Origin of the sequence: Mesoflavibacter sp. CH_XMU1404-2, from assembly GCF_037029465.1 — a bacterium.
Taxonomy (GTDB): Bacteria; Bacteroidota; Bacteroidia; order Flavobacteriales; family Flavobacteriaceae; genus Mesoflavibacter.
Window position 1 is genome coordinate 55,466 of record NZ_JAYMEM010000028.1, and the last position, 57,671, is coordinate 113,136.

The following is a 57,671-nucleotide window of genomic DNA, read 5'->3' on the forward strand; positions in this document are numbered from 1 at the left end:
ATAGACCTTCATCTATAAAATCTAAGTTATCAATTTGGAAGTAACCACCTTTTACATATGGCTCATTGTGATGTCTAGAAGATAAATAAGTTCTTAAATGCATTCTCACACCTTTAGCTAAAGCTACATCTAAATCTAAGTTTGCTGTTGCAAGGTTAAAGTTGTAACCAATTCCTGCTAATGGTACTGCATCAGAATTGTAATGGTCTAAAGCTTGATATTGTAATGTTGATGCACCACCAATTCTAACTTTTACGTTTTCAAATGTAGATAAAGTATCTTTTGGTGCTTCAAATACATTAATACCGTTTTTATCTGGTTGTCTGTAATTATCTAAGTTTCTGTTTTGCGCAAATACGCTTAATCCTGATAGCATTAAAACTACTATTAATGCATGTTTAAATATTGATTTCATTTTGTTTGGGTTTTTAATTAGTTATTGTTTATTGTAATTTGATATTGAATTTTATTGTTAAGTCGTCACCAGTTTTTATGGTTCCTAGTAATGCTGTTGGTGGTTCTACACCGTAACTGGTCATTTTGATAGATTTTTCTCCTACAATAGACACTTTATTATCTTCTGTTTTTAATTTAAATTTTAAAAGAATTTTTTGAGTGTTTCCTGTAATAGTAAGGTTTCCGTAAGCTTCTACACTATAAGTATTATCACTTACTTTTGTAATGCTTTTTGCGCTTAAATAGTTAAATTTTATTGAAGAATACTTATCTGTTTCTAAAGCTTTGTAAGTGTTTTTGTCCATAGACTTTTTACCACTTTTTAAACTTTCTGAAATGATTTCGACATTTAACTTATTAATGTTTAATGTTTCTTCTGTAACCTCAATTTGTATGTTTCCTTTTACATCTTCTGCATCTACGTGCCAATCGTGTAAACTTGAAGTCCCATAAACTTTTAAGTCTGAGCTTGAATTACTTACTTTATAAGATTGAGAAAAAATTTGTGTTGAAAATGATAGAAAAGTAACTAGCGTTAATAATGTTACTTTTAATTTGATTTGAGAGTTCATAGTAATTTGCTTTAAAATTATATGACAAATATAAGAAGAAACTCCGCCTTATTTTATGACAAATATCAGCATAATTCAAATTTGATATTTAACCAGAAATACTGTTAAAAACCTGAAAAAACTTAATTACTAAAACGTTTTTTATCTTATAAAACCGCATAAAAAAACCGAAGCTGATTTGCTTCGGTTTAACTTTGTAAGTTTTAACTTACTTTATTTAGTAGTTTGTTGCTGTATTAACTTCAAAAGAAGCATCTTTAGACGCTAAGTAACGTTCTGCATCTAATGCTGCCATACAACCTGTTCCTGCAGCTGTTATTGCTTGTCTATATACATGATCTGCAGCATCACCGCTTACAAACACTCCTTCTATATTAGTTTTAGAAGTACCCGGTTTTGCATTTATAATATAACCTGTTTCATCTAAGTCTAAATAATCTTTAAAGATATCTGTGTTAGGTTTATGCCCAATTGCTACAAAAAACCCTGTTGCAGGAATCTCGTGCTTTTCATTGGTTTGGTTATTAAATACTCTAACACCTGTTACAACTTGTCCATCACCTAAAACCTCATCAGTCTCTGTGTTGTATAAAATCTCAATGTTTTCTGTATTCTTTACGCGTTCTGCCATGATTTTAGATGCTCTAAACTCGTCACGTCTTACTAACATGGTTACTTTTTTACAAAGTTTTGATAAGTAATGAGCTTCTTCACAAGCGCTGTCTCCTGCTCCTACAATTACAACTTCTTGGTTACGATAGAAAAATCCATCACAAACTGCACATGCAGAAACACCGCCACCAAGTTTTAGATATTTCTGTTCAGATTCTAAACCTAAATATTTTGCACTTGCTCCTGTTGAAATGATTACTGTTTGACAGTGAATTTCTGTTTCATCATTTACCCAAACTTTATGGATATCTCCAGAAAAATCTACTTTAGTAATCCACCCGTTTCTAATATCTGTTCCAAAACGCTCAGCTTGAGCCTGTAATTGCATCATCATTTCTGGACCTGTAATACCTTCTGGATAACCCGGGAAGTTTTCAACATCATTAGTTGTTGTTAATTGTCCTCCTGGTTGATTTCCTTGGTATAAAACTGGATTCATATTTGCTCTAGCTGCATATATTGCTGCTGTATAACCAGCTGGACCAGAACCTATTATTAAGCATTTAACTTTTTCTATTGTATCTGACATATTAAATTTCATTTTAATCTATAACAAATGTAGTTTTTTTAATAAAAACCTTACCTAGAAGTTATTAAAAGTTATTATCTGCAAATAAATAGAGTTTATATTTTACTGTTTTTAGATTAATTTAAGAGTGATTTTAGCTAATTATTAGTAACTTACGGTAATATGAAAAACTAAAACCAAAATGGGCGTGATAGCAACTAACAAAAACCAAAACATTTTAATTTACAGCTCTGATAATAGTATTGGTAAGCAAGCCATAGCTTATTTAGAGGACAGTAAAAATAAAGTATTTACTATTGACGTGACTAAAACTAAAGTTTCTGGTACGCAATGGTTAGAAATATTTCAAAATCTGAAACTACACCCAAAAGATTTTGTAAATAAAGAACATCCTGATTTTAGCAAAAAATATAATAAAGACGCTAAGTTATCTAAACAAGATTGGATTAAGATTGTTCAAAACAATCCAACCGTTATGACTAATCCTGTACTTATTGTAAAAGATAATTTTTATAAAATCGAAACACCTTCAGATATTAGAAAGTATATAGACAGTACTTCTGAAGAAATTGATGAGAAAAAACATATTTAATTTATATTAAACATAAAAAAAAGGTCTGAAATTATTCAGACCTTTTTTTTGTTTGTGTATCTATTATTAGCTTAAATCTTCTAGAGTTTTAATATTAGATAACCCATTTTCAATAGTTATTTTTTGTTTTTCTAACACATTTTTAGTTGATAATGGTAACGATGTTTCATTTAAAACTTCGTTGTACTCTTCTACTGAAGATTTTTCTCCTCTAATAGCTTCTTCTAACATAGACTCTTCATTATCTGAAGAAAACACCTTTTTTACATCCATCCAAGCTCTATGTGCATCTCCAATTAAACTTCCTCCTTTATCTACCTCTTGATTAAAAGATTTAATTTCTCCTTTTAACTCGTGTCCAAACTCGTAACGCTCTTGTGCTTTTTGATTAAAATAGCTTTTTAAAGAGTTGTTTTCTACGTTTTCTGCAGCTTTTTTAAACCCTTTTTCTGCATCATAAGTTTTTTCTAATAAGTTGTTCAGTTTATTTCCTACTTGTTCTGTGTAAGTTGCCATAATTTTTGATTTTTTGGTTGTTAGTTTTCGGTAATCTCTTTATATAAAGAACCAATGAATAAGACAACGAATAAGAAGAAACAGAGCTTTGCAAAAAAAGCTAAATTTCCTGCTATATTACCAAATCCTAAAATGGCTGCAACAAATGCTAAAAATATAAAGAGTACGGTCCAACGTAACATATTATATATGATTAATTAATAGATCTGACTTTCAAATCTTGTAATAAAGATAAAGATTTAACCAGACACAAACACACTGTTTAACAAGGGTTTAATCTAAGTTTAACTGCTATTAACAGTAAAAATTATTTTTTAAGAATGTGTTAAGAATGGAATAAAAAAAAGCGCTTAATGCGCTTTTTATAAATAAGGTTTAAAATATTATTCTTTATCTAATTATCTTTTTGATTAGCATCATAACTCCTACTTTAGAAGCCATTTTAAAACCTGTTTGTAACCACGTGTAGGGTTGCAAAGTTTCTTTAAAATCACTTTTTACAACTTTAAGCTCTTCCCATGCAATTTGCTTTTCTAATTGCAGCCTTCTTAGATCTCTTTTAATATCTTCTTGTGTTCTATATTGCTTCATAATTAGTCAAAAAAGGTTTTAGAAAGTGATGCAATGACTTTATTATTAATGTGACTTCTAAAAGTATAAAACAATACAGAAATTAGTATAAATATTGCACCAACTATTAGATAACCTAATGAAACGCTATCTAAAGCTTTACCTATACCTATTGCTGCGGAAATTGCTAAAAACAAAAGTCCAACCAAAATAAAAGCACCAACTACAACAGCTTTTACCAACAAACTTACAGAAGATGTAAGTTGTTGGAATATTTTAAGCTTGTAGTACTCATGAGATTTTTTTAAAAACTCTTCGCCTTTATCTACCGCTTGACTTGAAGTTTGGTTAATTTGATCAAATACAGACATTATTACTTCTGTAATTTTTTGTTTCTTTCTTTAAGATCTTTAAGTTTTCTTTCTAAAGTAGTAATTACATCATCAGCTTTGTAACTAGCATCAGACACGACACTTTCTAATTGTGCATCTAGCGTTGCTTTTTTGGTAGTTAAAGAGTTTGCTACTTGCTCTTTTAAGTCCATTGCACTTGTTGCAATATTGTCTTTAGTTGCAATAGCTTCGTCTCTTAATTTTTTTCTTGTATTACTTCCTTTATCTGGTGCAAAAAGGATACCTAATGTTGCTCCAATTGCTCCTCCTAGTAATAGTCCTAATGCAGAATTTGTGTTGTTACTCATAATTAATTTTTTTTGATTGTTAATATTAATGTGAAGTGAAGCATCATTGGTTTAACGCTTCTATTCAAAATTAATAAGTATTTATTGAAATATTCTTAATAAAAAATTAAATTAATTGATAAAAATTTGTTAAAACAGATTTTTACAAATCTAATTTTGCGAATAATTCATAGTTTTAACATAAACAATCACTACTATGAAAAACTCAATTATAACATCAAACCCTTACAATCAAAAAGAATTAAAAACCTATAATTATCATACCGATAATGAAGTTGAAATAATCTTAAATAACGCACAAAACGCTTTTGAAGATTGGAAAGAAAAAGAAATTAAAGACCGTACAAAACTTTTAAAAAATCTAGCTAACCTTTTAGAAGACAAAAAAGAAACGTATGCAAAGCTAATGACTGAAGAAATGGGTAAACCAATCTCTCAAAGCATTGCCGAAATTGAAAAATGCGCTTGGCTGTGCGACTTTTATATTACCAATGCAGAAGATTTTTTATCCGATAATATTATTGAAACAGACGCACATGAAAGTTTTATAAGTTACGACCCATTAGGAACAATTCTCGCTGTAATGCCTTGGAATTATCCATTTTGGCAAGTTATGCGTTTTGCTGTTCCGTCATTAACTGCTGGTAACGTCGGACTTTTAAAACACGCCTCAAACGTCACTGGTACAGCGCTAGCCATTCAGGATGTATTTGAAGAAGCTGGCTATCCTAAAGGCTGTTTTCAAACCTTATTAGTTAATCACGACCAAATCGAAACTATTGTAGAAAACGACATTGTTAAAGCAGTAACATTAACAGGTAGTGAAGCTGCAGGAAGAAGTATTGCTGCTATTGCTGGTAAAAATCTTAAAAAAACAGTGTTAGAATTAGGCGGAAATAACGCTTGTGTTGTTTTTGATGATGCCAACTTAGATAAATATATGGACACAATGGTCAAAGCGAGAATGCAAAATACAGGTCAAAGTTGTATTGCTGCCAAACGTTTTATTGTTTCAGAAAAAATTTATGACCAATTTCTAAACAGCTTTACCAAAGAAGTGTCTAAGTTGACTTCTGGAAATCCTGAAGATGATAATACGTTTATCGGAGTTATGGCAAGAGAAGATTTAGCTGAAGAATTAGAAAAACAAGTTAATGATTCAGTAAAATTAGGAGCTAAAGTAACCTTAGGTAATAAACGTTATAAAGCCTACTATGAGCCAACAATTATTACTGAAGTGACCGAAGATATGCCTGTTTTTAAAGAAGAAACCTTTGGTCCTGTTGCAGCAGTAATAAAAGCAAAAGATAATAATCATGCTATTCAATTAGCTACAAATTCAAGATTTGGATTAGGCACAATGATTTTCACAGAAAATTTAGATGAAGCTTATAATCAAATTGCAAACATTCCTGATGGTGCATTATTTATTAATGACATGGTGAAATCTGACCCGAGATTACCTTTTGGAGGCACAAAAGCATCTGGTTACGGAAGAGAACTTTCTAAAGAAGGTATATTAGAATTTGTAAATATTAAAACAGTATATATTAACCAATAAAAATTAAACTATGAATTTTATAAAAGAAGAAGACGAAAAAAGAAACGATTACATTTTACAAAAAGACAAAACCACAAAAGGAGTTACTAAGTTTGTAATCTTAGCTTTAGCAATATGTGTTATCGGAGTTGTAGCTTCAGGTTTATATTTTAAATGGTTTTAAACTATAAATTCAATATGATTTTTGAATTCGATAATCAAACAAAATAAAAAAGCCTGAATGCAATATTCAGGCTTTAATTTGTCGGGGTGGCAGGATTATACCCTTTCCCCATAATATTATATATATCAATCAGTTACAGATTCCGGAACCAAACTGTTAGCCGATTTGTTGACGATATTATAAATGAACTTAAAGTAAAATGCTTTACTTTCTGATGGTGCAAATATATAATTTGTATTATTTCAAACCAACATAAAAAGTCATTTATTTTATGACTCTTAATACTGCTTCAAATTTGGTTCATTATGCCTTATCATTTCTACTAAATATCTTTAAGTTAATCATTCTGGAAACACATTAAATCGAGTAATCAACTATTTCATTATAGGTCTTTTAAGTGATGAACTTCTATAGAAAAATTTGAGGTAGAGAGTATTCATACAATATTACCGAAATATAAACGTCGCAAAATATTTTTCGGAAAAGGGACGGCATAAAGCCATCGCTTCTTCCCTCGCTTATTTATTCCGTTTCCTTTCCACTCTAAAATTTTGTCTTCCGTTTGGGTTTTGCTCAAATATTGTTTAATCTAAAATCATTTAATTATGGAAACAAAAGTAAAATCAAACGGAACAGCAAAAAAAGTAAATGCAACCGTTAAAAAGGAAGTTCAAAAGAAGTTGACCGAGGAAGCTATCGGAAAAGCTGTTACACCGGAAAAGCTCGTGGTAGCCAAAAAACCAGAGATTAATTTGGATGACAGAATTCAAAAGTTTGAAAAATTGAGAGGTTTGGCCAATCAACGTGAACGGTTGACGGAAACATTGAACGAGCTTACCAAGTTCAATTACAATCAGGATGGTTCGAGTTCCTTCCATATAAGGGACTCACGTAATCTGGAATTCAAGACGACCAACACGAATTTAATCAAGTTGGTAACTACACATTTACAGTCCACTTTGGAACAACGTAAATCAGAGATTGAAGAACAGATTCTAAAATTTGAACTTTAATGAAGCTAATGTCTTCAAATGTGAAAGCCTGCTCGCAAGAGTAGGCTTTCTTTTTTTAATCATATCTGTCTTCAGACAGGTCTAAAATCAAATATTATGTATTTAAATCGTTTACAACAAGATGAAATTTTCGTTTCAAATGAAATGAAATCGTTAAAAATTATTACTGGTATGGAGTCTCGAAGAGGACTTGAAAATGCCGTTATTTCCAATGACAAAATTGTGAATGTGGTCTCGAACAGTTATGGCCATATTCCAAATGAATTGTTTTTCAAAAAAGCCGAACAGCTATTACTGGATGCCAATCTGAAATATCATAAACGCACGATTAACAGAAATGACAGGTCTTTCATTGCCGACTTTATAATCGAGGACCATAATCAGTTTTCGTTGAAGAATGAACAGGATAAGATATTACCGATGTTGCGTTTCAAAAATTCCTATGACGGAAGCGAAAAGACTTCCGGGCATTTTGGATTTTATAGAGAAGTATGCACCAATGGCTTGCACGTTGCTCAATCAGAAATAGCATTTTCAATAAAGCACAGCAAAAACAATACAGATTTAATAATGCCGAAATTGAATTTTCTATTCGAGAAGTTCTTGGATAACGAATACTACGAAATCACAAGAAAATTCAGGGAAATGGAAGAAATCGTACTTATCGACACCAAAGCATTCGTAAAGGAAATATTGGAAAAAACGAAACTGTTCCGATATGAATGTAGCGACAAAAACGATAATCCTTCAAAGAAATCCAGGGAATTATTGGATATGATAGCCGAAGAAGGACACGATTATTATAAAACGCCCACATTATGGGATGGGTATAACGCCTTTAATTGGATGCTTCACAATACCTTGAAAAAAACTTTTTCGCAACAGGAAAAATTTGATAAGATATTGTTTGATGAAATATATGCAATGGTTTAAAGAAACATTATAAAAAGGTTCATCCAGTACCTTAAACTGGATTTTCACCTTTTCTAAAAGAGATTGAAGTACTCTAAATTTTCACAAATAAGAAATAATGGTATCTTTGTACCTAATGCAAAAACCAAATAAAATAGCGGCATTTTTCTTTTTAGGCTTGTTTAGCCTAATGATGCTGCATCAGGTTTTTCCGCATTTGCACCATCAACACGAGGACGCTCATTCCCATTCAGATATTGCCCATACTGGCGAACATCATCATCACGATGATGATTCCCACGAAGAAGAATCCCCTTATGGGTTTTTTGGGTTCGTTATGGATATGCACATCCATTCCACGGTATCCAGCGATATAGTCTTACTTGAAAGGAATACAATCGAGCAACAAACCGTTGTTGAAAAGGATGTTGCAAAAAGTTCTTTTGAAACCCAAAATATCTTCTTAATTGATTACAGGCAAAATAGTAAATCGCCTGTCTATCATCCACCCAATAAATACTTTAATCCCTACCTCTCTTCCCTCGACTCACGAGGCCCACCATCTTTAGGTTAATCGTTTAGGACTACGGTATCGCTACGGTACTGTTTCCTTTTATAAATGTAGACCTGTCAGCCGACAGGTAAGATTAAACCTAAAATTTCACACAATGAATAAACACATCGTGTCCGCAATTTGCGGATGCCTGTTCTTTGTTAGTGGTTTCTCACAGGATAAAAATATAGAGCAACTACTTAATGAAATAGAACAGAATAACACGGAGTTAAAAGGCTATCAATCATTCATTGAAAGTCAGCAACTCGAAAACAGGAGCAACAATAATTTGCCCGACCCACAGCTTTCTGGCTTTTATTTGCCATTTGGCGACAATAGAACTGGAGATTATACCGAATATCAACTATCGCAATCTTTTGAATTCCCAACGGTATATGCTGCTCGTGGCAAATGGAACGAGTCTAAATCGCAACAGTTAGCATCAGCCTATGCTAACAAGAGACAGGAAGTCTTGTTGAAAGCGAAGAACACGCTTTTGGAACTTGCTTACTTGCAAAAACAAAAAACTGTTGAAGCAGAAAGAAAAACCCAGAGCAAGCAGGTTTTTGACCAAATCCAAAAACTTTTTGATACCGAGCAAGTAGGCATTTTAGATTTGAATAAAGCGAAAATTGCTTGGATTCAAGAGCAGTTTGCCGTGGAACAGATTGAAACCGAAATTCAAATTTTGCTGTCAAAACTCAAAACGTTGAACGGCGGTAATGAAATTAGTGGCATTTCGACAGGACTTGCATTGCCTATTGAAGTTGGTGCGGAGGAAAGTCTTTGGCAGGAAAAATTATCAAATGACCCTTTACTGCAAGAATTAAAGGCTATTGAGACATCTTCACTTCAAAAAGTAAAACTGGAAAAAAACAAAGTACTACCAAACGTAGCACTTGGCTACAATTATCAAGGCGTTAGCGGTAGTCATTATTCTGGTTTTTATGGCGGTGTCTCGATTCCCCTTTGGAATAGCAAGAACAAAGTAAAAGCTGCCGAAGCCAATTATGAGTATCAGCAGTCCAATACGCAAGTAATTAGCACTTCGCTTTACACACAGTTTCAGGAAACTTATAATCGATACGAATTGATGCTCAAAAAATACAATGAGTATCAAACAACAATGGGCAATTTAGAAAGTGAGGATTTACTTTTTAAAGCCTATATGTTGGGCGAGTATTCGTTTATGGATTACTATGTAGAACTTCAGTTTTACAGAAATGCTTCAGATAAAATGTTGCAAATGGAAAAGGAACTGCAACTGCTTCAAGCACAATTATTAAAACATCAATTATAAATTTTAAACATACAATTATGAGGATTTCCAAAATAATATTCGCAATTCTAACAGTTTCAATTTTCACAATGACATCTTGTAGAGATACGAAATCAAAAACAGAAACCACTGAAGAACACGGTCACGACCACGATGCAGACGGCAACCATATGGGCGATGAAACCATAGAGCAAGAAGAGTTTCAAGTAGAAAAAGATTCTATGGAAATGAAAACGGATAGCCATACCCACGATGAGGGGAAGGAACACCAAGACCACTAAAAAACAAATAGATATAACAGATGAAATATATACTCATAGTGCTTGCCTTTTTGGCAATGTCTTGTAACAACAAGGCAGAAGACGCACACGCACACAATCCCGATGGTAGCCACGAAGGAGAAGAAATTCCACGCTTGGACCACACCATTTGGACAAACAAAACAGAATTATTCGTAGAATTCCCTGCTTTAATAGTAGGCAGTCCAAGCAGGCTTGCAGCCCACTTTACGGTGTTGGACAAGCATCAGCCCGTTCGCGAAGGTTCGGTTACGCTTAGTTTGATTAAGGGCGATAAAGGCATTCGCAATATCGCAGATGCACCTTCATCACCAGGCATATTCTCGCCTACCATTCAACCAAAAGAAGCTGGTAGTTACCAACTTGTTTTTGAATTGAAAACGCCAGACTATTCAGATAAAATAACGATTGACGATGTTACGGTCTATAGTAATGCAGATGAAGCCATAATGGCATTGGGTACTGCCGAAGATGATGGAAGTATCTCGTTCTTAAAAGAGCAGGCTTGGAAAATCGATTTTCAAACCGCACCTGTCGTTACGGGTAAAATTTACGATGTTATCAATACGTCCGGTGTTTGGATGCCATCGCCAGGTTCTACAAAGTCCTTGGCGGCAAAATCCAATGGTGTGGTAGATTTTAAAGTAAATAACCTAACCGAAGGTACAGCGGTAAAACAGGGTCAGTTGTTGATGAGCTTGAACAGTCAAGGTTTGGCATCCAATAATTTAAGTACGGATATCGCTTCCGCGAAAGCGACATTCCAACAGGCCAAATCGGAATATGAAAGGAAGAAAGAGCTATACGAATCCAAAATAGTCCCGAAATCTGAATTTGAAAAAGTAGAGAGCAGTTTCGAGATAGCCAAAGCCAACTATCAATCATTGGTGTCTGGTGTCTCGGGCGGAAGCAAACAAATACGTGCACCTTTTGATGGTTTTATCAAATCCATAACTGTTTCAAATGGCGATTATGTAGAACAAGGTGTTACACTTGTAACCGTTGGGACGCATCAATCCAGAGTTTTAAAAGCGCAGTTAGCACCCAACTACGGACTTACGATGGGTAATTTACAAGGTATATGGTATCAGGATAATGATAACCAATGGAAAGACGTAACTGATGCCGAGGGCAAAATCCTTTCGATTGGTAAGGACGTGGAACGTGAAAATCCTTTGATTTCTGTTTTTACAGAAGTCAATGCCACCGTCGATATGCCAATAGGAAGTCTAACACCTGTTCAGATAGCGATGGGAAATGCAACACAGAACACAATGATTCCTGTGAATGCTCTCTTGGAAGACTATGGAAGCTATTCCGTTATCGTTCAACTATCAGGCGAAAGTTTTGAAAGACGACCTGTTAAGCTTGGAAAGCGCAATGGCGAAAATGTAGAGATACTGGAAGGTCTGCAAGTTGGCGAAGTGGTAGTAACTACAGGAGCATATCAAGTTAAAATGGCTTCAATGTCGGGTTCAACACCTGCACACGGTCACGAACATTAAAAACGAAGAGAAATGTTAAACAAAATATTATCAATTTCACTTCAAAACAGATTGCTCATACTATTGGGAGCGGTTGCATTGAGTGTGTTGGGCGTGTATTATGCACGTACAATGAACGTCGATGTATTCCCAGACCTTACAGCACCAACGGTAACAATCCTTACCGAAGCGCACGGAATGGAATCTGAAGAAGTAGAAAAATTAGTGACCTATCAACTGGAAACTGCCTTAAACGGTTCGCCCAATGTGAGACGCATCCGTTCGTCATCGGCAGCGGGAGTTTCCATTGTTTGGATAGAATTTGAGTGGGGAACCGATATTTATCGGGCACGACAAATTGTAAGTGAACGTATTCCAATGGTACGGGAAAATCTACCCGAAGGAATTGGAGCACCAACAATGGCACCTATTTCATCCATTATGGGCGAAATAATGCTCTTGGGAGTGACATCGGATAGTCTTTCGCCAATGGAACTGCGAACCTTATCCGACTGGACCATCAGGCCTCGTATAAAAGCCATTGGCGGTATTGCAAACGTGGTGGTTATTGGTGGCGATTACAAACAATATCAAGTATTTGCCAATCCCGAAAAGATGAAGTATTACGACGTGAGCCTCTCAGAATTGGTAGAACACGTTAAGGAAGCAAATCAAAATGCGCCCGGTGGTGTCATCAATCAATATGGCAATCAGTACATCATTAAGGGAAGTGGTAGGGCGTATGCGCTGGAAGACTTACAGGAAGCGGTTCTAAAGGAAGTGAATGGTCAAACCATCAAGATTAAAGACGTTGCAACCGTACAAATTGGTGCAGCTGATAAAATTGGCGATGGTTCATTAAACGCAAATCCCGCTGTGATTCTTACTATTTCTAAACAGCCCGATGTGAATACATTGGAGTTGACAGACCGACTGGATGAAGCCATTGCCGATTTGCAAAAAACCCTGCCCAAAGGTGTCAACATCAAAAGTCAAATCTTTAGGCAGTCTGATTTCATAGATGCTTCTATAAGTAATCTAAATATGACTCTTTTAGAAGGTGCGTTCTTTGTAATGATTATCCTTTTCATTTTTCTGATGAACTGGAGGACTACCGTTATTTCCTTGCTGGCTATCCCAATTTCTTTATTGGTGTCCATCATCATTTTAAAATGGCTGGGTTACACTATAAACACAATGAGTTTGGGTGGTATGGCCATTGCGATAGGTGCGTTGGTAGATGATGCCATCATCGATGTGGAAAATGTATATAAACGCTTGCGGGAAAATATCAGAAAACCGAAAGCGGAGCGGGAATCGACCATAAAAGTAGTGCGTGACGCTTCAGTAGAGATTAGAAGTTCCATCATTATTGCAACCTTAATTATCATCGTATCATTTGTTCCCTTGTTCTTTTTAAGCGGAATGGAAGGTCGATTATTGCAACCGCTGGGCATAGCCTTTGTGACCTCGGTATTGACCTCATTGGTAGTTGCCGTGACGGTCACGCCCATTCTGTGTTCCTATTTACTGGACAATGAAAAGCTTTTGAACAAGCAAGCTGAAGGTACACGTGTGGAGCGATGGTTACAAAAGCATTATGGCAACCTTTTGGAACGTGCAACACGAATTCCCAAAACCATTATTGGCCTAACTGTGATTGCCTTTCTGTTAAGTCTTTTAGTGGTCACACAGTTGGGAAGGAGTTTTCTTCCTGAATTTAACGAGGGTTCTTTAGTAATAAGTGTAGTCGGTCCACCGGGAATGTCCTTGGAAGAAAGTAATAAGACTGGAAAGTTAATAGAGACCATTTTATTGGATATGCCCGAAGTAGAGGTCGTTACTCGAAGACAAGGACGTGCCGAACTGGACGAACACGCGCAAGGTGTGAATGCTTCGGAAATCGATGTGCCCTTTGTTCTCGAAGACAAAACCAAAGAAGAATTCTTTGAAGAAGTCCGAAATAAATTGAGCATCGCACCTGGTGTTAATATCACATTAGGACAACCTATCGCACACCGAATTGACCATATGCTTTCGGGTACACGTGCCAATATTGCAATCAAGATATTTGGTTCAGATTTACAACGTTTGTTTGAAGTTGGTAAAAGCATAGAGCAGAACATTAAGGATATAGATGGACTGGCTGACGTTGCAGTTGACCAGCAAATTGAAGTGCCTCAAATTCGTATTAAACCCAAGCGCCAGATTCTCTCGGCATATGGTATGACGGTTGGTAATTTGATGGAACAAGTAGATATCGCTTTTGCAGGAGAAGAAGTGGGCGAGATTTATGAAGGACAGCAATACTTTGATTTGGTAGTGCGCTATGAAAAACCGTTTCGGGATGATATTGAGAATATCAATAAAACCTTGATTAGTTTACCGAAAGGTGGACAAACTACGTTGGGCGAATTGGCAACAGTTCAATCGGTAAGTAGTCCAAACACTATCAATCGTGAAGATGTACAACGAAAAATTGTGGTCGCTGCCAATGTTCAAGGTAGGGATTTACGTGGTGCAGTAAACGAAATAAAGGAAGTCGTCGCCAATAACGTGAATATGCCAGAAGGCTACCGTGTACAATATGGCGGACAGTTTGAAAGTGAGTCCAAAGCATCACAATTGCTTTTGATAACAGCCATCATCGCGATAGCCATCATTTTCCTGTTGTTGTATTATGAATTTAAGGTCATAAAACTGGCGTTCGTAGTTTTAATCAATTTACCTCTGGCATTGATTGGTGGTATCTTGATTGTGTACTTTACATCAGGTATTATCAGTATCGCTGCGACCATTGGATTTATTAGTCTTTTTGGAATAGCAACCCGTAATGGAATTTTATTGGTTTCTCGTTATGAAGATTTACGAAAAGAAGGAATCCAAGGCTTTCAATTGATAAAGAAAGGAGCTTTGGATAGATTAAATCCAATCTTAATGACAGCCTTTACAACAGGATTAGCATTAATTCCATTAGCCTTAAAAGGTGGCGAACCGGGTAGTGAAATACAAAGCCCGATGGCGGTTGTAATTTTAGGTGGTTTGTTGTCAGCTACGATATTGAATTTGGTGGTAATTCCTTGTGTGTATCAATTAGTTCTGAAAAAAGAAAAATAGTAAATTGATTATAACTGTAAAACCTTCTTACTCTGGTAGGGAGGTTTTTTATGCCATTAGATTTATAATCCCATTCAGCACATTCCCCTACATTCCGCGAAAGCTTCATTCCGGGAAAAGCGCTTCACTCAAAAAAGGTCTTGGACACAACTTCAAAGATTCCGATTTCCATTCCACTTGCCTACTCATTCCCGAGAAAATTCGGGAAGTGGTCAAACTCTATTCCAATCTACATCTTTAAAGTCAAGTCCGCTTTAAATCCTACTTCAAAAGAATAATTTGGTTCTATAATCCGTTCAGCACTTTCCCGCTACATTTCGCAAAAAGCTACATTTCGGGCAAAGAGCTTCTCTATAAAAAATCTTGGACCCAATTCCCGTTTTTGGTTTTCCATTCCGCTTCCCCTTCCCGCTTCGCTGGGAAGGAACGCTACATTCCCAAACCAAAACCGTGAATCCAGTCCGCTTGTAATCGGAAAGTCAAAGCCTCGATTTTCTTAACAGAATTAACGGCAAAGCCTACTTTGGTCTTTACTCGATAATTCTTAAAAACCGAACCTTTGCCTCACACATTTTAAGGGGTTTATAATAGATGAAGCCTTTATTGTTTTTCGGGACAGCGAAAAACAGGTATGGCATAACCAATTCTAAAATAAAGCCATTTGCTCTGTTCGCTTAACTGTCGGTACGCTCTCGTCACAAATGGCTTTATAAGAATTGCTAATACCATTATGGAACTTGTCAAGACTGTACAAGTTTTAGGCAAAAATAAGGTTTCTACTTCCTTGAAAATCCAAGGATTTTACTACGTCGCAAACACACCTGATTTATTCCCTAAAAGTCTTGACAAAACCCACTTCATCCATTGTGCGGAGCACGAAAGAAATCATACAAACACCCCTTAAAATTTAATTCAGTTTAAATCAAAAAGGGAAATATTAATCTTTTAAATCTTTTATTATGAGTACTATTAAAAATCACGTACAGTTAATTGGAAATGTTGGGCAAGAACCAACTATTACGAACCTTGAAAGCGGTAAGAAAGTAGCCCGTTTATCATTGGCAACCAATGAATACTACAAAAACGGCAAGGGCGAAAAGCAAACGGATACCAATTGGCACACCGTTGTCGCTTGGGGCAAAACTGCTGAAATTATCGAAAAGTATGCCGAAAAGGGCAAAGAAATCGGAGTTGTTGGAAAACTAAAGACCCGAACCTATACCACGGACGATGGCAATCAACGCTATGTTACCGAAGTGATAGCCGATGAAATCCTATTATTAGGTAGTAAGTAAAAAGTAAAGAGGGCACTAATACCAGTTTTCAATTAGTTTGTGCCCTCTTCTTTTCATCATTAATTCTAAAAAGATATAACAATGAAAGCACAAGTTAACGAAATAAAAGAAGGATTGCAACATTTTCACGGTTCTGAAATGTTCTATCAAATCCCATTAATACGCACCCGATTTACAAACGGACTGAAATATTTAGCCAACGTAGCAGAGTGTTTTTGGCTCATTACCGATGTTTCAGTAATCGCCAAAAGTTTGCTAAACCGAAGCCATTTTATAACAATAGATTTTAAAAGGCTATCGGAAGAGGAACAGGATTATACAGGCTATGAAGCTGAAATAATTTACAGCGATGGAAATGGGAATATATTTGAAATACACCGATACAATTTTACCGATTTTCCTTTGGATGAACTACGGTTGTATTTTGTGGATAATACGTTGATGCTTACAAGCGAATATTAAAAAGTAAGGCTATGATTTATCTAAATTATAACAACCTCGATGACGAAACCCAACAACATCTACTTTCCGTTTCAAAAGAAGATATAGAAAGCAAATTTGGGAACGACCTTAAAGCCTACGCCAATGAACATCATATGGATTATGATAAGATATTGGACGAAGAAGCGATAAAAAATCTATATTCATATCAGTACGTTTTTAACATCTAAAATAAAAACAAGAATTAAGACCTTTGAACTTTCAGAGGTCTTTTTTTGTGCTTTACTTTTTTCAAATTTACAAGAGCCAATATTCAAAAACTCGACGTCTTAAATTTACTTTTTTATAAAAATCCTATTTTTTGGTATCAAAACTAACCATTTGGAAACAATCTGTATTTCAATATTATATCTAAATAGAATATCTTTAAAAGACTGTTAGCAGTATCAATTTAAAGTATCGTTATCCCATTTTGATTTGACTTTCGCCGATAATGATACCCATCAAAAATTAAACATATCGGAATTTTTTATTCCGAAAAAAAGCAACTGACTTTTCAGTCAGGTTGTTTGAAAAATTTTGTCCCTGCGGGACGAATTTGAGAAGCAAGAGGGTAACACGCCAAGGCGATGTTAACGATTGGTTTTTAGTTGTAATTATTTGATATTCAAATAATTACTGGTTATATAAAATAGAGAAATAACAAAGTTTTACAGTAAATCCTTTTGAAACCCCTATAAAACGGCAATTTTTTACAGTAAATGAGTTCAAATCATCAAAAGAAATACAGTTTTTCTGCCATTAGTATTAAACCTAAAGTGGCAACTCGCTTTCGGAAATTTTCCAAGGAAATTACCCATTCACATACTGATACGTTGGAAGCAATGATGAACTTTTTCGATTTGAACGAGCTATCCCCAAATGAATCTTTGGGTGCAAATATGAAGACTTTAGAGAATAGCTTAAAAAAACGAATCAATGCACTTGTAGCCATTATTAGGGATATTGAAAAAAACCAGACCAAACCCACCAATGCAATGTTGGAACTGCTCTTTCAGGAGAATCCAAAAGAGGAAGAAGCACAAGAAGAATTATTTGAATTTGAACAACAGGAATTGATTACAGAAAATGAGGAACTGAATCATTATCGAAATCGGTACGAAGAAGTTCAACAACAATTCCATTCCGTAAAATATGATTTAGAAAAAATCATTGATAAGACCACTTATGTTAAAAGCAGTTTTGGAGGTGGCTATTTAAAACTGGATTTAAGCAAAGATGAATTTGAAAACATTAAACAAAAATTATAATGTATATCACAGTAACCAAACAGACATTAGATGGCAATTATGCACAGAGCGTTTCCGATTTTGTCGCTTATCTCGAAAAAGAAAACGATGACAAATCCATTGATGAAATGGAACATTTTTTCAATCAGTATGGCGAAGAAATATCAGGTAAGGAAGTCATTAAAGAAATTGACGGAAATACGGCTAAACTCAAAAAGACCGAACCAAAGTTTTATTCCATTACAGTCAATCCGAGTGCTTATGAATTGAAGCGATTGCAAAATCATTCCGAGGAACTGAAAAAGTACACCCGAGAATTGATGAAAGAGTACGCTAAATCTTTTAATCGGGAAATAAACGGACGAGCTGTTACTGTAGATGACATTATATACTATGCCAAAATTGAGCATCAGCGTACGTATAAGGGAACGGATAGGAAAATTCAGGAGAACCAACCTTATGCCACCAAGATACTTCAAATTAAGAACGATATCCGGAAAATTAAAAGTGGCGAATTAGAAGGCAACATCAAAAAATTACAGCAAACGATGTCCCGATTGGAAAAAGAAGCACCACATCAACAAGATGGAAAACGCATTGTTAGAGGGATGCCTAAAGAAGGCTCTCAAAGCCATATCCATATTATTGTGAGCAGAAAGGATATGTCCAATAAATACAGTTTGTCCCCTGGTAGCAAGTACAAAGCTTCGGAAACCGTTTTTAATGGCAAACCTGTAAAACGTGGTTTTGATAGGGACAAATTCTTTAAGGCTTCTGAAAAAACGTTTGACACTCTATTTCAATACAAACGAAACTATGTTGAAACTTATAAGGCACGTAAAACATTCCTGAAAAATCCAAAGTTGTATTTCTCAATTCTTTCGGGATTGCCAACCAATGAAAAGGCAACTGCCTATAAAATACTTGCCAAATCTGGTGTACCCATAATGAATATTCCAACAAACAAAGTACAGTTGGCATTAAAGATAATCAACAAGTTAAAAAAAGGGATTGACCGAGCAATACAGTCGGGTTCTATTGGGATATGAGTATGTCAATACCACATATCATCCTTTTTATTGTTGTTCCGGTATTGTTTGTCAGTACAGTTTTATATGTGTTTCTTCATCAAGAAGAGCCCAAAAACGGAGATAAGAAATATCAGGTACGCTTTAAACTTCGTCGTGGAAAATTTCAAATCGAAAATATCAAGCGAGGTGCATCGATTATTGGCTCTGCGGGAAGCGGTAAAACAGAAAGTGTTATCTATAATTTTTTACAGCATTTTAGTACCCATCAATTTTGTGGTATCATACACGATTACAAGGATTTTGAACTTACCGAAATTGCCTACCCATTATTTAAAGAAAAGGATATTAAATTCTATACCATAGCTTTTGACCAAATCCATTATTGTGTAAACCCAATTACCCCAAGATATTTGCCCAATGAGGAAAGTGTGAATGAATTATCCAAGGTACTCATTGAAAATCTTTTGGAGTTCAACGAATCCAGTACAAACAGTACCACAAAATTCTTCAGTGATGCTGTTGAAGGTTTGATGGGTGGAATGATTTGGAAACTAAAAACGTCCTATCCTCAATATTGCACCCTGCCCCATTTGATTGCTATTTTTCAATCGATGACTACCAAACAGTTGGTTACTTTTGTGAGCTCAAATATCACTTCCCGAAGTATGGCAAGTGCTTTTATCAACGGAATGGATTCTGACAAACAAACGGCAGGTGTGAAAAGCACATTGGCCAATGCCTTTAAAAAGATAGGTTCACAACAGTTGTTTATGGCTTTGTCAAAAGATGAAGTACCATTGAATATCAACAGCAAGGACAATCCTGCTGTTATCTGCATCGTGAACCATCCCAAATATGAATCAGCTTACTCGCCTATCATCGCTGCAATTATGCACACAGTCATCAAGCAAATGAGCGTGAGAGGTCAACAGTCGTCATTTTTAATGATGGAAGAAGCCCCAACCATAAAGCTGCTTAATATGCACCGCATTCCCGCAACTTTAAGAAGCTATGATATTGCCACAATTTACGTGATGCAGGATAAAATTCAGAATGATATGCTATATGGAGACAAAGCGAGTAAGGCTATTTTGAGCAATCTTTCCTATCAGTTTTTCGGCAAAGTTAATGACCCAGATACTGCAAAATATTATGAGCGTTTCTTTGAGATTGTTCGTAAGGAAACCACAAGTATAAATCGTGGACACAATCTAAATTTTGATACGAGAATTACCACAGGCGAAAAAGAAGTTTCTAAACGTAGAGCAGATGTTTTTTTCCGTTTGAAACAAGGCGAGTTTATAACTTTTGCTGATGGCAAAGATAAAAGAGTTCAATTTAAACTACAAACGATTAAAAGAGAAATACCAAATCCTCATCAACATTTTACAACCGATGAATTAAAGCTCAATTTTGAACGGATTTATAGAGAGGCAAAATCTATATTTAAGGTTAACTAAAATTAGTAAATAAAGAACAACCATAGTTTTTGCACAACCTGTGCATCGATTAATTTGTATCTTTGTCAAACTTTATGAAAATATTCTTTTCCATATCAATGTCTATTTTATTCTTTTTTCAGGGAATCAGCATTGATATGGACTTTTGTGGGCCAATTAAAGAAATTTCAAGCATTATTACCCATTATCAAGACCATAAAGTTTATGGAGACTCTTTCCTTGAATACGTAGTCGAAGATTACATTGACAATGGTGCAAAAAATGAAGGGCATCATCATAACCCTGATAAGGAGAATACACCAATCCATTCCCATCAGCAATGTTGTCACCCTTTAGTGTTAATGATTGAGAACAACAATTTGGCTTTAATTAATCAATTAAAGTTTGAAGGAAAAAAACAGGTTAACTTACATAAAGTAAACTTCTCTTCCAGATATTTGGAATCGCTTTTCCAACCCCCTAAAGTATAATTCAGTTTTTTTTAAGGATAGCTATATCCTAACGTGATGCTTCTCAAGATAGGCATTGCTATATAAATGCGTTGCACCTATTCGCATCGTAAGTTTTAAACTGAATTAATACTTTTTCTATGATTAACAAAATCATTTCATTTTCCATTAATAATAAATTTATTATTGGCTTATTTATAGTGGCACTTGTTGGTACGGGCATTTGGTCTATGGCCACTATAAACTTGGGTTCTGTACCCGATATAACAAACAACCAAGTACAGGTAATAACCGTGGCCCCAAACTTGGGGACAGAAGATATAGAACAATTTGTTACCTATCCCGTAGAATTGGCAATGGCCAATCTTCCTGACGTCATCGAGCTGCGTTCAGTATCCCGTTTTGGGCTGTCCGTGGTTACCATTGTTTTTAAGGACGAGGCAGGCACTTATCTGCCACGGCAATTGGTACAGGAGAAATTAACCGAAGTTGCCGGAGAAATCCCCGAAGGTTTTGGCACACCTTTTATGGCTCCCATAACAACAGGTCTGGGCGAAATTTTTCAATATACCTTAAAAGTAAAAGAAGGCTATGAAGACAAATATGATGCAATGGAGCTTCGCACCATCCAAGATTGGATTGTAAAACGCCAAATGGCTTTAGTGCCAGGCGTAGTCGAGGTCAATGCCTTTGGAGGTTATGTAAAACAATACGAAGTTGCCATTAATCCTGATAAACTAAAAAGTTTTGGCATTACAATGAATCAGGTATTTGAAGCTCTTAAAGTGAACAATGCCAATACCGGTGGTGCTTACATTGAAAAAAACCACCAAGCCAATTTTATCCGTGGCGAAGGGCTGGCTCGAAGTATCGCCGATTTGGAAAACACGGTTGTGACCACTCAAAATGGAAGCCCTGTCTTGGTAAGGGACGTTGCCGAAAAAGTGGGTTACGGAAACCAAGTGCGTTATGGTGCATTTACCCAAGACGGTCACGAATCTGTAGGCGGACAGATTTTGATGCTTAAAGGCGAAAGCCCTGGTACTGTGATAGAAAATGTACAAAACCGTATTGATGAAATACAAAAATCCTTGCCGGAAGGTGTTTATATAGCACCGTTTTTAAGTCGAAGTGAATTGATAGGAAGAACCACAAGTACAGTCGAGAAAAACCTTATTGAAGGTTCGCTGATTGTGATTTTTGTTTTGGTGCTATTGTTGGGAAGCTTCCGTGGTGGTTTGATTACAGCTTCGGTAATCCCATTATCACTGCTCTTCGCATTTATTTTGATGAAACAATTTGGGGTGTGGGCAAATTTAATGTCCTTGGGTGCAATCGACTTTGGAATCATCGTGGATGGTGCGGTAATCATTGTTGAAGGAATGGTTTTTCATATCCATCAACGGATGAAAAAAACCACAACTGCCATAGGTCAGCCCGAAATGGATGAAATAGCCTACGAATCGGCAAGTACGATGATGAATTCGGCATTTTTCGGACAATTGATTATCCTTATTGTATTTACACCGATTCTCTTTTTGACTGGTGTGGAAGGAAAAATGTTCCGTCCAATGGCTTTTACCTTTGGATTTGCCGTTTTAGGAGCGATTATCCTTTGTCTTACTTACGTCCCAATGATTTCGTCGATGTTCTTGAAACCAGCAAAGAACCAAAACGGTTGGTTTGCCAAGTTTGAAAATAAAATTGATAGGTTCAGTGATAAAATAATGTCTGGGCTAAATAGAGGATATGTACCGTTGCTCAATTTTGCACTTCGTTTTCGGGCTGGTGTCGTTATAGGCGCAGTTACCCTACTATTAATCGCAGGATTTATCTTCAGCAACATGGGCGGCGAATTTATCCCAAAATTTGATGAGGGCGATATTGCGTTTCAAGCGTTGATAAAACCAGGTAGCAGTCTTACCGAGTCCATCGAGGCTTCAAAAAAACTTCAAAATTTAATCAATGAATTTCCAGAAGTAAAAACAGTAATTTCAAGAATTGGGGTTGCCGAAATCCCAACCGACCCAATGCCTATGGACATTGCGGATAGTTATATCATTCTTGAAAAAGATAAGAGCAAATGGACTTCAGCAGACAGCAAAGAAGAACTTATCGAAAAAATACAGGAAAAAATTTCAGTTGTTCCAGGCGTAAATTTCGTGTTTACCCAACCTGTAGAACTTCGTTTTAATGAATTATTGACGGGTGTCCGAGAAGATGTTGCCATTAAACTATATGGGGAAGATTTGGGCGTTTTGGCAGACAAGGTACAGGAAATCGCTGCGGTCATTAGAACTGTACCCGGAGCGGCTGACCTCAATGTGGAAGCTACAAGTGGCTTACCTCAAATGACGGTGGAATACAATCGCGCAAAAATGGCACAATACGGTGTAACCGTGGATAAATTGAATGATTATGTAAGTGCCGCCTTTGCAGGAGAAGAAGCAGGTGTAATTTTTGAAGGCGAAAAACGGTTCGATGTGGTTATCCGATTGGCAAAGGAATTTAGACAAGACATCAACAACCTTAAAAATCTTTATATCGATTTACCAAATGGAGCGCAAGTACCATTAAAGGAAGTGGCGGAAATCAGTTATAAACCCGGACCGATGCAAATTTCAAGGGACAATACCTCCCGTCGTATTTCAGTAGGGGTCAATGTCCGTGGCCGTGACGTAAAATCGATGGTCGAGGAAATACAGCAAAAACTGGAAACACAAGTAAAATTGCCACCTGGTTATTTTGTAACCTACGGAGGTTCGTTCGAAAACCTACAACGTGCTTCTGACCGATTGATGATTGTAGTGCCTATTGCACTTTTCTTAATATTCATATTGCTTTATTTTGCCTTGAGCTCATTCTCACAATCGGTAATGATTTATATGGCAGTGCCTTTGGCGGCCATTGGTGGCGTATTTGCTCTTTGGATAAGAGGAATGCCTTTTAGCATTTCCGCAGGTGTTGGCTTTATCGTGCTCTTTGGGGTTGCAGTTTTAAACGGATTGGTACTGATAAACAAATTCAATGAATTAAAAGAAAGTGGAATGACAAACTTAAAAGACAGAATATACGAAGCCACCCACGAGCGTTTACGCCCAATTTTATTGACGGCAACCGCAGCCATTATGGGCTTTATCCCAATGGCGGTTTCTACCTCTGGTGGCGCGGAAGTGCAACGACCTTTAGCAACGGTTGTTATTGGAGGATTGCTTACAGCTACTTTTTTAACGCTTGTAGTCCTTCCCGTATTATACTATTGGCTTGAATCACGAAAAGAAAAGAAAGAAAATGATGGCGATGTAAGCTATATCAACAAATCCACGAATATTATAACCATATTTTTGATGGTTGGAGGTTTGATGGCTTCTAGTACTTCATTTGCCCAAGACACCAATCAAGATGGTACAATCCCAAAGACCTTGACCATTGATGAGGCCATTGCTGTGGCTAAACAGAATTATCCATCACTTAAAGAAAGCCAAGCATTTATTGAACGGGAAAAGGCACTAAAGGGAACGAGTTTTGACCTTGGTAGCACTCAAGTTTTCACGGGCAAAGAAGAATATGGAAATAATCTTCCTGGAGTGCAGACAACCGTTGGTGTACAACAGAGCAACATTGATTTGCTTTCCGGTTTTTCAAAATCGAAGTTTTACAAAGAGCGTATTGCCTTGGGAGAAAAGTTTTATGTGGCCAGTGAACAACAATTGGTGCGTAATGTGATGCAGGCGTATGACCAAATTAATTATTATAAGGCACAGTTGCGCTTTGCAGACCAATTGGACAGTATTTATGCCAATTTTAAGACCGCTGCCCAACTTCGCTATGATACGGGAGAAACAGGTAAATTGGAGTTTATTTCAGCCTCTTCCGAATTTCAACAGATTCAAGTATTAAGGCAACAAGCCTTTGATGATATTGAAATTGCCAAGCGCGCCTTAAAACAATATTTAGGAACCGATGAATCCATTGAGACCATTAGTGAACCATACAAAACATTGGATTTTATGGCGACATTGGATTCCATTTCGGTGGCCAATAACCCAATGTTGCAATATGCATTACAAAATGCCGAAGTAAGTAAAGCAAACGTGGGTGTTGAGAAATCACAATTCCTACCGAAATTCAGTTTTTCCTATGGAAGACAAGTAGTAGATGAAGTGTCAGGCTTCAACACCTATCAGGCAGGTATTAGTATTCCGTTGTGGTTTTTTCCCCAGAAGTCAAGGGTAAAGGCAGCCAAGGCAGACGCAATGGTAGCAGAGAATCAGTATTTGGAGCAAAAGGCGGTTACAGAAAGTCGCGTGTCGCAGTTGGCCAAATCTCTTGAAAAGACAAAGAAGATTTTGCAATATTACGAAGAAGGCGCACTATTGTTGGCAGAACAACAAATTACCACAGCGCAATTGGCATCCAAGGAAGGCGAAATAGATTATGTCAATTACATCACGATTCTCAACAGTGCCATCAGGATAAAACAAAATCATTTACAGTACATCAATCAGTTTAACCAGCAGACCATTGATATGCAATATCAATTGGGCAATTTATAACCTTAAAAAAAGAAAAATGAAGAATATATTATTAGTAAGCACCGTATTATTTACACTTATGTTTATGAGTTGTAATGATGCTCCAAAATCTGAACTTGGGCATAACGAAGCCGAAGGCGTATCAAAAACCAATGAAGCTGGAGAAGATGCACACGGCGAGGAAGGCCACAATGAAGGAGAAGAAGAAGGTCATAGTGAGGAAGAAGGTGTTGTGGAGCTCACAAAGCAACAGGCCGAAACCATTGGTTTGGAAATGAAACCTTTGGAGGAACGTAATTTAGGGAACAACATTAAGGTAACAGGAACGCTGGAACTTTTCCCACAGGACAAGGCGAACATAAGCCCGTTTGTTGGTGGAAATGTGAGTTCCATAAAAGTCATCCCTGGAGATAACGTAAACAAAGGTCAGGTGCTGGCATATATAGAACACCCAGATATCATTGCAATGCAACAGGATTATCAGGAAAAAAATGACGAACTGGTGTTTTTGAAACAGGATTTTGAACGTAAGCAGACCCTTTATGATAAAGGCGTTTCTTCTGGTAAGGAATTTCAGATGGCACAGTCAAAATTTCGTTCTACAACATCCAGCGTCAATGGTTTGCGGTCCCAATTGAGACTGTTGGGAATTAACCCAGACAAAGTGGCGGAAGGCCAAATATATCCCGCTGTTCCCATTACCACGCCCATAAGTGGTTACGTGGATGAAGTAATGATTAGCCTTGGCGATTACGTGGCACAACAATCCAAAATGTTCTCAATAAGCGATAATTCAAAAATTTATGTCAACTTCAAAGTATATGAAAAGGACATAAAGCAAATCAAGCAAGGGCAACAGATATATTTTTCCACGGCCTCTCGCCCAGATGAACTGCTTAAGGCCACCGTTCGGTCTGTAGGCAAAACTTTCGAGTCTGACCCAAAAGCTTTGGAAGTTCTTGCAGATATAGAAAACAAGGATAAAAACCTTTTGCCAGGTATGTATGTGGAAGGGCGCATAGTGCAGGGCGATAAAAAGGGTTTTGCCGTACCGGAAGCCGCCATTATAAAGGAAGGCGAGCAATCCTTCATTTTCATTTTGGATGAAGATGAGGAAATGGAATCTGACAAAATGAAATTCAAAATGATACCCGTAACGGTTGGTATTACCGATTTAGGTTTTGTTGAAGTCAATCTTCCTGCTGAAGTTTCAAAGGATGCCAAAGTGGTCATAAACGGAGCTTATAACCTGTCTTCGGAAATGGTTAAGGGCGAACTGGAACACGGACATTAATTCAATAATAATCAAAGGTTTTGAGTCCGAGTTTGTTTATCGTCTTAATTAGTTAGTTAAAAATTAGAAAAACAGGCTCGGTTCAAAATCGATTAAAAATTTAAAATATGAAATGAGCCACAACAATTTTGGATACCAACCGAAATGTTGATTGGCGAAATCAGAGATTCACGAACACCTTTAAATAAAATAAAAACGATGTGAGTAATTACATATGACCATTAAAAAACAAATAAATATCAACAGATGAAAGAAATAAAAGCATTTATAAAACCGAACCGAATCCAAAGAGTCATTGAAGCACTTTCTGACAATGGATTTGAAAGTATGACCCTTTCACAAGCAGAAGGCACGGGCGCATTCAAGGCAAAAGGTGCAAGACCGTCGCTAGATTTTCACGTAACAGATAGTCCTGTGGTAAAATTGGAATTGGTCTGTCAAAATGAGGAAGCCCAAGCGGCCATTGAAACAATTATAGCCAACGCCAAAACCGACGGGCCTGGAGATGGTATTATTTATATAGCAAATATTGAAGATGCCTTTCAGATTAAAACAGGAGATTCCTTAAAACGGCACGACCTGTAAACCTCTTTTTAAACAAATGGAAAAAATAGTTCAATTTTTAGAAAGCAAAGGAATACGGCCTACAGCTATGCGCCTTATGACCTATAAGCGGTTGGCAGAGTTGAATGTTGCCATCAGCCTTGGCGACTTGGAAAAGGATTTTAAGGTCAGTGAAAGAAGTACCCTATTTAGGACTATGAAAGCGTTTGAAGAAAAAGGTATTGTGCATCAAATCGAGGATGGGACAGGAATTATAAAATACGCCCTTTGCGAAGAAAATTGTGAATGCGAGGTCGGCAACGACCTTCATTTGCACTTTCATTGCAACAATTGTAATGAGACGGTCTGTTTAACAGAACATAAAATCCCTCATATCAACTTGCCTGATGGTTATATTACCGAGGATATCAACTTGGTGGTAAAGGGTATCTGCGAAAAATGCAGTGGCAATTTGGATTAAACCTTTGGTTTTTAAATTCAATTATCATTTATAAATAATTAGCAATGATAACAATCTATAAAAAAGAGGCTACGGTATATATGGTAGCAGAGAATAAGCTGGATGCCAAGGATTATGAAAACTTGATACCGGTCTTAACAGAACACATAAATGCATATCAGGAAGTGTTCTGGTACATTGAAATGCAAAATTTTGAAGGCTGGACGGTAAGTGCCTATTGGAAGGGTATTGAATTAAATCTTCCGAATGAAAAGCATTTAAAGCGTGTTGCTTTGGTGGGTAGCGTTAAATGGCAAGAGCAATTTACCGAGGTATTGCTTCCTTTTTCAGAAGCCCATATAAAATTTTATAAGACCGAAGAAAAAGACGATGCCAAAGAGTGGATAAAATAAAAATAAAAAATGGAAAAACTACAACTAAAAATACCGGTCATCCTTCCGCAAGTTCCTAACGAAAAAGATTCTTGTGTTGAAAGGCTTATTCAAAAACTACAAGCTAAAGAGGGCATCGAAAAAGTGCACATTGCCGATGCAAACGGAGCTAATGTGCCACAGCTCTGTTTTCATTATGACCCAGATATCATTTCCATCGACCGCATTCAATCCCTCGCCGAAAGTACTGGTGCCGAGATTACCGAAAAATACGGGCATTTGCTCATTGAAGTTAAAGGAATCAGACACACAAGACAGGCTCGTTCCATAGAGAAAAGCCTTTTGGCAATCAATGGAGTTTTGGAAGCTTCCGTTTCAGGCTCTGGAATGGTACGACTTGAGTTTGATAAAAAGCAAACAAATTTTGATGAAATAAGCAAACAAATTGAAAAGGAAGACCTTCAGGTTCAACGCAGTGCTTCAAACGAAAATGATTACACCAAAGCATCCAAAAAACAGGAGCGTTCAAAGAAGGAAGAGACTAAAGAGCAAACTTCCACAGAGGGACACGAGTACAAAGAAGGCGAGACCCACGAGGAAGGAGAAGAGCACGCCCACGGTGGTATTTTCGGTAAAAATACGGAGCTCATTTTTTCCATTATCTGTGGGGCACTTCTCGGAATAGGTTTCGGCCTTTCCTATGTGGAATCCATCCCAGATTGGGTCAGTCTTACTTTATACATTGGCGCTTACTTTTTCGGTGGTTTCTTTACGGCCAAGGAAGCAGTACAGACCGTCGCCAAAGGCGGTTTTGAAATTGACTTCTTAATGTTGGTTGCCGCCATTGGTGCCGCCATTCTGGGAGAATGGGCAGAAGGTGCATTGTTATTGTTCCTGTTTAGTTTGGGGCACGCCCTTGAACATTATGCAATGGAAAAGGCCCGAAAGTCCATTGCGGCACTGGCAGATTTGGCACCAAAAACGGCATTGCTCAAAAAAGATGGCAAGACAGAAGAAGTCGGGATTGAAAAATTAATTATAGGTGATATCATTGTGGTCAAGCCCAACAGTAAAATATCTGCCGATGGTGTTGTGGTCAAAGGAAAAAGCAGTGTCAACCAAGCACCTATCACAGGGGAAAGTGTACCTGTGGACAAAATTCCTGTGGAAGATACGGGCAAGGACTATTCAGCAGACGATGATATCAAGGACGAAAACCGCGTTTTTGCTGGAACTATCAACGGTAATAATACTCTGGAAATAAAGGTAATCAAAGAAGCCAAAGACTCTACGCTGTCCCGACTGGTCAAATTGGTCAACGAGGCACAGACCCAGAAATCCCCTACCCAACTGTTGACCGACAAGTTTGAAAAATATTTTGTACCATCCGTACTGATATTGGTTAGTATCCTACTCTTTGCCTTTTTGGTCATTGATGAACCGTTTAGTGCCAGTTTTTACCGTGCAATGGCAGTATTGGTAGCTGCCAGCCCCTGTGCACTCGCCATTTCAACACCAAGTGCGGTATTAAGCGGTGTGGCACGGGCAGCACGGGGCGGTGTACTTATCAAAGGTGGGCGACCACTTGAGGATTTAGGGGTCATTACCGCTTTGGCTTTTGATAAAACGGGCACGCTTACCGAAGGCAAGCCCAAACTTACCGAAGTAGTACCACTGGGAAATATTGAAGAAAATGAACTGTTAAAGATAGCCGTTGCCGTTGAAAACTTGAGCGACCACCCTTTGGCCAAAGCCGTCGTAAGGGATGGGAAAGAGCGTCTGAAAGGTACTGATATTACCGATGCGTCAGATTTGGAAGCGGTTCTAGGAAAAGGTATCAAAGCGTCCTTTGGCAAGGATAAAATCTATATTGGAAACCTTGACTTGTACGAAGACCTCGATGAAGCAATACCATCCGAAGAAATATCGAATAAAGTAAAAGAACTTGAAGGTGGTGGAAATACCACAATGCTCATAAGAAGGAACAAAGAATATATAGGTATCATCGCCCTGATGGATACCCCACGGGAAGCGGCCAAGGAAACCCTTAAAAAATTAAAGGAAATCGGTATTAAGCGGATGATAATGCTAACTGGCGATAATCAAAAGGTTGCCGATGCCGTTGCTAAAGAAATTGGATTGACCGATGCTTGGGGAAGCCTGTTGCCAGAGGAAAAGGTAGATGCCATTAAAAAATTAAAAGAACAGGAATCCAAAGTCGCAATGGTTGGCGACGGTGTGAACGATGCCCCTGCAATGGCAAACAGCACCGTAGGAATCGCAATGGGTGCAGCGGGCAGTGATGTGGCATTGGAAACGGCTGACATTGCCCTAATGGCCGATAAACTGGAAACCCTGCCCTTTGCCATAGGTTTGAGCAGGAAGGCAAAGGCCATAATCAAGCAGAACCTTTGGGTAAGCCTTGGGGTTGTGGCACTTTTGATACCGGCTACCATTTTGAGTTGGGCAAATATAGGGGTTGCCGTTGCGTTTCACGAGGGGTCTACCTTGGTAGTCGTGGCCAATGCTCTGCGCCTTTTGGCTTATAAAAAAGATTAGAAAAATTGGGACATAGAAGAACCTGGTTTTTTGAAAGAATATTAAATGACAAAGACGGAAAAAACATTATTGGCTAAAGGGATTCGACCTACTCAAATGAGGTCGAAGATATACAAGTTCCTGAAAAGGAAACAAAGTGCCGTGTCCTTTTCCGATTTAAAAAAAGCCTTTGTTCAAAAGAGCGAAACCAATAAAACAGCCAACAGAACGACCTTTTATCGCAATCTCAAGATTTTTGAGGATAAAGGGTTGATTCATCAGATTAATGATGGTGTCGGGGTGTCAAAATATGCGATTTCTGATGAAAATGCCAAAGGTAAATACGGTACAGATTTACATATGCACTTTCATTGTACCGATTGTAGGAAAACAATCTGTTTACCAAATAAAATATCGGAAGAAAGCTTGCCAGACGATTATGAAGTGAACGATGTGAACCTTGTATTGAAAGGAATTTGTGAAAAATGCAGAAAAAAATAACAGGTGGGAGTACTTGAACCTTGAACCCTTGCGCCCAATGGTCCAGTTCAGGTTTCTTCCACCCTCTTTAACTACAAAATATGACAGAACTAAAAAAATCATTATCAGAAGGCATCATAAGGGCGGAAGAATGGTTTTATGATTTAGAAGGATAATACTTAATTAAAAACTATATAAAATGTTACAGATAATCGAGTTAAAAGAAAAAAATATTGTTGCAACAAAAGCTTCGGGCAAATTGAGAAAAGAAGACATCGAAAAAATCCATCCACTTATCCACGCTATACTGGACAAGGGGATGAAGGTTCGTTGGTATTTTGAGATGGACAATTTTACGGGTTGGGACTTGCCTAGTTTATGGGAAGACCTCAAAATGGATACGGCCCACGCCAGAGACTATGAAAAAATAGCAATGGTAGGAGATAAAAAATGGCAAGAATGGATAACCCAATTTATGAAGCCTTTTACCAACGCCGAAATTAAGTATTTCAATATAGACCAAAAGGAAGATGCCAAAAGTTGGATTGAGAGCCAGTAAGCTTACTTCCGTAAAAGACAGACGATGAATAAAAAGAATATTCTTATTACCATACTAATTGGGTTTGCCATAGGTGTTTTTATCCTTCAACCTTTGGGGATAACAATTTTCACGATTAGCAGTCAGAATTATGAAATTAATTGGTGGCAATATTTAATAAATAATTTCATTGAAATTGTGAATATCAATGGGAATCAAATTTTCGAGAATATTCTGTTTGGACTATTAGGTGCAAGTGTTGCTCTGATGTATTATTTCGGTAAAAGAGAAAAGGATATAGATAATAAATAGCGGTAAGTGGTTATGTGAAAGAGTGAAATTTTTTATTTAAAATAAATTAAGTGAAAACTTAATTAATAGCAGGCAGCTTTTATGATGCTTCTTAAAGCAAAATGATTAATAGCATTAAAAGCAAAAGTAGAAGCTGCTTTTTTTTAATTATACAATTAAAGATGGATATTATGAATGTTAAACATTGTATTTTAATAATCTTGTTGGTTAGTTATTATAAAGTAAACGCCCAAAAAATTTATACAACTGAAGAAGGTCATATTATGATGATGACTTTGGTTAACTCTAAACCCGTCAAGGCAGAAAGCCATAAATTGGCCTTATATCTTGATTATGATTCCAAAGTGGTTAATGGTGTACTCGACCTTAAGACTTTATCAACAGATATTCCTGAAATCAATACCATTTTACAACAGCAGGAAGCCCCTTTGATGCTTCGGTTCACGGGCACTATTCCATCACAGGATTTTTTATCAAAACGGCACGACCCTATCAACTTTAATTGGCTGATAGATGTTACTTATCAAGGAAAATCCTTTAAATCACAATTTAAAGCAACCATTACCCATATAGAACAAGGAGTAAGTATGTCCTGCTTGATAAGTGCAACCGGACAATTATTGGTTTCAAATACTGGTTTGGATTTCTTAATAGAGGGTATCGATGATACCATAGAAGTGCAGTTTGCGCAATTGGTGTTGAGATTGGAATAACTGTGAATTAAAATAAAATTATTATCAAACTAATGAAAAAAAAGAAAGTCAATTTAAGAGATTTGAATAAAACTTCTTCAGATACTCACAAGCGCAATGATGCCCACAACCAAAGCAGCGCAGAAAGCATAGTGAAATTTAAAGTTTATGTACCAGCAATTTTCAGCTTTGTAATGCTGATTATTGGCATTGCGATGGATTATTTTGACGTAGCATTTTTTAAAGATTGGATACGTATCGTCTGGTATGCAGTCGCATACCTTCCTGTAGGTTTTCCTGTGATAAAGGAAGGTTGGAACAGCATCAAAAATGGCGATTTCTTTACCGAATTTCTATTGATGTCCATCGCAACCATAGGTGCATTCGCCATTGGCGAATATCCGGAAGGTGTGGCAGTAATGTTGTTTTATGCGGTAGGCGAATTATTCCAAAGTGCCGCGGTTAAAAGAGCCAAAGGAAGCATCAAGGCATTACTGGATGTAAGACCCAATGAAGCTTTGGTTTATCGGGACAACAATTATGTTTCTGTAAATCCCGAAACCGTTGCTATTGGCGAAAAAGTGCAAGTACGTGTGGGCGAAAAAATTCCTTTAGATGGTATTTTATTGTCCGAAAAAGGCTCGTTCAATACCGCAGCATTAACGGGCGAAAGCAAACCTGATACCATTGCAAAAGGCGAAAAAGTATTTGCTGGAAGCATAAACTTGGACGGTGTAATTGAAATAAAAACTACTAAAGAATTTAAGGATAGTTCTATTGCAAGAATTTTGGATATGGTGCAAAACGCCACCGCACGGAAATCAAAGACCGAATTGTTCATTAGAAAGTTTGCAAAAATCTATACGCCTATCGTGGTATTCTTGGCAATTGCCTTGACATTTCTACCTTACTTTTTTGTGGACGATTATGTTTTTAGCGATTGGTTGTATAGAGCATTGATTTTCTTGGTTATTTCCTGTCCGTGTGCTTTGGTTATCTCTATTCCGTTGGGCTATTTTGGTGGATTGGGAGCAGCTTCAAAAAACGGGATTTTGTTCAAAGGCGCATCTTATTTGGATGAAATGACGAAGGTTAATACCGTTGTTATGGACAAAACAGGAACTGTAACCAAAGGTGTTTTTAAAATCAAAGAAATAAAAGCCATTGGCTGGAAAGAACCTGAATTTATGAAATACCTAATGGCGATGGAAGAACAATCTACCCATCCCATTGCCAAGGCAATTATGGATTATAAAGCCGATGGCGAAGATTTTCAAGCTTCCGAAGTAAGTGAAGTAGCAGGAAAAGGCTTAAAGGGAACAGTAAACGGCAAAACCGTATTGGTTGGGAATAAACCATTGATGATTTCAAACAATATCGAAGTTCCATCTGAAACCGACAACATTGTAGAATCTATCGTGATGGTTTCCATTGAAGGCAAATTTGCAGGCTATGTAATCATTGCAGACGAGTTAAAGGATGATGCCCACGAAGCCATTAATCAAATTCGGGAATCGGGTATTTCAAAAATCATAATGCTTTCGGGCGATAAGGATTCCATTACTCAACAAGTTGCCAAAGAAATGGGTGTAGATTGGGCAAAAGGTGGATTGCTTCCAGAAGATAAATTGAAGGAAGTCGAAAAACTAATGTCCGAAAATGACGGAAGAGTAGCTTTCATTGGCGATGGCATCAACGATGCCCCAGTATTGGCAGTAAGCGATGTTGGTATCGCAATGGGCGGCTTGGGAAGTGATGTAGCGATAGAAACGGCAGACGTTATCATCCAAACAGACCAACCGAGCAAAATTGCAAAAGCAATTAAAATTGGTCGTTCAACCAGACGTATTGTATATCAAAATATTGCGCTTGCTTTTGGAGTAAAAGCTGTGGTACTTGTTTTGGGAGCAGGAGGCCTGGCGACAATGTGGGAGGCTGTGTTTGCGGATGTTGGTGTGGCTTTGTTAGCAATATTGAATGCAGTTAGGTTGCAGAAGATGAAGTGGAAATAATCAAAAAAGATGTATCAAAAACAGAGAAATAAAAGAAATAAAAAGGTTAGTAAATCATCGAATAACAAAATCACAAAAAAAGATAAGTTCAATGGGATTCTTGCAATAATCTTTGTGGTAATAACCGCATTCCTATTATACTATTTTGTGCTAAAAGGGAATATTCATAAGCATTGATGAACTACGAGAATATAATGTTCCAAGTGGTTTTTGGGGTTACAGCAGATGAAGTGGAAGTGGTTGATTGGTTGGTTGGTTCATAGCAAAAATGATATTCTATGTTAGAAAATAGACGAAATAGACGAGATAGACGAAATAAAAAAAACACTAAAGTACCGTCTGTAAAAAATAGCATTACCAAAAAAGATAAAATAATTTGGATTGGTATTCTAATCGTTGTTATCCTGTTAATCTGCTTTGTACTGTTCTTACAGTTCCTAAAGTATTTTATATCTGTTTAATTGATAGATAAATATTAAAGAAAATATTTAGCATAGCTATAAAATATTCAAGAGTTGTGAAGGATAAATTGACTGGTTTTAACTTTCCCAATTTAACGTTACTTATAATTTTGAATGCAACGTTATTGCAAATGATGAAATGGTAATAATGATACCGAAAATAAATGACAACAAATTACGAGGACATATTAAAAAAATTAGACTATGAATTAAATATTCTTGAAATAGAAGAAGAAGATATTTTAGTGAGAGCTGAAAAAGGGATTAAACTTGCAAAGCAAACCCTTAAGAAAGTTAGAAGTATCATAGTTGACTATGAATTTAAAACCAAATTAGATGAAATATCTTTTTTTAAGTGTACTAAACCAAAAATTTATAGCAAACTCATATATTATGTAAAACTATTTAATATTGAAGGTAAAAGACCAAGAGGTAGTAATAAATCTCAAGTAAAATATTTGAACAATTATATTGAAAAACTTCAAACTTATTTTAACGACAATCTCGATTTTTACCATTATTACCGTAGGGAAGCCACGGTATTTGATGAACAATATTTTTTGAGAGGCAAGGCAGATATTCGGTTATTCCCGGATTCATTTCACTTTTTTGTAGATGAACAATTTGCAACAAGCCACGATAGTACAGTAGCCACAATTTTAGCCTACGACCTTTTGATTGTACACTTAAAACGGGAAATTGATAAATTGGAAAATAATGGAAATTATGCAAGTTTAAGATTGTTACAAAGTAAAACCAAAATTACCTGGACAGCCCACAAAATATATTTAATTGAACTGATATATGCTTTGCACAGCACAGATGTCATAAATAATGGTACTGTTGACATTAAAGATATTGCCTATTTTGTTGAAAAAACGTTTAAAGTGGACTTGGGCGATTATTACAGGGCTTTTTTGGAAATACGGATGCGTAAAAATGGGAGAACCAAATTCTTGGATATACTAAAAAAGCAGTTGACCAAACGGATGGATGATACTGATAACGTAAAATAAGACACCCAAGATGCTTCAACTTGGGTGTTTCTTGTTTTATGGAAAATCTCATTTTATTTGGTGGTTTTTAGATAGGGTATTTTTTCTGAAGAAGTACCAAAACCCTCTATTGTATTACATTGAAAATGAGAGAAGAAAAACACCCAAGTAGGCCTAACTTGTGAATAAAATCCAGCAAACTACCCCAATTTTGTAGAACGAAAGTCAAATCAGGTCAGGGGCTATCATTTTAGATGAAAGCAAAACGGTAGTCCCTTACTTTTAATCCGTTCTATTATGCCCACAAGTATTATTACCACAGACGACCTTCGAGAATTCAAAATGGAACTGCTCGATGATATTAAAGAACTACTTAACAGCCAATCTGGTCATATTACCAAAAGGTGGCTAAAATCCCCTGAAGTAAAAAAGCTTTTGGGAATCTCTTCTGGCACGTTACAGAATTTAAGAATTAATGGCACATTGCCCTACACCAAAGTAGGGGGTGTACTCTATTACGATTACGAAGAAATAATTAGCGTAATGGAAAATAATAAAGTTCATAACAAATTCTAAATCGTTTTGGAGCAGGTCAATTACATTAAGCACCTAAACGCTGTATTCTTACAATTCTCAAAGGATAGCCGTTTAAATCCCACGCACATAAGTTTGTACGTGGCATTGTTTCAATTATGGAACAACTATCACTTTCCTATGGAATTCTATGTCAATCGAGAAGAAGCGATGCGGTTTTCCAAGATTGGTTCAAAAACTACCTACCATCGCTGCATCAAAGAACTACATCATTGGAATTACCTATTGTACGAACCCTCACATAATCCATTTAAAGGCAGCCGAATCAAGATGTTCAATTTTGGGACAAGTGATGGACAAGCTCTGTACCCAAACGATACCAATATCGGGACAAGCAATGGACAAGCGGTGGTATCTATAAACAAACATATACAAACAGGAAGAAACAAAGCAAATGATACTAAACTTGACCAACCAAAAAATGAAAATGAAGTCATTGATTTTTTTGAAAAGGAAAATTGGCCAGGAGTGGAGGCCAAAAAATTTTACAACCATTACCAAGGTATCGGCTGGAAAGTAGGTGGCAAAACAAAAATTGTTAATTGGCAAGCCACAGCTCGCAGCTGGATGTTAAAAGCGGACGAGCTCAAACAAGAAAAAACGATGGTCGCAGTTAGCCAAAATACGGACAACCTAAAGACGAGTTCCAACAAAAATTATAATGAACCCTTATGAATCTCCACAAACCACATATCATTACCGAGGGTAGCGTTCAATACACCTTGGGAGAACTGAAAGACAATCAAATGCTTTATGATTTTGATAAAATGCTCATTTATCTCAATGCCAAAGGAAAACTACTTTTTGGCAAAAAATTCAAAATTTTTGAAGAAGACCGTGATATTGTATTCAAGCTCTGTAATTATTTTATCAGGGATGAAGCTAATTGCAAAAAATTGAATATCGACATCAATAAAGGCATTTTACTTTCCGGTCCTGTTGGTTGCGGAAAGACCAGTTTAATGAAGCTGTTACGCCATATTGTGCCACATCAAAAATCGTATGAAGTTATACCCACACGGAACATTGCATTTGCATTTAACAATATTGGTTACACCATTATTGAAAATTATGGCGATAAGAGGTTTTATTGTTTTGATGATTTAGGTGTAGAACCAACTGGAAGGCATTTTGGAAAAGATTGTAATGTAATGGGCGAAATCTTACTTTCACGTTATGATTTATTTTTAAGTCATAAAACTAAAACACACGCAACTACAAACCTCAATGCTAAAGAACTGGAGGAACGTTATGGGAATAGGGTACGTTCAAGGATGCGACAACTGTTCAATTTAATTGCCTTTGATAAAAGCAGTCGTGATAAAAGGGATTAAATCTAATTTTGGTTTTCTTCCTCTAAAAGAAGTAGTTCGTGTATCATATCGCTTTCATCCAAATATTGAGCCAACCATTCTTGTTGGGAAAGCCAATTGATATACTCTTTATCAGATTCCCAAATAGCTTCAACATATTCCCCTCTATATTTACCGAAACTAAATTTCGTTCCAGAATCTTGTCCCTCAACTTCAGTATCGAACAATTTGTAATAGGTTTCTAATAAACCTTCTTCTCTACACCTGTAATACAGCCATTGTTTTTTATAGCCTTTGTATTGCCTTCTTTTTTCAAGATATTTTACCTTTTCAACATCAGATAAGGCCTTAAATGAATTTCGTTTGGTTTTTGGTTTAAACAACCATCCAAAAGTCATCCCCAAAGTATTTTGAAGTACGTTCAAAAAGAAAATTGCAATTGCTCTCATTTTATTTGCACTAGAGTTTATAACACTCTAATTAGGCCTAATTTACGAAAAAAGACCAAAATTTTGACTTCCAGAAGTAAAGATATATTCTTAATAAAATTTTAACAATTTGTAGGAAACCGTAAGAATTTAAAAAGACATTTCAGTATATTTATAGGCGATTACGCTTAAAATATTAATGTTTAAAAAGCTAATGGGTTTTCATTGGCTTTTTTTGAATAAAATAACGTCAAAAAATGTGGAATGATAACGAAACAAACTCTGATTTTATCGACTATCAGCATCTTGTAAATGCTGTAACAAGCATTGTAAACAATGTCAATCTATTGCCTTGTAGTATTGGTGTTTTTGGCGATTGGGGAAGCGGAAAGTCGAGTCTTATGAGAATGGTTGAAGAGACCTATTTAGGGGACAAAGATGTTTTAATTATCAACTTTAATGGATGGTTATTTGAAGGGTATGAAGATACCAAAACCGTTTTGATGGGCAGGATAGTTAACGAAATAATCAAAAAAAGAAAACCACAGGATAAAGCATTAAAAATTGCAGCAAAACTTCTAAAAAAAATAGACTTACTTAAAATTGGACAATCTGCTGTTAAGCATGGAGCTGGTTTTATGTTAATGGGGCCAGCAGGACTTGCCTTAACTACTACATCAGACATCTTAAGTAAGTTGTCCAATGCCGATTATGAAGAGTATATAAAAAAGCAAAATGAAAATACTGACCCTGACGAAATCCTTAAAAATGACATTCAAGAATTCCATCTAGCATTTGAAGAATTAATTAAGGAAACCAATTTAAAAAAAATAGTAGTGTTAATTGATGATTTGGATAGGTGTTCACCAGATACAGTCATTGGAACACTTGAAGCCATTAAATTATTCTTATTTGCGAAAAATACTGCTTTTGTAATTGGGGCGGATGAACGACTCATTAAACATGCAGTTAGAAGAAGGTTTCCAGAAATACCAGGAGACAATACTGAAGTGGGACGTGATTATCTGGAAAAACTAATTCAATACCCAATAAGAATTCCACCCCTTAGTGACCTAGAATTGACAACTTACATCAATCTATTATTCACTAATTTATATACGGACATCGGAGAATTTGAACATATCAGGATAAGTGTTTTAGAAGAGAAAAATAAAGACCAATTTGGTTTTACGTTTAGATTAGAAAATGCGAATGAATTTGTTACTGAAGTCAACGAAAATCTAAAAGAAGCGTTGCTTCTCTCTGCCCAACTTGTATCGGTTCTGGCAGTAGGTCTTAATGGTAACCCCAGACAGACAAAAAGATTTTTAAACACTCTTTTGTTAAGACACCAGATGGCCAATTCCAAAGGAGAAAATCTTGATAAACGTATTTTGGCAAAACTAATGCTCTTGGAATACTTCAAGTCAGAAACGTTCAAAAGTTTTTATCAACAACAAGCAAAGAACCAAGGAATTATTACCGAATTAAAATTGATGGAAGAGTTAGTACTAGAAAATAATGATGAAAAATTAGATGAACTGCCAGTAGAATTTCAAAGTTATTTACAAGATTCTTGGATTAGACAATGGCTATCTTCAGAACCCAATGTCAGCGAGGTAAATTTACAATCCTATTTTTATTATTCAAGAGACAAATTATCCGTTTCTGGGACTAATATCCAAAGAATGAGTTCTCAAGCTCAAGAATTATTTATAAAACTCTTAAATGATTCTGAAACTATCAGAAGCTTGGCCTTAAAAGAAGTAAGGTCTCTTAGCGATGGGGATTCATCAGCGATATTTGAATCTCTAGCAGAAAGAATGAAAAATGAAGGAGAACAGAATGGGGAATCACCAACCATAAAACGTTTAATAGATTTTTGTAACGTCAGAAATGAACTAATCTCTCAATTATTAAGTTTGATTGATAAATTACCGCACCAAGTTTTACCACTTAGTATTACCACTTGGCTTCAAGGAATTTCCGAAAATACTTCGCACGAACCTACAGTTAATAAAATGATAAAAGACTGGAGTAAGAGTTCAACAAATAAGCGTTTGGCAGGAATCGCCAAACGTAAATTAAAAAACTTGTAATAAATTATGGGAACTTCTGCATCAGGTACTGGACCAAAAGGAAAAACACCATTACTACCCAGTTGGGCAACTGACTCTGACAATGCCCCAGAAACAGACGAGAAAAACAATCAGCAATCGGATGACACTTTAAATGAAACAGTAGATTCAAAACCTGAAACAGTACCAACACAAAAATTATCAGGCACAAAAAGTATACTCACAAGAATTTCTAATGGAGGTAGCGGTTCTAGTTTTAAAACTTTTGCTAAATCATATATAAAGTCATCTGGTGGTAGTAGGGCAGCCACAAAATCTTCAATTGCTGGAATTAACGTTGGTAGAAATTATCTTGGTTTTTTGAGCGGAGTTTCAAAAGAAGGCTTTAATGAAACTTTACAAAAATATGACTTATCTGATTGTATAGGTAAATCTAGTGAGGAAGTTATTGCAAAAATTGCTGATAGAATTGCCCCAACGGGTAGTACTAATGACGAAGCAATCGCACGTGCAGCCATAATGATAACATTTGACCGACTCTATGAAAAAATCCTTGATAGTGGTAGAGATATAGAATCACTAGACAGTATTAACTCAGAAACATTGTCTGATACCGTAGTTGAATTTGTGAGTGCTTATATCTTCAAGAAATGGGTTTATGAAGCTGGAATTGCTCTTGAAAGAAATGATTTATCTGAAAGCGAAGCAATTAAATTGGAAAATGAAATGCGTTTTTTTATAAGAGATGAAGTAAAAAACGGATTTAAAAAAGCTGATATTTCTAAAATAGATTTAGCTCAAGGAGAAGGAAAAAAAATAATAGAGGACATATTTGAACTCGCATATTCAACACTAGAAAAATGAGTATTTGGCACATAATAATAAAAAATAATGAGAAGGATACTTTTGATGTAAAAGTGTCTGCTTCAGAAGAAAAGTATATTTTAAACACCGTTCAATTAGGAAATGACCCATCCGCTTTGGGAACTAATATTTTCAAAGAATTACGTTTGGCAAAAATAGAACCAAAAGATGAAGTTTTAGATTTATTGCATCTTTCCCTCGGAATTTACACTACTGACCAAGTGGTTTCCAGAAAAGCTCATGGCTTTCAAGAATGGAGTCGCCACTTCAAAATATATATGCCTGTTTCCTCTTTGGACAAATGGGAAAATGCAAAAGAAGATTTGCAGAAATTACTATCGTTTTTAAGTGGAGATAAATGGGAAATTTACTTTAGAAAAAACATAATTACAGAAGGAAAACAAATTAAACTCATTAAAAACCACAACCCTAATAAAATAGAAAAGGTCGCTTTATTTTCTGGTGGAATGGACTCATTTATTGGAGCCATTGACCTATTAGAAAACAAAAAGAAGGTAACCTTTGTTAGTCACTATAAAAGAGGAGCTGATAAAAGTGCTCAAACTATGCTGTATGAAAATTTAAGAAAAAAATATGGCGATGAGTCTTTCTCTAATTATCAATTTTATGTGCAGCCAAATCAACAGCATGCCAAAGCTTCAAAAGAAGAAAGTTCTAGAGCTAGGTCTTTTTTGTTTTTGTGCCTTGGTCTAATAGTGGCAAATACATTAGAAGAAACTATTGACTTCATTATTCCCGAAAATGGCTTAATCTCTTTAAATGTTCCTTTGACTGGAACTAGACTTAGTAGTCATAGCACAAGAACTACACATCCATACTACCTATCTACATTTAAAAAAGTGATTTCCGAATTAGGGATAAAGAATAAAATTAACAATCCATATCAATGGAAAACCAAAGGCGAAATGATGGTTGAATGCAAGAATCAAAAATTGCTAAAAAAACTTAATCATGAAACACTTTCTTGCTCTCATTCAGAAAATAGTAGGTATTCAGGCATGAGACCAGGAATTCAATGTGGATATTGTGTACCATGCATTATAAGACAATCAGCAGAAAAGAAAAGTGGTACTACCGGAACTGAATATGTACACAATATAACTCAAAATGTTCCTTCACAAAAACTGGTTTCTGGCAGTGACATAAGGGCATTCAAACTATCTCTAAAGCGTTTAGAAAACCGTCCAATAAGAAGCATAATGTTTGATATTTTGAGTTCTGGCCCTTTACCGTTTGAAAGTAAGCAAGAATTAGATAAATATATAGATGTTTATCAACGTGGAATGAATGAAGTAAGAGATTTTTTAGAATGAAATATCATGACACTCATTTTCATCTGGACTTGATGTCCAATCCGATTGATATTGTAAATCAAATAGAGAAATCTAAAGTTTACACAATCGCAGTAACGAATAGCCCCAAAGTTTATTTTTATACAGAAAATATTACAAAAAACACTAAGTATATAAGACCGGCTCTTGGATTGCATCCTGAATTAGTTGGAGAAAGACATCAGGAAATTGATAAGTTCATTTCACTTTTAAGTAAGACAAAATATATTGGAGAAATAGGACTAGACAATTACAACAAATCGCCTGTAGATTATAAAAGACAGGTTCAAGTTTTTGAGAAAATAATATCAGAATGCACAAATTTTAGCGATAAGGTTTTGACGGTTCATAGTCGAAAAGCCGAAAATGATTTACTGGATATTTTTGGCAAATCGTTCCCTGGGAAAGTTATTCTACATTGGTACTCAGGCTCTATCAAAAACCTTGAAATTGCGGTATCCCGTGGATATTACTTTTCGATAAACTACCAAATGACAAAATCTAAAAACGGACAGAAGATTATTGATAGTATCCCTATTAATCAAATTCTATTAGAAACGGACGGTCCTTTTACATCATTAGGCTCAAAAAAATTCACCCCATTAATGGTTGACAGTATCCTAGATAAAATTTGTCATTTAAAAAAGGATTATAATTCAGATAAACTAAAAAACGTGATTTTAAATAACTTTTACGACCTGATTCAGAATTGATGGTTTTTAGGGGTTATGCTATTTACGAGTACTAACAATCCACCTATTAATATCTTTTATTTCTTTTTTTAGTTCTGATAAGAGCTTTTTCAAACTCTTCACAATCTCAATAAGTATTTCCTTCATAATCCAGTATTAAAATAGTTACACAATCCCATTAAAATGGCCAATGCCATAGCTCTTATATTTTTGGGTTTTAAAAAATAATCCGCTTCATCAGTATTCGTAACAAAGCCCATTTCAACGAGTATCGAAGGGCGATATGTAGTATTCTCTCGTAGCACTTGAAAATTTGAAAATCGGACAGCTCGTTTTTTAAAACCTAATTTTTGGGTGCTTTCTTTCAAAATGGACAATCCCATTTCGATAGATTTTTTTATCAGCACTTCTATGTCATTGGTATTATGTACATAAACATCTATCCCTTTTGAAGAAGTATTAGAAGCATTGCAATGTAATGATACAAACACATCAGCCTTTAAGCTTTCAGCTAATTGGCTTCTGTCCGATAAGGAAATTAAAGTGTCCTTATATCTAGTTGAGTAAATGTCAAACTTGTTATTTATAAGGGTTTTATTTAGCCTTATAATCTCATTTGCAATATCAAGCACAACATCCTTTTCTTGAATACTATTTGTGCCAATTGCACCAGTATCTTTTCCACCATGCCCAGGATCGATGATAATCACTTTTTGTTGACCGAAAATCACACAGAAATGTAGCATCAAAATCACAAAACTGACGTTTTTAGGCTTTATCCTCTTCCAAAATTTTAGAGTTATTAACATAGCACTTCTCGATTTTCATAAAATTTGATACCAATTCGTATCAAATAAAAACAATTGATGTCAAAATTTATTTTATTCACAAATTACTGATTATCAGTTATTTGCGTTGTAATATACACTATTTTTCAAATATCAAAATTGACGTAAAATTTAAATCACCTTGATTATGAAAAAATCACATTATGTAACCATCTTATCATTACTTATTTCAAGTACGACTTTTGCACAAATTGGAGGTATCGAAGATTCCGTAAACGATGTTTCCGATACTATCCGAACCATTTTCCCTATTATTCTGGGCGTTATATTCTTAATTGGCTTTCTATTCAATGCAGGACACTTCTTTGGCGAAAATGCCGATTTAAAAAAAGGTATTACCCGTGTATTGGTCTTTGTATTGATTGCAGGAGCAGTCGTGGGCATCTTTACTTATCTAATTAGCATCGTAGTGTAATGAAAAGGTTCGAGGTCTATAAAAACATTCGTAAGCGAGCCGTTATAATGGGTCTGCCCATATCGTTGTTCGCTTTAATGATGACAGTTGTTATCGGTTCATTACTGTTCATCATTTTTTCTTTCAGTTTTACCGTTATCGTTTCAGTATTCCTATTGAACGGAGTCTTATATATCGCTTTAACCCACATTACCAAGAACCCAGCTTTGATGCACATCAAAAAGGTATTTCCACAAACAATTAGTAACAAAAAAGGAAGTCGCTTGTACTATGAAGAAGATTAACCTATCTGCATATCATCCTATTTTGGATATTCAAGACCATATCGTTTTTGCGAATAATGGCAATGTAATGTTGGGCTATCAAGTATATAATCCTGAAATCTATTCCCTTGCGGAAAAAGATTTTGAGGACATCCACGGTTCGTGGTTTCAGGCGTTTAAATCATTGCCTGTTGCAACGGTTATCCATAAACAGGACATTTATCAGAAATCGGCATATTTAGCCGAAGAACTTCCGAAAAAAAGCTTTTTGCAACGTGCCACTCACGATTACTTTAAAAATAGGGAATTCATAAAGCATTCATCTTACCTATTCTTTATCCTTCCACACAATAAAGCTTTGAACGCACCGAAGTTCGTTAACCCGTTCCGTAAAGTCGAAAAGGGCATCCACAAGCAAATGGACCACAACGTACAGGAATTTATCGCTTCGGTAAACGATGCTGTTTCTTTTGTAAACAATAGCCGAAAGATTTCATTAACACCTTTGGGCATTGATAAAATACTATCATTGACCAATGCTTATTTCAATGGGTTCAACGAGGGTTTTGATACTGATATCCAATTGAAAAAATCAAATATTGTAATTGGCGACCATCATTTTGATGTGCTGGCAGTTAATAGCGAACTGTGTTTTGGCGATGTGGTTCAGAGTAGCAAGACCAATGATAAATTCACTTCGGACGATTTTGTATTCCACCAGGGATTTATTGACGGATTGGGTCTGAATCTGAATGAAAACCATATTGTCAACCAAATTATTTATTTGGATGATAAACATAAGTGGCGAAAACTGCTTGACAAGAAAATCGAGGAACTCAAAAAGAGTTCCAATTTTGGAACACAGAACAAAGTCATCTTAAAGAAGATTGAAGAAATTGTTGCCAAAATCAATGAGGATGATAGTTCAAGAATCATTCGAGGACATCTAAATATTATATTCTGGGATAAGGATGAAGTACAATTAGAAAGAATTGCTTCAAAGATAAAAACCGAGTTCAAGGAACTGGATATAGTGCCTTATTACCCAAAAGGCGAAGAACGAAAGCAATATTTTTTAAACTCATACTGCTGTTTTGCTTCCAACTTTTCAAATGAAGATTTATTTGTAACCGATTTAAAACACGCCCTTTGCCTGTATATCAACAACACCAATTATCAGTCAGATGCCACAGGTGTCATCTTTAATGATAGGCAACATAACATTCCTGTATTAAAGGATGTTTGGGATGAAAAAAAGAAACGCATCAAAGCTCGAAACTTTGCCATTTTCGCACCTACGGGAGAGGGAAAATCTTTTTTGGCGAACAATATTCTACGGCAGTACTTCGAGGTCGGCGTCCGACTGGTTATTATTGATTTAGGTGGTTCATATTCAAAATTCGCCAAGCTCTATCCAAACGACCATATAATCCTTCGCTACGAGCAAGGAAAAAACTTGGGTATCAATCCATTTTATATCTCTGATGTCAATGATTTGACACCAGAGCGGTTAGAAGATTTAGCAATCTTCCTTTTGGAACTTTTAGCTTCAGGAAAGGAAACTACCAAGGCTGAAGAAGTGGCAGTCAAAAAAGTGCTTCGTTACTACTATCTACAGAATGTTGGTTGTACACATTCTTTGGAAAATTTATACCAGTTCGTTGATACCAAAAAGGACAGCATTTTAGAAGCCCTACACATTCAGGAACAGCATTTCAACATCTACGATTTTTTACACATTCTCTCTGAATATGTGGATGATGGCTTGTACAGCTTCCTGTTCAATGTAAGCGAAGACCAGATCTACAAAATTGAGGATAAAAGGTTGATTGTGTTTGAACTGGATGAAGTTAAGGACAATAAGGAAATCCTTTCCGTAATGTTGAAGTTGATTAAATCTGCCATTCAAAGAACCATTTGGAGAAATAAAGCCGAAAGGGGAATCATCCTATTCGACGAGTTTGCCAAACAGCTCAAATTCGGAAATGTACTCGAAAGTGTAGAATTCTACTACCAAGCCATTAGAAAACAGAATGGAGCAATTGGGATTATACTGCAATCCATAAACCAGTTGCCTACTAATTCAACATCGGCAAGTATTCTGGAAAACACACAGGTCATATACAGCCTTCGCAATGAAAAAGGCTATGCCGAATTAAAAAGCAGGCTCAACCTTTCCAGTCACGATTTAAACCAGTTAAAATCCATTCGGAACAACCTTACAGGAACAAGAAAATATACCGAAATGTTTATCAAAATTGGAAAGGAAAGCAACATTTTCCGATTGGAAGTACCACCAGAAGTCTTTGCTGCCTACTTAACTGATGGACGAGAGAGCGAAGAAATAATGAAGCTCTATGAAAAGCATAATAATATGGAGCAAGCCATTAAAATATTTATTAATTCTTAAAAACAAAAATTATGAGACAGACAATTAAAAAGCTAATGTTATCCGCACTATTTATAGTGCTAATTGGAAGTAACGCTTCGGCCCAGGGGATGCCTGTGTATGACAACACAAACTTTATCTCTTTTGTAAAATCATTGTTGGAATCCGGTAAACAGACCGCCAATTTAATGAAGACGGTAAAATTCCTTAAAACGCAAAAGGAAAATATCGATAAGGTCAACGATGTCATCAAACAACTTAAAGCGGTCAGGGAATTGGCAAGAAATAACCAACGCTTGTATGATGTGGTTCAAGATGATTTACGGGAAATACTCAATTCCCCTTTTATCAAACCAGATGAAGTAACTCGTATTTCAGGTTCTTTTGATGCCATCCTTGAAAATTCTATGGCAGGTATGGAATATATCGACCAAATCCTGTCCAGCGACAATATGAAGATGACCGATGCCGAACGAGCCGAAGTACTCAAAGAAAAGGAATTGGAATCCAAGGAAATGGTAGCGGAAATTGAGGCGAAAACCAGACGCTATCGGGAGATTATTCAATTTCGGGAAATGCAGCACAAAATCAATAATCGAGAAACCAATTACTAATGTCAGGTATTTTTTTAGGCATAGGGTTAGAATATGTGGACACTATTTTTCAAACGATAAAAAATAGTGATTTCTCGCAATACACTATTGCGGGGATGAAGACCCTTGCCATATTGTTCTTTCTCATCAACATCCTAAAAAAATACAATGAAGGCGTTGCCAACAATGAGGGCTACACTTGGGGATTAACACCTGCGGAGTTGGCCAAAAACTTTGCAATAGTAATTTTAGTGATTTTTTCCACACAGGTATTGGGTGTTTTCGACACTATTTTGGTGGCCATTGAAAACCAATATCGGGACACGGCACCCGCACTTCTTCCGTTGCAGATGCAAGATATTGACATCGAACAGGATGTAAGTGCTTGGGATGCCGCCACTAAAGCAATGGCAATGCTCTACGAAGCACTGGTTACACCTTTATATGGTTTAAAGATACTATCCTTTATTGTCGGAATATTTCTGTGGCTTTTGGATTTGTTTATCTACCCATTATTCCTTGCAGAGCGATTCTTTTTGCTGGGCATAATGCAAGCCTTTTTCCCTTTGGTCATCAGCTTGGCGGTTTTTGAAAAATTCAGGTCGTTGGCCTACAACTTTTTCAAACTTTACGCTGGTGTATATATGTTAGTGCCTGCCTTCTTTCTGGTCAATATTTTCGTGAATAATCTTTATACCGAAATCAACACCAATTTCTGGAGCGATTTATTTGGTACAGATTGGGGCAGTAATTTTTTCGCACCGCTTTTACAATTAGGGTCTATTGGATTTATTGTGCTGCTGAAATTCAAACTGTACAAACGGGCGACTTCGTTCACTTTCAGGCTCTTTACAGGCTGATAAAGCATAAATCAATAATTAAATGAAAACACCATATAAAAACATTTATAACATCTTAAAACTCAATCGCTTTATCGTATTAACGGTTGTTATCGGAGCAGTACTCACGTGCATCATTTCCGTTTTGATGGTCATAAAACTACATAAAGAAACGGTTAACAATGCCTTTGTGGTAAATACGGATGGAAGCGTTATTCCGCTCAAACTGGTATCTCAACAGGAGAATTTAAAAGTTGAAGTCTTGGCACAATTGGAATTATTCCATACCTATTTCTATAACATAGATGCCAGCAATTATGAAAAGAATTTGGAAAAAGCCCTCTGGTTGGGCAATAGTTCAGTAGATGCTTTGTACCGACAGAAAAAAGCCGATGGTGTTTATAACCGTTTGTTGCAATATTCGCTGGTTCAAAAAGTATTGAATATCGAATCCAAAGTTGATATTCAAAACGAGCCCTACAAATTTGAAACGAAAACCATTTTTGAAATCAACCGAGGGTCGGTAACCGACACTTATGAATTGACCACAACAGGAAATTTGATTCACGTTGACAGGAACTTTCCTAATAATACCCACGGATTGTTGATTACCAACTTTTTTGAAAACACATTACGAAAATTAGAAAATTATGAAAGCCCATAAAGGATATTAAAAAACAGATACAATGAAAGTAGAAAAAAATAAAATAGTCTTTTCCATCGTGCTGGTATGCATACTGCTTTTTATAGGTGGTTATGCAATGTTAGTATTAGGAGAAGACGAAGAACCGACCATAGAGAACAATCAAATTCCCGTACCGAAACTGGAAGACGACCAAAAGGAATACGATTCCAAATTGGATGCCTTAAACGATTTAAAGGAAGTGAGGGAGACCAATGCACCAAGTATTTATGATGAACGGCTGTTGGATTCCACAGGCGTGTATGACCCTGATTTATTGGACAAGAAAAAAATGCAGATGGTAGATAGCATCTACCAGCAAGGACAGATTCGATATTCAGATAGAACGTTTGAAAATATCAATCCCAGATACAAACCATCAAAACCATCTATTAAGAAGGAAAAAGACACAACGGATGCCATTGTAGAAAAAGAAACGAATGTCGAAGCCAAAGAACGTGCTTTGGAGCATCAACTCTTTTTTGCCTCGCATCCCATTGAAAATGATGATTTGAACTCAAAGAACACCGATGAATTTATATATGTTCGGGTTGATGGCACACAGACGGTTAAAACTAATTATCGTTTACAAATGCGGTTGCTAAAGGACGCTACCGTTTACGGACAACGCTATTCCAAAAACACGCCCATTTACGGATTTGTCGATTTTAAACCCAATCGCACAATCATAGACATTGAGAACATCAATCATCAGCCAGTAAAATTGAAAGCCTATGACTTTCAAGATGGTAGCGAAGGCATTTATATCGAAAACAGTTTTAGAGCCGAAGTTACCAATGAAATCGTTGGAGATATGGTGGACGACATCAACATTACCGGTGTTCCACAAGTAAGCGGTTTCAAGAAAATTTTCCAACGCAACCATAAAAACGTAAAGGTTACAATAACCGACAATTACAAACTCATTTTAAGGCTTCCTAAAACCAAATATCAAGGTAAGCCAATAATGGGCAATTACTAAACTTATTATTATGAAGACATATATCACATTACTACTATTTATTTGTACAATGTCAATAGTTGCACAACAACCCCTCGATACCATTTATGCCAACGACAAGAAAAATGTCGCCCTATTTTTTCCCAATCCAATACGACAGGGAATTACCGGAGCTTCCCATTTTGTATTCACCTATAATCGTGAAAAAGAGCAGTATTTTGGATTGTTACAGGCGAAGCCTGGAACTGAAAGCAACCTTTTGACCGTTACAAGTGATGGTAGCGTTTATTCTTATATTCTGAAGTATTCTGAAAAACTTCCAGAACTGAATTATTTTATCAACGAAAATGAAAGCATTGGTAGCGAGCTTCCAATAAAGATTAAGCAGAAGCCCGAAGTTAAAGCGTTGAACGAATACACAAATAGAATAACCCATTTTCAAAAATTCAGCGAGTATTTATTAAAATCCAACTTTGAGAGTATTGAAACCAAACGCAAAAAAGGCATCAAAGTACAATTGCAAAAAATGGCATACGATGCTTCTGAAGTGTATTTGGTCATTGAAGTTAAAAACAAGTCCGGAATCGATTTTGAAATCGACTATCTCAACGTATATAGAACCAACGGAAACAAAAAACGTAAAGCCTCTTATCAAAGATTGCAGCAAGAAGTGATATACAAACACAAAATGCCATATTCCATTACTGATGGAGAAAGTCAATGCTTTGTGTATGTAGTTCCAAAGTTTGTTTTAGGAGACAACGAAAAGTTAATGCTGGAGCTGAAGGAGCTAAAAGGGAGCAGGAAAATGATTTTGGAAACCAAAATTTAAGAGGTGTTTATCACCTCTTTTTTTATGATTAAAAAAGTACCTTTGTTATAAATATAACAAATCTATTGACAACTAAAATTAGAATGAATAACGAACAAACCGCAATACGAACAACTTATTTCAGCATAATTGGGAATACTGCTTTAGCCTTAATTAAAGGACTTGCGGGATTTTTTGGAAATTCTTATGCTTTAATTGCAGATGCGATTGAATCGACAACGGATATTTTTGCTTCATTTTTAGTTTTATTAGGTTTTAAATATGCAAAACGACCAGCGGACGAAAATCATCCCTATGGACACGGTAAAATTGAGCCATTAATTACCTTTGGAGTTGTTACATTCCTTGTTGTTTCTGCCACAATAATCGCCTATGAAAGTATTCAAAACATTCAAACACCTCATAAAATCCCGAAATCTTGGACTTTGATTGTGCTAGGTCTAATAATAGCTTGGAAAGAAATCTCATTTCAAATTGTAATTAAAAAAAGTAAACAAACAAATAGTTCATCATTAAAAGCAGATGCTTGGCATCATAGAAGTGATGCCGTAACTTCGGTAATGGCCTTTATCGGTATTTCGATAGCAATCATATATGGAAAAGGTTATGAAACAGCAGATGATTGGGCTGCATTATTCGCTTCAGCGTTTATTTTATATAATAGTTATTTAATATTACGTCCAGCTTTAGGAGAAGTTATGGACGAACAACTTTATGACGAACTGATAATTGAAATTAGAGAAAAATCAACAGAAGTTCAAGGTGTTTTAGGAACAGAGAAATGTTTTATTAGAAAATCCGGAATGAAATTCCACGTGGATTTACACGCAATTGTGAATAGTGAAATTTCGGTAAAATCTGGTCACGACATTGCTCATAAGTTAAAAGACCATTTACGAAAAGAAATACCGAATTTAGGACACGTACTAATTCATATTGAACCGAATTAATAAAAATAAATATATCAATAAAAATTGTCTATTCTGATGACCGAAGAAAAATTTAATAATCTTTCCTATCCGTTTTAAAACCAATTCGTTCCCTGTTTTGCTGGTCAATCTGCACTTTGTCTTTTTGCAATAAATAATTCAATGCCTGATGAATGTCCTTAAATTTGATATTCATTTCTTTTTCAAGTTGGGCTATATGTTCTTTAAGGTTGCTATAATCTGTAAGATGCTGCCGTAACGCTACAAATGCACGCATAATAGATATATTTACGTCAATGGCCTTGTCGCTGTTAAGTACGCTGGAAAGCATTGCTACACCTTGTTCAGTAAAGGCAAAAGGAGCAGTCGGGCTAAATTTGATATTCTCTGGAAGGTTATCACAATTTGTGATAACCTCTTTCCACTCGTCCTTTGAAAGCTGAAACATAAAATCATCTGGAAAACGTTTAAGGTTACGTCTAACGGCTTGTTTAAGCACTCTGGTTTCTACTTCATAAAGTTCTGCGAGGTCAAAATCAAGAATTACTTTGTTACCTTGTATATTGTGTATTTTGGTTTTTATTATTGATAGTTTCATTGTGTTTTGGTTTAAGTAAGTTTATGAATTTTGAGATGCTACTTTTGAGATAGGTTCGTTTTCTATCTCATTGAATTGGGTCCTTAATTTTTGCATATCGTCACTAACTTTACGTTCAATAACCTTTGCATAAATTTGGGTAGTAGATATTCGGGAATGGCCCAATAATTTTGAAACTGTCTCGATAGGCATTCCATTACTCAATGTTACTGTTGTGGCAAACGTATGTCTTGCGATATGGAATGTAAGGTTCTTTTTAATCCCACAGACATCTGCAATTTCCTTTAGATAAGAGTTCAGTTTTTGATTTGATATTTTAGGAAATATACTTCCTTGGGAAATGGATTTACGGTTGCTCTTGTATTTTTCAACAATTTGCATCGCTTTTGGTAACAAAGGTATTCTTATAGGCTTTGTCGTCTTTTCTCGTTTGTAATAAATCCAAAGTTCGCCATCGATGCCAATACAGATATTATCCGCAGTTAAATGAATGACATCAATATAGCTTAAACTGGTATAGCAACTAAAAACAAACAAATCCTTAACCAATTCCAATCTGTGAATGCTAAATTGTTTGTTTTCTATCTCTTGAAGTTCTTCGAGGCTTAAAAAGCCTCTTTCATTTTTAATGAATTTAGCTTTGAAATTGATAAAAGGGTCGCGTTCTATCCAGCCCAACTTATGTGATAGATTTATCAGTTTCCTAAACCGTTCTATGTGCTTCATCACGGTATTATTGCCCATTGGTTTTTGATGGTCTTCGGGTACATAACCTCGAAGATATTTCTCGAATTTTATGATAAAGTGATAATCGAGTTCCCGTAAGTAAAGGTCTGTGGTCTTATAGAATTTCGATAAAAATTTTGAGATATAACTTTGTGTAGTGTAGTAATTTTTTTGTGTTCCCCACTTTAATTTGTTTACCATATCTTCATTATGGTAATTGATAATATCAGTAATGGAACGATTATTTTCGTCATTACCAAAGTATCGAGCCTTAACAACTTGTGCAGTAATCAATTTATGCTCGTTCATTAAATCGCGATAACATTTAAAAAGATGATTGTAAGTTTCATCCAAATAACTGTTCAAGATTCTTGATTTTTGGTTAGTTCCACGAGCCCTGTTTTTATGGACATCCCAATCAGAAACTAAAACTTTTCGTTTTAAACTGATGGTAGCCCGTTTACCATTTACCGTAATTCTTGCGTAAATTGATGCTTGGTCATTTTTTGCCCTGGAGAAGTCCGCCCAGAACAAAATACTGAAGGTGGAAGATGTTTTCATTATTTCGTCTTTTAGTTAACAATAATTCGTTGTTATCAGACGAAAGTCAAATCACTTATAAAGATACATTTATTTATCGATTAGCAGACAGTTAGCTACAAATCTGGTCAACACTTTTTGATTTTTCAAATTGTTATCCGATTTGTTGACGTTTTTAATCAAAACATATCAATTCTTATGATATTCTTAAAAACAGAAAAACCTGTAAATCATACGATTAACAGGTTTTTGTTATAGATTGATACTATAATTTGTCGGGGTGGCAGGACGACTAACCGTTCTGCGTTTCCCTTTATTTATAAGGACTTTAAAAGTTGAGATTTTTAGCACTCACCGAATCACTCAACTATTAATAAGAACTTTTTGTTTGCGATTGTTATTCGTAAAGCGGTTGCAAATATAAAACGCTTATTGTTACAATACAACCTAAATTTACACAAATTTTATGAGGATTGAAAGTAATTTGTAACTATTTGATATACAATATAACCTCTTCCATTTCAATACCAGAATACTCTGAAAACTCTTTGATAGTCACGAATTGATGAGGTTCTTTATCTAAATAATTTCTTATGTCCTGAAGCAATTTACGTCCATAACGTTCACTTCTGCCTGTAATAAGCTGAACATCTTTTGGATATATACATAATCTTCTATTTGGAACCATAATACTCTATCTATACTTTATCTACGCTTTATCCATATATCATCCATACTTCATGTTTTATGATGATGGTGATGATGCGTTGTTAAAATGTTGGAAACCCGAATGGGTTTTCAATATTTTAATGACGTTTTTGGTTGTATCGGAATGGATGACCTAAAACGGAATTGGTTTTTTAACAACGTGCCATAAAATTACGTGATTTGGTTTCATTAATCAAAAAACGAATTAATATGGCAAAACAAACTGGAATTATTAAACTGAAAGGAACTATCGGTGGTATTTCCTTTTACAAAACGACTGATGGGCATTTAGCACGAGAAAAAGGCGGTGTGGATGCCAATCGTATTGCAAATGATCCTGCGTTTCAGAGAACGCGTGAAAATGGGTCTGAATTTGGACGTGCTGGTAAAGGTGGCAAGCTCTTGCGAAATGCTATCCGTATTCTTTTGCAAAACGCTAAAGATAAACGTGTGGTTTCTCGTTTGACCAAAACACTTGTAGCAGTTACCAAAACTGATACAACCAACGAAAGAGGTTTAAGAACCTTACAGGATGGCGATTTAAGCTTATTAAATAGCTTTGAATTCAACTTGGGTGGAAAGTTAGGCACAACGCTTTTTGCTCCGTTTACGAATACTTTTGACCGTGTTTCTGGTGATGCTAACGTAAACCTTGATGCGTTTTCTCCAACTGTTAGAATTGCAGCTCCGACTGGAACAACCCATTTTAAGGTGGTAATGGGTGCTTCTGAATTGGATTTTGAGAACGAAACCTCAACATTTGAAAATGATGAGACTGTCATTCTTCCTTACACTTCTGCTGATACAGCTGCTATTGCCTTGACCGCTTCTTTGACCGCTAATTCAACGCTCCCTGTTGTACAGGTACTTGGTGTTGAGTTTTACCAAGAGGTAAACGGACAAATGTACGAGCTTAAGAATGGTGCTTACAACGCCTTGGCAATTGTTATTGTTGACACTCCGTAAGTATGGAATTAGTGCTGCATAGAGCCTATTTTGAAGAGGGCACCAATGGTGCTCTCTTTAATTCTGATAGATTCCTTTGTCATACCATCGAATTGCCCTGGAACGATAACAAACGAAACATTTCCTGTATTCCTGAAGGTGTTTATGACCTTGAACCACGTTTTTCTAAACGGTTTAAGCATCATTTGATTTTGAACGCTGTAAAAGGTAGAAGTTTTATTCTCTTTCACCCTGCGAATGATGCTCTAAAAGAGCTTCAAGGGTGCATTGCTCCAGTAACGTATTTGAGTGGCATAGGAAAGGGGATTTACTCTAAAAATGCTATGCAAAAACTATTGTCTTTGGTGTATCAAGCTAAAGACCGAAAAGAAATCATTTTATTAACTATTAAATCACAGAATTATGAACATTGTAAAACGTTATAAAAAACCAACTCCCAAATTTTTCAAGACTTTACGCAATATTGGTATTGCATTGGCTACTGCAGGTGGTGCCATCATAGCTGCACCAATTTCGATGCCTGCCATTGTGGTAACTATTGCTACTTATATGACCGTTGCTGGAACTGTGGCCACCGCAGTTAGTCAAGCGGTTGTTACTGATGATGAAAACACAGAAACTGATGAGAATGACGATGGATTATAACACCAAATCTGCCATTATTGGTGGTACTTTCTTTTCATCTATTTTAAATATTGGTGTTGAAGATTTGATTACCACTATTATTTTGGCTGTTGTTGGTGCAATCGTAAGTTTCTTTGTTTCCCTACTGCTTAAAAAGTTTATCACTTTTCTCGGGGCAAAGTGTCGTAGGTGGAAGTGATTATTGATGTTAAGCGGTGGGAAAGATAAATAAAGGGCATTTTCTAAAAAATGCTCTTTTTTTATGCGCGGTGTTGAGGTGGGTAAATGGAAAGAGCGATACCCTGATAAGGGATTGAGAGAATGTAATGCATCCTACCGCAGACACTTGGTAAACATTAATAATTGCTGTAACCTACACCGTTGAAATGGGTGGTGGGGAAAAGTGGCAGTCTTGTGTGTTCTAAATTTCAATGCCAGTTCTGAATTGAGCGTGGGGAATGTCGGATATTTTACATAATGGCGTTATAGTACAGAAACCAAATGAATGCTACTATAACTACCCGTTATGTAAACATAGCTTTGGGTAGTTTTTGGTGTGCGCCTTTCGTCAGGCTCAAGACAGGCTATGGAAACAGCTCTTTGCTTTTTTGCTGTACCAAATTGTGCAAATAATTCTTTTAAGCAAAACAAGCAATGTGCTGTGTGAGGATTGGCAGCCAAAAACTACAAGCGCGTTGGCGAGCGGAACAAACCAAAAGACAGAGGATTTTTGCTTTTGCAACAAACTGGGTTTTGGTTTGTGGGGAATTGTAAAATAAATTTTTCTTAAAAAACAGGGGTCAGAACCTATGACCCTTATTTAAGTTAATATATTGATAATTAAGAACTATAAACTACCCAACAAAATTCATTGGGACAAATTATTTCAAAATTGATTTTTTTTAAATAGTGAAATAAAAGAAAGCTCCGATTTTAGAAATGTGTAAATTCCCATTAGTGAAGATAATATTGCTAGTAGACTTTCTAAATTCATACTGAAATATACAACTATTTGCGATGTCTTTTATTTACTAATTTCTTTCTAATTGATTCAATTTTATTAATTTCTTCTAGGTTAAGATTGAGATAATTATTTAAAATTTGATGATTGTATTTTAACAAAACGTCTTCAATATCATTTTTGCCCTTAAAATCTTTTTTGTAAGAATTAAAATCATTGTGATGAGCCATTGGAATAGGCAATACTCTAAACTCATTTGGCGTAAGCTCTA

Annotated in this window: 59 protein-coding genes (2 of these 59 running past the window's edge); 46 read left to right on the forward strand and 13 right to left on the reverse strand. The window is 36.0% G+C overall.

Features of this window, described 5'->3' with window-relative positions; all coding sequences use genetic code 11:
• The 3 genes from WA327_RS11810 to trxB all read right to left on the reverse strand — a co-directional run.
• On the reverse strand, nucleotides 1-415 hold the start of the coding sequence (locus WA327_RS11810) for a hypothetical protein (RefSeq protein WP_336070033.1). The gene continues 854 nt to the left of window position 1, outside the view; the window shows 415 of its 1,269 coding nt (coding positions 1-415); it begins with the start codon at nucleotides 413-415; its stop codon lies beyond the left edge, outside the window.
• Nucleotides 416-443: 28 nt separating this feature from the next.
• Nucleotides 444-1,028 carry a YceI family protein gene (locus WA327_RS11815; protein WP_336070035.1) on the reverse strand — a complete coding sequence of 195 codons (585 nt, stop codon included), beginning with the start codon at nucleotides 1,026-1,028 and terminating at the stop codon, nucleotides 444-446.
• Between the two features lie 217 nt (nucleotides 1,029-1,245).
• Complete coding sequence (gene trxB / locus WA327_RS11820; RefSeq protein WP_336070037.1) at nucleotides 1,246-2,229, reverse strand: thioredoxin-disulfide reductase; 984 nt, start codon at nucleotides 2,227-2,229, stop codon at nucleotides 1,246-1,248.
• Nucleotides 2,230-2,410: 181 nt separating this feature from the next.
• Here trxB and WA327_RS11825 point away from each other — a divergent pair, with 181 nt between their 5' ends.
• Nucleotides 2,411-2,821, forward strand: a complete 411-nt coding sequence (locus WA327_RS11825; RefSeq protein WP_336070040.1) for a hypothetical protein — start codon at nucleotides 2,411-2,413, stop codon at nucleotides 2,819-2,821.
• A gap of 66 nt (nucleotides 2,822-2,887) precedes the next feature.
• Here WA327_RS11825 and WA327_RS11830 read toward each other — a convergent pair whose 3' ends face one another.
• The 5 genes from WA327_RS11830 to WA327_RS11850 all read right to left on the reverse strand — a co-directional run bounded on the left by WA327_RS11830 (nucleotide 2,888) and on the right by WA327_RS11850 (nucleotide 4,607).
• Nucleotides 2,888-3,337: a PA2169 family four-helix-bundle protein gene (locus tag WA327_RS11830; RefSeq protein ID WP_336070041.1), complete on the reverse strand. Its 450-nt coding sequence runs from the start codon at nucleotides 3,335-3,337 to the stop codon at nucleotides 2,888-2,890.
• A gap of 20 nt (nucleotides 3,338-3,357) precedes the next feature.
• The gene (locus WA327_RS11835) at nucleotides 3,358-3,519 is read right to left on the reverse strand and encodes a DUF1328 domain-containing protein (protein WP_336070043.1); all 162 of its coding nucleotides are present in this window, start codon (nucleotides 3,517-3,519) and stop codon (nucleotides 3,358-3,360) included.
• 208 nt (nucleotides 3,520-3,727) lie between these two features.
• Nucleotides 3,728-3,928: a hypothetical protein gene (locus WA327_RS11840; RefSeq protein WP_336070044.1), complete on the reverse strand. Its 201-nt coding sequence runs from the start codon at nucleotides 3,926-3,928 to the stop codon at nucleotides 3,728-3,730.
• A gap of 2 nt (nucleotides 3,929-3,930) precedes the next feature.
• Nucleotides 3,931-4,278: a hypothetical protein gene (locus WA327_RS11845; protein ID WP_336070045.1), complete on the reverse strand. Its 348-nt coding sequence runs from the start codon at nucleotides 4,276-4,278 to the stop codon at nucleotides 3,931-3,933.
• A gap of 2 nt (nucleotides 4,279-4,280) precedes the next feature.
• Nucleotides 4,281-4,607: a YtxH domain-containing protein gene (locus tag WA327_RS11850; protein WP_336070047.1), complete on the reverse strand. Its 327-nt coding sequence runs from the start codon at nucleotides 4,605-4,607 to the stop codon at nucleotides 4,281-4,283.
• Nucleotides 4,608-4,803: 196 nt separating this feature from the next.
• Here WA327_RS11850 and WA327_RS11855 point away from each other — a divergent pair, with 196 nt between their 5' ends.
• The 30 genes from WA327_RS11855 to WA327_RS12000 all read left to right on the forward strand — a co-directional run bounded on the left by WA327_RS11855 (nucleotide 4,804) and on the right by WA327_RS12000 (nucleotide 38,133).
• Nucleotides 4,804-6,168, forward strand: a complete 1,365-nt coding sequence (locus WA327_RS11855; protein WP_336070049.1) for an NAD-dependent succinate-semialdehyde dehydrogenase — start codon at nucleotides 4,804-4,806, stop codon at nucleotides 6,166-6,168.
• A gap of 10 nt (nucleotides 6,169-6,178) precedes the next feature.
• Nucleotides 6,179-6,331 (forward strand): hypothetical protein, encoded by a 153-nt coding sequence (locus WA327_RS11860; protein WP_336070050.1) that lies wholly within the window; start codon nucleotides 6,179-6,181, stop codon nucleotides 6,329-6,331.
• A 605-nt stretch (nucleotides 6,332-6,936) separates the two neighbouring features.
• Nucleotides 6,937-7,344 (forward strand): hypothetical protein, encoded by a 408-nt coding sequence (locus WA327_RS11865; RefSeq protein WP_025743398.1) that lies wholly within the window; start codon nucleotides 6,937-6,939, stop codon nucleotides 7,342-7,344.
• 96 nt (nucleotides 7,345-7,440) lie between these two features.
• On the forward strand, nucleotides 7,441-8,277 hold the full coding sequence (locus WA327_RS11870) for a DUF932 domain-containing protein (RefSeq protein WP_025743397.1): 837 nt from the start codon (nucleotides 7,441-7,443) through the stop codon (nucleotides 8,275-8,277).
• 115 nt (nucleotides 8,278-8,392) lie between these two features.
• A complete protein-coding gene (locus tag WA327_RS11875) occupies nucleotides 8,393-8,830 on the forward strand; it encodes a hypothetical protein (RefSeq protein WP_025743396.1) in 438 nt (145 codons plus the stop codon).
• A 94-nt stretch (nucleotides 8,831-8,924) separates the two neighbouring features.
• A complete protein-coding gene (locus WA327_RS11880) occupies nucleotides 8,925-10,109 on the forward strand; it encodes a TolC family protein (protein ID WP_025743395.1) in 1,185 nt (394 codons plus the stop codon).
• A gap of 17 nt (nucleotides 10,110-10,126) precedes the next feature.
• Nucleotides 10,127-10,369 carry a hypothetical protein gene (locus tag WA327_RS11885; RefSeq protein ID WP_081740528.1) on the forward strand — a complete coding sequence of 81 codons (243 nt, stop codon included), beginning with the start codon at nucleotides 10,127-10,129 and terminating at the stop codon, nucleotides 10,367-10,369.
• Nucleotides 10,370-10,389: 20 nt separating this feature from the next.
• Nucleotides 10,390-11,892, forward strand: coding sequence for an efflux RND transporter periplasmic adaptor subunit (locus WA327_RS11890; protein WP_025743393.1), 1,503 nt, complete (start codon nucleotides 10,390-10,392; stop codon nucleotides 11,890-11,892).
• Nucleotides 11,893-11,904: 12 nt separating this feature from the next.
• Nucleotides 11,905-14,988: an efflux RND transporter permease subunit gene (locus tag WA327_RS11895; RefSeq protein ID WP_336070058.1), complete on the forward strand. Its 3,084-nt coding sequence runs from the start codon at nucleotides 11,905-11,907 to the stop codon at nucleotides 14,986-14,988.
• Nucleotides 14,989-15,947: 959 nt separating this feature from the next.
• Nucleotides 15,948-16,283, forward strand: a complete 336-nt coding sequence (locus WA327_RS11900; RefSeq protein ID WP_008992779.1) for a single-stranded DNA-binding protein — start codon at nucleotides 15,948-15,950, stop codon at nucleotides 16,281-16,283.
• 81 nt (nucleotides 16,284-16,364) lie between these two features.
• Nucleotides 16,365-16,745: a DUF6876 family protein gene (locus WA327_RS11905; RefSeq protein WP_025743391.1), complete on the forward strand. Its 381-nt coding sequence runs from the start codon at nucleotides 16,365-16,367 to the stop codon at nucleotides 16,743-16,745.
• Between the two features lie 740 nt (nucleotides 16,746-17,485).
• Nucleotides 17,486-18,034 carry a BfmA/BtgA family mobilization protein gene (locus tag WA327_RS11910; protein WP_027126753.1) on the forward strand — a complete coding sequence of 183 codons (549 nt, stop codon included), beginning with the start codon at nucleotides 17,486-17,488 and terminating at the stop codon, nucleotides 18,032-18,034.
• Entirely contained in the window at nucleotides 18,034-19,062 is a 1,029-nt protein-coding gene (gene mobB, locus WA327_RS11915; RefSeq protein WP_025743390.1) for a MobB family relaxase, read from the forward strand. Before WA327_RS11910 ends, mobB begins: the two co-directional genes overlap by 1 nt.
• Complete coding sequence (locus WA327_RS11920) at nucleotides 19,059-20,504, forward strand: type IV secretory system conjugative DNA transfer family protein (protein ID WP_028281656.1); 1,446 nt, start codon at nucleotides 19,059-19,061, stop codon at nucleotides 20,502-20,504. The genes mobB and WA327_RS11920 overlap by 4 nt, the downstream gene beginning before the upstream one ends.
• A 74-nt stretch (nucleotides 20,505-20,578) precedes the next feature.
• Nucleotides 20,579-20,974 (forward strand): hypothetical protein, encoded by a 396-nt coding sequence (locus tag WA327_RS11925; RefSeq protein ID WP_244745226.1) that lies wholly within the window; start codon nucleotides 20,579-20,581, stop codon nucleotides 20,972-20,974.
• 119 nt (nucleotides 20,975-21,093) lie between these two features.
• Entirely contained in the window at nucleotides 21,094-25,509 is a 4,416-nt protein-coding gene (locus WA327_RS11930; RefSeq protein WP_136567583.1) for a CusA/CzcA family heavy metal efflux RND transporter, read from the forward strand.
• A gap of 16 nt (nucleotides 25,510-25,525) precedes the next feature.
• Nucleotides 25,526-26,782: an efflux RND transporter periplasmic adaptor subunit gene (locus tag WA327_RS11935; protein ID WP_117020858.1), complete on the forward strand. Its 1,257-nt coding sequence runs from the start codon at nucleotides 25,526-25,528 to the stop codon at nucleotides 26,780-26,782.
• 246 nt (nucleotides 26,783-27,028) lie between these two features.
• Nucleotides 27,029-27,367 carry a P-II family nitrogen regulator gene (locus WA327_RS11940; RefSeq protein ID WP_026775392.1) on the forward strand — a complete coding sequence of 113 codons (339 nt, stop codon included), beginning with the start codon at nucleotides 27,029-27,031 and terminating at the stop codon, nucleotides 27,365-27,367.
• A 16-nt stretch (nucleotides 27,368-27,383) separates the two neighbouring features.
• Entirely contained in the window at nucleotides 27,384-27,806 is a 423-nt protein-coding gene (locus WA327_RS11945; protein ID WP_008992770.1) for a Fur family transcriptional regulator, read from the forward strand.
• 44 nt (nucleotides 27,807-27,850) lie between these two features.
• Nucleotides 27,851-28,198 (forward strand): STAS/SEC14 domain-containing protein, encoded by a 348-nt coding sequence (locus WA327_RS11950; RefSeq protein ID WP_008992769.1) that lies wholly within the window; start codon nucleotides 27,851-27,853, stop codon nucleotides 28,196-28,198.
• A gap of 9 nt (nucleotides 28,199-28,207) precedes the next feature.
• Nucleotides 28,208-30,736, forward strand: a complete 2,529-nt coding sequence (locus WA327_RS11955) for a heavy metal translocating P-type ATPase (RefSeq protein WP_136567581.1) — start codon at nucleotides 28,208-28,210, stop codon at nucleotides 30,734-30,736.
• A 45-nt stretch (nucleotides 30,737-30,781) separates the two neighbouring features.
• Nucleotides 30,782-31,216, forward strand: coding sequence for a Fur family transcriptional regulator (locus WA327_RS11960; protein WP_136567580.1), 435 nt, complete (start codon nucleotides 30,782-30,784; stop codon nucleotides 31,214-31,216).
• Between the two features lie 178 nt (nucleotides 31,217-31,394).
• Nucleotides 31,395-31,754 (forward strand): STAS/SEC14 domain-containing protein, encoded by a 360-nt coding sequence (locus WA327_RS11965; RefSeq protein ID WP_045079533.1) that lies wholly within the window; start codon nucleotides 31,395-31,397, stop codon nucleotides 31,752-31,754.
• Between the two features lie 24 nt (nucleotides 31,755-31,778).
• Nucleotides 31,779-32,045, forward strand: coding sequence for a hypothetical protein (locus WA327_RS11970; RefSeq protein ID WP_110473888.1), 267 nt, complete (start codon nucleotides 31,779-31,781; stop codon nucleotides 32,043-32,045).
• Between the two features lie 170 nt (nucleotides 32,046-32,215).
• Nucleotides 32,216-32,758, forward strand: a complete 543-nt coding sequence (locus WA327_RS11975) for a hypothetical protein (protein ID WP_045079774.1) — start codon at nucleotides 32,216-32,218, stop codon at nucleotides 32,756-32,758.
• Nucleotides 32,759-32,790: 32 nt separating this feature from the next.
• Nucleotides 32,791-34,749, forward strand: a complete 1,959-nt coding sequence (locus WA327_RS11980) for a heavy metal translocating P-type ATPase (RefSeq protein ID WP_336070081.1) — start codon at nucleotides 32,791-32,793, stop codon at nucleotides 34,747-34,749.
• A gap of 625 nt (nucleotides 34,750-35,374) precedes the next feature.
• On the forward strand, nucleotides 35,375-36,226 hold the full coding sequence (locus tag WA327_RS11985; RefSeq protein ID WP_336070083.1) for an RteC domain-containing protein: 852 nt from the start codon (nucleotides 35,375-35,377) through the stop codon (nucleotides 36,224-36,226).
• Between the two features lie 276 nt (nucleotides 36,227-36,502).
• Nucleotides 36,503-36,781: a helix-turn-helix domain-containing protein gene (locus tag WA327_RS11990; RefSeq protein ID WP_025743375.1), complete on the forward strand. Its 279-nt coding sequence runs from the start codon at nucleotides 36,503-36,505 to the stop codon at nucleotides 36,779-36,781.
• A gap of 138 nt (nucleotides 36,782-36,919) precedes the next feature.
• Nucleotides 36,920-37,474, forward strand: coding sequence for a hypothetical protein (locus WA327_RS11995; RefSeq protein WP_336070086.1), 555 nt, complete (start codon nucleotides 36,920-36,922; stop codon nucleotides 37,472-37,474).
• Nucleotides 37,471-38,133, forward strand: a complete 663-nt coding sequence (locus tag WA327_RS12000; RefSeq protein WP_299034375.1) for an ATPase — start codon at nucleotides 37,471-37,473, stop codon at nucleotides 38,131-38,133. Before WA327_RS11995 ends, WA327_RS12000 begins: the two co-directional genes overlap by 4 nt.
• Nucleotides 38,134-38,135: 2 nt before the next feature.
• On the opposite strand, the gene WA327_RS12005 is transcribed toward WA327_RS12000, so the two are convergent.
• Entirely contained in the window at nucleotides 38,136-38,561 is a 426-nt protein-coding gene (locus tag WA327_RS12005) for a hypothetical protein (RefSeq protein ID WP_025743372.1), read from the reverse strand.
• Between the two features lie 236 nt (nucleotides 38,562-38,797).
• Between WA327_RS12005 and WA327_RS12010 the strand changes: the two genes are divergently transcribed.
• Genes WA327_RS12010 through qatD form a run of 4 tightly spaced genes read left to right on the forward strand, consistent with a single transcriptional unit; the run spans nucleotide 38,798 to nucleotide 43,547 of the window.
• Nucleotides 38,798-40,639 (forward strand): P-loop NTPase fold protein, encoded by a 1,842-nt coding sequence (locus WA327_RS12010; RefSeq protein WP_025743371.1) that lies wholly within the window; start codon nucleotides 38,798-38,800, stop codon nucleotides 40,637-40,639.
• 6 nt (nucleotides 40,640-40,645) lie between these two features.
• Complete coding sequence (qatB, locus tag WA327_RS12015; protein ID WP_025743370.1) at nucleotides 40,646-41,482, forward strand: Qat anti-phage system associated protein QatB; 837 nt, start codon at nucleotides 40,646-40,648, stop codon at nucleotides 41,480-41,482.
• Nucleotides 41,479-42,816, forward strand: a complete 1,338-nt coding sequence (qatC, locus tag WA327_RS12020) for a Qat anti-phage system QueC-like protein QatC (protein ID WP_025743369.1) — start codon at nucleotides 41,479-41,481, stop codon at nucleotides 42,814-42,816. Before qatB ends, qatC begins: the two co-directional genes overlap by 4 nt.
• Nucleotides 42,813-43,547 carry a Qat anti-phage system TatD family nuclease QatD gene (gene qatD, locus WA327_RS12025; RefSeq protein WP_025743368.1) on the forward strand — a complete coding sequence of 245 codons (735 nt, stop codon included), beginning with the start codon at nucleotides 42,813-42,815 and terminating at the stop codon, nucleotides 43,545-43,547. The genes qatC and qatD overlap by 4 nt, the downstream gene beginning before the upstream one ends.
• 122 nt (nucleotides 43,548-43,669) lie before the next feature.
• Here qatD and WA327_RS12030 read toward each other — a convergent pair whose 3' ends face one another.
• Nucleotides 43,670-44,335, reverse strand: coding sequence for an N-acetylmuramoyl-L-alanine amidase (locus WA327_RS12030; protein ID WP_025743367.1), 666 nt, complete (start codon nucleotides 44,333-44,335; stop codon nucleotides 43,670-43,672).
• Between the two features lie 166 nt (nucleotides 44,336-44,501).
• Here WA327_RS12030 and WA327_RS12035 point away from each other — a divergent pair, with 166 nt between their 5' ends.
• The 8 genes from WA327_RS12035 to WA327_RS12070 all read left to right on the forward strand — a co-directional run bounded on the left by WA327_RS12035 (nucleotide 44,502) and on the right by WA327_RS12070 (nucleotide 52,298).
• Nucleotides 44,502-44,789: a hypothetical protein gene (locus WA327_RS12035; protein ID WP_025743366.1), complete on the forward strand. Its 288-nt coding sequence runs from the start codon at nucleotides 44,502-44,504 to the stop codon at nucleotides 44,787-44,789.
• Between the two features lie 270 nt (nucleotides 44,790-45,059).
• The gene (locus WA327_RS12040) at nucleotides 45,060-47,462 is read left to right on the forward strand and encodes a TraG family conjugative transposon ATPase (protein ID WP_336070097.1); all 2,403 of its coding nucleotides are present in this window, start codon (nucleotides 45,060-45,062) and stop codon (nucleotides 47,460-47,462) included.
• Between the two features lie 11 nt (nucleotides 47,463-47,473).
• Nucleotides 47,474-48,055 (forward strand): conjugal transfer protein, encoded by a 582-nt coding sequence (locus WA327_RS12045; protein ID WP_168817362.1) that lies wholly within the window; start codon nucleotides 47,474-47,476, stop codon nucleotides 48,053-48,055.
• Nucleotides 48,055-48,894, forward strand: coding sequence for a hypothetical protein (locus WA327_RS12050; RefSeq protein WP_168817361.1), 840 nt, complete (start codon nucleotides 48,055-48,057; stop codon nucleotides 48,892-48,894). Before WA327_RS12045 ends, WA327_RS12050 begins: the two co-directional genes overlap by 1 nt.
• A gap of 22 nt (nucleotides 48,895-48,916) precedes the next feature.
• Nucleotides 48,917-49,537 (forward strand): conjugal transfer protein TraK, encoded by a 621-nt coding sequence (locus WA327_RS12055; protein ID WP_168817360.1) that lies wholly within the window; start codon nucleotides 48,917-48,919, stop codon nucleotides 49,535-49,537.
• Nucleotides 49,538-49,559: 22 nt separating this feature from the next.
• On the forward strand, nucleotides 49,560-50,537 hold the full coding sequence (traM, locus tag WA327_RS12060) for a conjugative transposon protein TraM (RefSeq protein WP_168817359.1): 978 nt from the start codon (nucleotides 49,560-49,562) through the stop codon (nucleotides 50,535-50,537).
• A 10-nt stretch (nucleotides 50,538-50,547) separates the two neighbouring features.
• Nucleotides 50,548-51,348: a DUF4138 domain-containing protein gene (locus tag WA327_RS12065; protein ID WP_168817358.1), complete on the forward strand. Its 801-nt coding sequence runs from the start codon at nucleotides 50,548-50,550 to the stop codon at nucleotides 51,346-51,348.
• Nucleotides 51,349-51,431: 83 nt separating this feature from the next.
• Nucleotides 51,432-52,298 carry a cation diffusion facilitator family transporter gene (locus WA327_RS12070; protein ID WP_336070101.1) on the forward strand — a complete coding sequence of 289 codons (867 nt, stop codon included), beginning with the start codon at nucleotides 51,432-51,434 and terminating at the stop codon, nucleotides 52,296-52,298.
• A 52-nt stretch (nucleotides 52,299-52,350) separates the two neighbouring features.
• Here the strand turns inward: WA327_RS12070 and WA327_RS12075 are convergent, their stop codons facing one another.
• Together WA327_RS12075 and WA327_RS12080 are read right to left on the reverse strand one after the other, a co-directional pair.
• Entirely contained in the window at nucleotides 52,351-52,875 is a 525-nt protein-coding gene (locus WA327_RS12075) for an ORF6N domain-containing protein (protein WP_168817357.1), read from the reverse strand.
• A gap of 21 nt (nucleotides 52,876-52,896) precedes the next feature.
• Nucleotides 52,897-54,162 carry a site-specific integrase gene (locus tag WA327_RS12080; RefSeq protein ID WP_168817356.1) on the reverse strand — a complete coding sequence of 422 codons (1,266 nt, stop codon included), beginning with the start codon at nucleotides 54,160-54,162 and terminating at the stop codon, nucleotides 52,897-52,899.
• 897 nt (nucleotides 54,163-55,059) lie between these two features.
• On the opposite strand from WA327_RS12080, the gene WA327_RS12085 reads away from it, so the two are divergent.
• The 3 genes from WA327_RS12085 to WA327_RS12095 are packed head-to-tail and all read left to right on the forward strand — an operon-like array spanning nucleotide 55,060 to nucleotide 56,460.
• On the forward strand, nucleotides 55,060-55,815 hold the full coding sequence (locus WA327_RS12085) for a hypothetical protein (RefSeq protein ID WP_336070107.1): 756 nt from the start codon (nucleotides 55,060-55,062) through the stop codon (nucleotides 55,813-55,815).
• 2 nt (nucleotides 55,816-55,817) lie between these two features.
• On the forward strand, nucleotides 55,818-56,240 hold the full coding sequence (locus WA327_RS12090; RefSeq protein ID WP_336070109.1) for a DUF5675 family protein: 423 nt from the start codon (nucleotides 55,818-55,820) through the stop codon (nucleotides 56,238-56,240).
• Entirely contained in the window at nucleotides 56,218-56,460 is a 243-nt protein-coding gene (locus WA327_RS12095) for a hypothetical protein (RefSeq protein WP_336070110.1), read from the forward strand. Before WA327_RS12090 ends, WA327_RS12095 begins: the two co-directional genes overlap by 23 nt.
• 987 nt (nucleotides 56,461-57,447) lie before the next feature.
• On the opposite strand, the gene WA327_RS12100 is transcribed toward WA327_RS12095, so the two are convergent.
• Nucleotides 57,448-57,671, reverse strand: the 3' portion of a protein-coding gene (locus WA327_RS12100; protein ID WP_336070111.1) for an Eco57I restriction-modification methylase domain-containing protein. The gene runs 1,372 nt beyond the window's last position; only the last 224 of its 1,596 coding nucleotides appear in the window; its start codon lies off the right edge, out of view — the gene reads right to left on this strand; the stop codon is at nucleotides 57,448-57,450.

Bases quoted from the DNA above. Each gene is read 5' to 3' on its own strand.
- WA327_RS11815 (WP_336070035.1), bottom strand. From the start codon at position 1,028: ATGAACTCTCAAATCAAATTAAAAGTAACATTATTAACGCTAGTTACT.
- trxB (WP_336070037.1), bottom strand. From the start codon at position 2,229: ATGTCAGATACAATAGAAAAAGTTAAATGCTTAATAATAGGTTCTGGT.
- WA327_RS11825 (WP_336070040.1), top strand. From the start codon at position 2,411: ATGGGCGTGATAGCAACTAACAAAAACCAAAACATTTTAATTTACAGC.
- WA327_RS11830 (WP_336070041.1), bottom strand. From the start codon at position 3,337: ATGGCAACTTACACAGAACAAGTAGGAAATAAACTGAACAACTTATTA.
- WA327_RS11835 (WP_336070043.1), bottom strand. From the start codon at position 3,519: ATGTTACGTTGGACCGTACTCTTTATATTTTTAGCATTTGTTGCAGCC.
- WA327_RS11840 (WP_336070044.1), bottom strand. From the start codon at position 3,928: ATGAAGCAATATAGAACACAAGAAGATATTAAAAGAGATCTAAGAAGG.
- WA327_RS11845 (WP_336070045.1), bottom strand. From the start codon at position 4,278: ATGTCTGTATTTGATCAAATTAACCAAACTTCAAGTCAAGCGGTAGAT.
- WA327_RS11850 (WP_336070047.1), bottom strand. From the start codon at position 4,607: ATGAGTAACAACACAAATTCTGCATTAGGACTATTACTAGGAGGAGCA.
- WA327_RS11855 (WP_336070049.1), top strand. From the start codon at position 4,804: ATGAAAAACTCAATTATAACATCAAACCCTTACAATCAAAAAGAATTA.
- WA327_RS11860 (WP_336070050.1), top strand. From the start codon at position 6,179: ATGAATTTTATAAAAGAAGAAGACGAAAAAAGAAACGATTACATTTTA.
- WA327_RS11865 (WP_025743398.1), top strand. From the start codon at position 6,937: ATGGAAACAAAAGTAAAATCAAACGGAACAGCAAAAAAAGTAAATGCA.
- WA327_RS11870 (WP_025743397.1), top strand. From the start codon at position 7,441: ATGTATTTAAATCGTTTACAACAAGATGAAATTTTCGTTTCAAATGAA.
- WA327_RS11875 (WP_025743396.1), top strand. From the start codon at position 8,393: ATGCAAAAACCAAATAAAATAGCGGCATTTTTCTTTTTAGGCTTGTTT.
- WA327_RS11880 (WP_025743395.1), top strand. From the start codon at position 8,925: ATGAATAAACACATCGTGTCCGCAATTTGCGGATGCCTGTTCTTTGTT.
- WA327_RS11885 (WP_081740528.1), top strand. From the start codon at position 10,127: ATGAGGATTTCCAAAATAATATTCGCAATTCTAACAGTTTCAATTTTC.
- WA327_RS11890 (WP_025743393.1), top strand. From the start codon at position 10,390: ATGAAATATATACTCATAGTGCTTGCCTTTTTGGCAATGTCTTGTAAC.
- WA327_RS11895 (WP_336070058.1), top strand. From the start codon at position 11,905: ATGTTAAACAAAATATTATCAATTTCACTTCAAAACAGATTGCTCATA.
- WA327_RS11900 (WP_008992779.1), top strand. From the start codon at position 15,948: ATGAGTACTATTAAAAATCACGTACAGTTAATTGGAAATGTTGGGCAA.
- WA327_RS11905 (WP_025743391.1), top strand. From the start codon at position 16,365: ATGAAAGCACAAGTTAACGAAATAAAAGAAGGATTGCAACATTTTCAC.
- WA327_RS11910 (WP_027126753.1), top strand. From the start codon at position 17,486: ATGAGTTCAAATCATCAAAAGAAATACAGTTTTTCTGCCATTAGTATT.
- mobB (WP_025743390.1), top strand. From the start codon at position 18,034: ATGTATATCACAGTAACCAAACAGACATTAGATGGCAATTATGCACAG.
- WA327_RS11920 (WP_028281656.1), top strand. From the start codon at position 19,059: ATGAGTATGTCAATACCACATATCATCCTTTTTATTGTTGTTCCGGTA.
- WA327_RS11925 (WP_244745226.1), top strand. From the start codon at position 20,579: ATGAAAATATTCTTTTCCATATCAATGTCTATTTTATTCTTTTTTCAG.
- WA327_RS11930 (WP_136567583.1), top strand. From the start codon at position 21,094: ATGATTAACAAAATCATTTCATTTTCCATTAATAATAAATTTATTATT.
- WA327_RS11935 (WP_117020858.1), top strand. From the start codon at position 25,526: ATGAAGAATATATTATTAGTAAGCACCGTATTATTTACACTTATGTTT.
- WA327_RS11940 (WP_026775392.1), top strand. From the start codon at position 27,029: ATGAAAGAAATAAAAGCATTTATAAAACCGAACCGAATCCAAAGAGTC.
- WA327_RS11945 (WP_008992770.1), top strand. From the start codon at position 27,384: ATGGAAAAAATAGTTCAATTTTTAGAAAGCAAAGGAATACGGCCTACA.
- WA327_RS11950 (WP_008992769.1), top strand. From the start codon at position 27,851: ATGATAACAATCTATAAAAAAGAGGCTACGGTATATATGGTAGCAGAG.
- WA327_RS11955 (WP_136567581.1), top strand. From the start codon at position 28,208: ATGGAAAAACTACAACTAAAAATACCGGTCATCCTTCCGCAAGTTCCT.
- WA327_RS11960 (WP_136567580.1), top strand. From the start codon at position 30,782: ATGACAAAGACGGAAAAAACATTATTGGCTAAAGGGATTCGACCTACT.
- WA327_RS11965 (WP_045079533.1), top strand. From the start codon at position 31,395: ATGTTACAGATAATCGAGTTAAAAGAAAAAAATATTGTTGCAACAAAA.
- WA327_RS11970 (WP_110473888.1), top strand. From the start codon at position 31,779: ATGAATAAAAAGAATATTCTTATTACCATACTAATTGGGTTTGCCATA.
- WA327_RS11975 (WP_045079774.1), top strand. From the start codon at position 32,216: ATGAATGTTAAACATTGTATTTTAATAATCTTGTTGGTTAGTTATTAT.
- WA327_RS11980 (WP_336070081.1), top strand. From the start codon at position 32,791: ATGAAAAAAAAGAAAGTCAATTTAAGAGATTTGAATAAAACTTCTTCA.
- WA327_RS11985 (WP_336070083.1), top strand. From the start codon at position 35,375: ATGACAACAAATTACGAGGACATATTAAAAAAATTAGACTATGAATTA.
- WA327_RS11990 (WP_025743375.1), top strand. From the start codon at position 36,503: ATGCCCACAAGTATTATTACCACAGACGACCTTCGAGAATTCAAAATG.
- WA327_RS11995 (WP_336070086.1), top strand. From the start codon at position 36,920: ATGGAATTCTATGTCAATCGAGAAGAAGCGATGCGGTTTTCCAAGATT.
- WA327_RS12000 (WP_299034375.1), top strand. From the start codon at position 37,471: ATGAATCTCCACAAACCACATATCATTACCGAGGGTAGCGTTCAATAC.
- WA327_RS12005 (WP_025743372.1), bottom strand. From the start codon at position 38,561: ATGAGAGCAATTGCAATTTTCTTTTTGAACGTACTTCAAAATACTTTG.
- WA327_RS12010 (WP_025743371.1), top strand. From the start codon at position 38,798: ATGTGGAATGATAACGAAACAAACTCTGATTTTATCGACTATCAGCAT.
- qatB (WP_025743370.1), top strand. From the start codon at position 40,646: ATGGGAACTTCTGCATCAGGTACTGGACCAAAAGGAAAAACACCATTA.
- qatC (WP_025743369.1), top strand. From the start codon at position 41,479: ATGAGTATTTGGCACATAATAATAAAAAATAATGAGAAGGATACTTTT.
- qatD (WP_025743368.1), top strand. From the start codon at position 42,813: ATGAAATATCATGACACTCATTTTCATCTGGACTTGATGTCCAATCCG.
- WA327_RS12030 (WP_025743367.1), bottom strand. From the start codon at position 44,335: ATGTTAATAACTCTAAAATTTTGGAAGAGGATAAAGCCTAAAAACGTC.
- WA327_RS12035 (WP_025743366.1), top strand. From the start codon at position 44,502: ATGAAAAAATCACATTATGTAACCATCTTATCATTACTTATTTCAAGT.
- WA327_RS12040 (WP_336070097.1), top strand. From the start codon at position 45,060: ATGAAGAAGATTAACCTATCTGCATATCATCCTATTTTGGATATTCAA.
- WA327_RS12045 (WP_168817362.1), top strand. From the start codon at position 47,474: ATGAGACAGACAATTAAAAAGCTAATGTTATCCGCACTATTTATAGTG.
- WA327_RS12050 (WP_168817361.1), top strand. From the start codon at position 48,055: ATGTCAGGTATTTTTTTAGGCATAGGGTTAGAATATGTGGACACTATT.
- WA327_RS12055 (WP_168817360.1), top strand. From the start codon at position 48,917: ATGAAAACACCATATAAAAACATTTATAACATCTTAAAACTCAATCGC.
- traM (WP_168817359.1), top strand. From the start codon at position 49,560: ATGAAAGTAGAAAAAAATAAAATAGTCTTTTCCATCGTGCTGGTATGC.
- WA327_RS12065 (WP_168817358.1), top strand. From the start codon at position 50,548: ATGAAGACATATATCACATTACTACTATTTATTTGTACAATGTCAATA.
- WA327_RS12070 (WP_336070101.1), top strand. From the start codon at position 51,432: ATGAATAACGAACAAACCGCAATACGAACAACTTATTTCAGCATAATT.
- WA327_RS12075 (WP_168817357.1), bottom strand. From the start codon at position 52,875: ATGAAACTATCAATAATAAAAACCAAAATACACAATATACAAGGTAAC.
- WA327_RS12080 (WP_168817356.1), bottom strand. From the start codon at position 54,162: ATGAAAACATCTTCCACCTTCAGTATTTTGTTCTGGGCGGACTTCTCC.
- WA327_RS12085 (WP_336070107.1), top strand. From the start codon at position 55,060: ATGGCAAAACAAACTGGAATTATTAAACTGAAAGGAACTATCGGTGGT.
- WA327_RS12090 (WP_336070109.1), top strand. From the start codon at position 55,818: ATGGAATTAGTGCTGCATAGAGCCTATTTTGAAGAGGGCACCAATGGT.
- WA327_RS12095 (WP_336070110.1), top strand. From the start codon at position 56,218: ATGAACATTGTAAAACGTTATAAAAAACCAACTCCCAAATTTTTCAAG.